We start from the raw sequence: 55792 nt of genomic DNA on the forward strand, positions 1-55792 counted from the left end.
CCTACCTTGGTCAAGCTGGTTTAGTCGTTAGTATATTGGTTGGTCTTACGTCAATAGCTGTTGCCTTTAACCGCATTTATACAAATTATAGCTCCCAAAAATATAAGAAAGTTGAGCTATATCGGCAGTTACAAAAGCTTTGTGGCACCGATGCTAGCGCCAACTTACCTGAAATATTAGTCATTTTGCATTTGTTCACACGCGCTCACCTTACAAACAAAGAAATTGAATGGTTCATCTGGACGCCTGGAGCATTCCGCTACCTGTCTGAATATGGGCGAAAAATTGAGCTAGTAGATATCGACTATGGGAATGATACTTTTAAGTGGAGAGGTAAGCTCAGTGACGGACTGAGACGATTGGGATGTATCGCTGTTTTATCAATTCTCTATTTCGTTACAGGAGTTGTTGGCATAGTACTCTACCAGCTGGCATATAAGTACTTCAGTCTAGATAGCTTTCTGTCGGTCATAATTACCATTATTTCGGTTATTGCTGGCTCAATTTTTTTGATAATGGCCTATCGGTTCCTCAATAAAGTGCTCATATTATTCCCACCGGAATACTTGGTTGGGGTTAAATTGCTAGGAGACAGAAGGATTGAAGAGCAAGTCGAAGTTGCAATTGCACCAAAAGATAAAAAACGCGACGTTATTTTTATGTGTAAGTACTAATCGGTCAGATTTTTGATTCAGAAAATACACGGAAGGGTCAAGTCTTGTATTTTTCACATGAACAACAACCAATCTAAGCTTCGCAGTTAACTAAGAAGTATCAACACGATTTCCCCCTTTAATTTCGTCACGAATAGGAATACGGCTTCGTGGATGAATTGTTTTAGCGTTGCTGAGAGGGGAATCGAGTTAACAGCTAAGCACAGTGTTTAACAAAAACCTGAGTTCGTAAGCAGTAGCTAATTATAGGTGTCTTAGGAGATAAAAGAGGGCCACGACCGACCGAAGGATCGCTTCGTAGCGTGAAGAGGTAGGCAGTTCGAGATAAGGATTGACGATAATAGAGCATGATTATAACCGGGCAGAGGGCGCTATGGAATGTGGAGTGTATTAGGGAAGGAGTGTTGGGGCAGGCCTTGCTTTTTTACCTCACAGCGGCTCTTAATTAACAAGGCACTCTTTTAGTTAGATAAGGTGTAGTGCAGATATTTTCACTCGGTTTTAGGGAAGTGGGCAGCTAAAGCTCGGCCTGCAAGGGTTTCATTATGATTGTTAGGCTAAAGCCTGACCTACAACGATTCACTAGCCCGACCTACAAGGGTTGTACTGTGCTTGTTAGGCTGAAGCCCGACCTACAAGGGTTGCACTGTGCTTATTAGGCTAAAGCCTGGCCTACAAAGGTTTCGCTGTGCTTGTTAGGCTAAAGCCTAACCTACAACGATTCATTAGCCTGACCTACAATTGCTAGTTAAAGCCCGACACCAGCGTGGGGTGGAGAGTTCGGGGATATTGACTGTGTTCTCTGTCTATTTGTTGACAAAGTTCAACGCTGGCGATTAAATGCGTCCCTAATATTTATAATAAGAAATTCAACTAACAATGAAAATATGCAAGGACGTATCGTTAATCATTTTCACCATGCTAGCTCTACAAGCGTGTGTCTCCGCAGATATTGTATACACCGAAACCCATGCCATAGGAGATAAATCTAAAATCACCGAAGATGCGGAGCAAGTGTTTCATCACGACGGCAACTACAAATGGGCAGGTATTGTTGTTGGCCCCGTTGTTCCCCTTCCGATCCCTTTAACCATTCCCTATGGTCAAACAGGCACAACGTCATGGGTTGTTGATGGAAAAACAGTTTATTCAGAGTATGTAACAACGAAAGTAGACGGGGCGACCTGTACCATATTAATTGGGCCGTACTGTGGCACTGAAGTTACATGGGGTAACCTTCTTTTTGGCAGCATTCGCTGGCACTAGCTCTATCAGCTAAATTGAGGTATTCACAGAATGGGGTTGGGCTTTGCTCAATGCAGAGCTTACAGTAATGTATGGGCAATTAGAGCTATATAAACGGTTTTACTCAGTTGTGACGCGTTACCGTGTGATTTCGCCTCTGCCTCTAGGTATTGTTGGGGCCAGCGGGGTAAGTTTAGTTAGATTGGATACCATGCTTTCACACATGGATTAGCTAATTCTACATCTGACTGAATAAACGTGTGTTGTTAGTGCTATCGTCAATTGCTCCTGTATTCCCTATTACCGATAAAAATTGACCTGCAAGGATTGCAATATGTTCGTCAGGCTGAAGCCTGACCTACCAGGGTTTCATTATAATTGTTAGGCTAAAGCCTAACCTACAACGATGCACTGTGCTTGTTAGGCTAAAGCCTAACCTACAGGGGTTGTACTGTGTTTGTCAGGCTAAAGGCTGAACTACACACCTAAAAGCCTGACCCTCAGCGGCTTTGTGGGTGCCATATTATTATGGGATTTGCTTTGCTAATGATTGAAAAAGTGAGAATATCATCAATCTGCTGTATATGGAGGTGTCAGCGTGGGTGTTATCTTTCCTATGATCATGTCGTTACCGGCTTATTTCTTTCTTTGTATTTTTGCCTTTGGTTTGGTTGACGATATCAAGCTATTCACAGGTTTATGCCTTATCGGCGTGCTCTTAAGCCTGTCTAATATTTACTTTTTGAGTAAGGCTAACTTTAAGGAAAGCTGGCAGGAACTAATACGGGCTTTTACTGATTCAACTCGCCTCGATGCGCTACAACAGCAAGTGGCTAAAAAAGAGAACCAACATCTACGTGGTTACGAGTGGCACAAAGTAGAGCCGGTGAGCTCTTTTACCTCGTTAGCGCTCTGTGCGGAAGGCTACAGGTCAGCGTTGTCGTTTAAAGATAAAGTCGTGTCGTTAAATATCCTTGGCTTGGTTATGTTTTTCGTTGCAATCGTCGCAGCTATTATCGTGCCAGCGGAGGGAGTTATTCCAGGGTATGAACTGACTCGCTCACCCACCTTGGAAGGGGGCATCTTTTTATTGTTGTTACTTTTTGCCGCCTATAAAACCTTTTCCCCTAAAAACACGTTCTATTTTGACGAGCAGGGAGTGTATTTGTCGAACGTGGCGTGTTTGTCAAAGGACACCTGTATTATGGATACCAGCGACATCGATAGCTTGCAGATTATCCGCTATGCTAGGCGCAACCAGCCACTACGCATTGACTATCAGCTCAACGTTGTAGCGCGCAGCGGCGAGCGCATCAATATTCTGGAAACCAATAGCTCAAGTGCAGCCTCTGACTACGCTAATAAGCTTGCTAATCTATTCAAGAGCAAAGTGATAACGCTAAGCTAGAGGCATTTTGGATACATGGGGATGGGAATCGCTGAGATAAGAGGCACTCAAAGGCTTAAGTGCCATCGTACTTTATCCACCTCACACGGCCGTTGGAGCCTAAGGCAACTACAACGATTACTATGTTATTTCACACTTTATTGCTGTTAATTTTTGTCTCTGCATGCACTCATATTATTGCTGATAGTCGCCATAGCAGCGCGCTGTGCTATGTGTTTAAGCCCTTAACGACCGTGCTAATTGCCGTGTTGGCATATACCCAAACAAGCGCGCTTACACTGATAGAGTATTGGGTATTTGCAGGGTTATTCTTCTCCCTTTTAGGCGACATCTTTTTAATGTTGAAAAAAGACTACTTTTTACAAGGGTTGGTCGCGTTTTTTATCGCTCATTTAGCTTATATCATCGCTTTCATTTACAACACCGAGTTCGTTCTGAGCCCCTTATTGCTGGTGGCACTAGTCATATACGCAGGTGTTCTTATCCGGCTACTAGATAAGCACCTAGGTGCGTTGCGTGGACCTGTTTATGCCTATGCTACTGTGCTTAGTCTCATGGTTTTGGCAAGTTATATCTTTTGGCAGAGCTCAGGTTACCCGCTCAGCGTTTATGCCTTTATTGGTGCACTGCTGTTTATGGTGTCGGATTCCATCCTAGCCTACGGTCGCTTTGCTAAAAGTTATCCATGGACTCAGCCGATGTTACTTGCAACCTACTACCTAGCCCAGGGCTGCATTGCGTTGAGTGTGACTCATCAAGGTTAGCTGCGAGGGCTCAGCTAGGGCACATGAATCTTCTCGGTAACGCACTTTAATAAGCTGAGAGTGTCAATTGCCACTTGTTTAGCAAGGCTTGATATTGCCCTGATGCTTTGATGGCTTTAAGTGACTGGCGAAGTCGGATGGCAAGGTCTGCTGGAAGCTTCTTATTGGCAGTAATATGCAGCTCGCTGGGGAACTTGGGGAGGTGCAGTTTCTTTTCAAGCCGATTGGGGTCAAGGCCGATGCTGCGAAGTTCTTTATCTAACGACAAGGTGTTGGTAAGTACTAAGTCGGTGCGCTGTTTGTAGAGCATTTTCATTAAGCTGGCAGGCTCGGGGGCCAGCACTAAGTCATGTTGCAACGAAAAGCCAGCTTTTTGTAAGTATTGGTGGCTATAATAACCGCGCACCGTGCTTACTCGTAGCCCGCGAGCACTTTGCAAATCAGTTAACTTAAACTGCCGCTCTTTAAGGCCAACCAGATAGGCGTGAGCATTAAAAACAGAGCCTAAAAAGATGAATTCAGTCTCTCGCTGTGGAGTTTTTAGTAACGAAATCATCAGTGTGTTTGGTGTTGTTCGCAGCTCTTTAAATGCTCTTGCTTGAGGCATAATTTCCACCTGCCCTTGGCAACGGCACTGTGCTAAAACAATATTGACCACATCGACTAAGAAGCCTTGTGGTTGTTTTTCAGAATCTTCAAAGTGTAACGGGTATAAATCTTCCGCTACAAACCTTAGCGGTGCTGAGGACCACGCTAAGGTGGGCAAAGCCAGCATCAATAACCACGCCAAAAGAGCAATACATGCGCGCATAAGTTACACTTTATTTACACCTTAAAGGACTAGCTTGCCGCAGTTATGCGCATTTTTCCAGTGTTTTGGCATGCCCAGGTGAGTTTTAATGCAAAAAAAGCTTTATAAATGGTTAAGTGGTGAACATACAAGCTCGTCCGGTTCTCATCCTCAGCGCTCATTGGGTTTTATCACTCTTTAATTATCAGCTTAAACGGATAGTAGCGGTCGATGCTGTCTTTATAGCCACCAACAATCACCTTGCCGTTGGATGAGATATTACTGATAGTGACTCTTTTTATCGCTTTATTTGGGTTGAGCTGTTTTACAATGTCATCAAGAAAGTAAATTTGCTTTTGATGCCATAAGATAGGGCGATAAGTATCAATGTAATTTTCACCTTTATACTTTGCTGAGCCGAGGAATTTTGTGCCATCCCCTGACATAGCTGTGATCATGGCTGTGGCCGCCTCAGCTGGTATTGGCAAGGTGCTAAAACCATTAAACTCGTTCCATACCATGGGCGTATCGATGCTACAACGTCCACCAATAGTGTGTCCGTCATGAGAGACGTCCTCGGCAATAAAGTGGCAGTCCTCTGGCGCGATGATAGGGGTTATAGAGTTATCACTTTTCCACACATAAACTTGCCCAGGTATGCTGCCAACAATCACGCTGGCGTCTTCTGAGCTGTATGTTGCGTTACGCCACTTTACTTTGTCTTTGCCTGTACCAATCTCTTGCAATGATTTACCTATTTCCCACCGGAAGGCTCGTATATCCGATTGCCAGCCGGTATAGCCGACCACGGTTTTACCGTCTGCCGAAATGGATATCGCGGTGTTGATGTAATGGCTTTTTAGTTTGGGCACAGTGCGCATTTTTTGCTGCTTGGTCCACACAAAACTGGCCCCTCCATTATGGCCGACGATGACCTTGCCATCATCAGAGATATCCATGGGGAGCAGTACGTTGCGGTTATTTAACAGGCCAAGGTGGGTATGGCCGTCGCGCTCACTCCAATGAAATGCCATAGGGATTTTATCATCATGCTCATCCACTTTTTTGCCGTACACAACCACGTGCGAGCCGTCACCATTGACTAATATCGCTCTTGTCCCTTTAGGTGCTTGATAAGGGTTAGGTATCATTTCTAATTGGAAGCTTAACTGGGCGCGGGTGGGTAGTGATTGCAAAAGAAGAAAAAAGCAGGCGATCAGCCAATGGAGTTTGTTCATCGTTTTTCATTTCCCTAAATGATTGAAGTGATAGTGCTGGCGGCACTACAAAAGTCCTTAACTGATTAATAATAAACTGTAATTTTGTCTTATGAAATAGCTAATAGAGAATGGTTATCACGCTTTCGTGGCAACCTATATGAGCTTGGATTTTTATCAGGGCGGATAAAGTTCATAATTAAAGGGCTCAGCTCTAGGTTGTCGCCTTGTAGATATGGCGTGTTATATTTATTCTTACTGTGTTGGCTTTGCTTTACTCAAGTGCGAGAAGAGTGATTAAGCCAGCTTATAAATAATCTGTAATTAAATAACGAAGAGGCTGTATGCAAGAGTCTGAATTAATGTCACAAGTGGGCCAGCGTAAGCAGCAGCAAAGCGAACTGGTTAACATTGTGCACCAGCACTATGGCGATTATGTGTTTGATTCTCCCGACGCCATCACCACCAGTGAAAGTGTTTATTTCCCCATAAAGGAAGGAGTGTTAGCTGGCTACTGGCTCGATACCGATGCCTCGGATTACCCCATGTTGCAGGGCAAAGCAGTGGCGACAATTGAAAATCTCTATTTCTTTGTATTCACGCCACAACAAATGCAGGAACTGGTCCTCGACGCCAGCGCGGACGAAGAACAATAACGCCGGTATAAAAACGCCCAGAAACCAAGAGCAAGGTAGGTGTTTAGCCCAGACTTTATGGCCGATTTGCTCGCTACTTTAAGAGCATATTAACCGCCATAATAACCAACAACAGTGCAAATATTTTCTTAATGGTGGTCACAGGTAGGGATTGCGTGGCCTTGGCCCCTAGAGGCGCGCTAAACCATGAAGTACAAACTATTCCCGCTAACGCTGGCAGGTAAACAAAGCCAGCAAAACCATCTGTAAGGGCGAGATGTTGCGCGCCTGCACTGATGTAACCCATTGAGCCGAATAAGGCAATAACAATGCCGCATGCAGATGCACAGCCAATGGCTTTTTTCATATCCACAGAGAAAAAGTTCAACAGCGGCACTAAAACTGCGCCGCCGCCGATACCGATCATGGCCGATAAGCCACCGGTAAGAGTTGTTAGCGTTGTTAGTACTGCTTTATTAGGCAAGGAGCGTGCATTGGTGCTGGTACTTTTATTGCCCATCAGCATTTTTATAGCGATGGCAAACACACTAACAGCAAATACCCAGCGCACCACGTGCTCAGGTAATAGTGCTGCCATAAAGCCGCTGATCAGGGCGCCTAAACCAACACCTAGCATCACCCAAGGCGCTAACTGCCAGGGAACGTTGCCATGTTTATGATGAGCGATGGCCGACGACGTAGATGTAAACAAAATCGATGCCAATGAGGTGGCAATGGCGGTAACTACAACCTGCTCAGGGGGCAACACGTCAAAGTGCAGCAAAATTATGCTCAGAATAGGCACAATGACGAGTCCGCCACCAATGCCAAGTAAACCCGCTAAAAAGCCCACAGCACTGCCCAGTATTGCGCAGAAAACAAATAGTACGGCTAACTCACTCATTTCATTATTCTCTTTGTTATTTGCTTGAAACGGCTAATGACCCCTGCAAGGGGGGTATCGCGTTATCTAGCAATCCGCCTATTGTGACTTGATTGCCACCTGAGGCCTGAGTATATCAACATCATTGCGGCAATTAGTGCTGCTAAGTCATGAATATTCCTCAGCTTTTACTTGAGGAAAATACATCTTTATGTATGGGTGGCTAGAAGTCTAGGTGTTTTTGGGGCGGTGTGCTCATGATTTGCCAGGGCTTTTTGAGGGAATAGCAACAGCTTTGCCAGCAAATGAATCATGCTCATGTTTTACCTGAAATTAAACCGTTTTTCTTCATCCAAGTATGTACGTATAACTTAAGCCATGTTGCTGAGTAAGTTGACTCACACAGCCACAGCGGTCATCACCCTGGCTGCATCAGCATACTCAGCACGAAGACGTTTGCTTTCACCTTAGGAATTTGGATACCAACGAGTCATGAAAAAAGATTTCACATTTACCATTAAGAGCATTTGTCTTGATGAGCACTATACGCCGTCAGACACTACGCGTATTACCACTAACTTTGCTAACCTGGCTCGCGGCGAGAGCCGCCAACAAAATTTACGCAACGCCTTAAGAATGATTGATAATCGTTTTAATGCGTTGGCCAATTGGGATAACCCCGAAGGGGACCGTTACGGCGTAGAGCTAGAAATTGTGTCGGTAGATATGCACATTGACGGCGATGAACAAGCCTTTCCATCGATTGAAGTGCTGAAAACCAACATTATCGATCATCGCACCAATGAGCGTATCGAGGGCATTGTTGGCAATAACTTCTCCTCATATGTGCGCGACTATGACTTTAGTGTGTTACTGCTAGAGCACAACAAAGATAAAGAGGGCTTTAGTGTCCCCGGTGATTTTGGTGAACTGCATGGTAAGCTGTTTAAGCATTTTGTTGAGTCCAACACTTACAAACAGCATTTTGCCAAGCCACCTGTTATATGCCTTAGCGTGTCAGACAATAAAGTTTATCGCCGCAGCGAGAATCAACATCCAGTCTTAGGTGTTGAGTATCATCCCAACGAGTCATCATTAACCGAGCAGTATTTTAAAAAGATGGGGCTTCAGGTGCGTTACTTTATGCCGCCAAACAGTGTAGCGCCGCTAGTCTTTTACTTCTTTGGTGACTTGTTAAACGATTACACCAATTTGGAGTTGATCAGCACCATTAGCACCATGGAAACCTTCCAGAAAATTTATCGCCCAGAGATCTACAACGCCAACGCTGTAGCGGGCAGCTGTTATCAGCCTAACCTGAGAAATGCGGACCATTCGCTCACGCAAATTGTCTATGACCGCGAAGAGCGCAGCCGATTGGCGATTGCCCAAGGTAAATTCGCCGAGCAGCACTTTATTAAACCCTATCAGTCGGTACTTGAGCAGTGGTCTGCCAACACCGCTTTATAAATAACAACAACCTAGAAGAGTGCTGATAATGAACAAGTTATTACCCACCTCAAGCGCCGGCAGCCTACCAAAACCGGTATGGTTGGCTGAGCCGGAAACACTGTGGTCACCATGGAAATTGCACGGTGACGCGTTGATTGATGGTAAGCAAGATGCCCTGCGGGTAGCACTGCATGAGCAGCAAGTCGCTGGGACCGATATTGTCAGCGATGGCGAGCAAACACGACAACACTTTGTGACCACCTTTATTGAGCACCTTAATGGTGTTGACTTCAATAACCGCAAAACTGTGAAAATTCGCGACCGTTACGATGCCAGTGTGCCTTGCGTGGTTGGCCCCGTCTCTCGTAGCAAGCCGGTTTTTGTCGCTGATGCCGAGTTTCTTCGCCAGCAAACCACACAACCGATTAAATGGGCGTTGCCAGGGCCGATGACCATGGTCGATACCTTGTATGACGAGCATTATCAAAGCCGCGAAAAGCTAGCCTGGGAGTTTGCCAAAATACTTAACCAAGAGGCTAAAGAGCTTGAGGCCGCTGGCGTTGATATTATTCAGTTTGATGAGCCAGCATTTAATGTATTCTTTGACGAGGTTAACGACTGGGGCATCGCATGCTTGGAAAAAGCGATTGAAGGGCTGAAATGCGAAACCGCTGTGCATATCTGCTATGGCTATGGCATTAAAGCTAATACCGATTGGAAGAAGACTCTGGGCACGCAGTGGCGGCAATATGAAGAGGTGTTTCCGAAGTTACAAACATCAAATATCGACATCATTTCCTTGGAATGCCACAAATCCCATGTGCCTATCGAGCTACTGGCGCTGATCCGAGGCAAAAAAGTGATGGTGGGGGCCATTGATGTGGCCACCCACAGCATTGAAACCCCTGAAGAGGTGGCCAGCACGTTGCGTGAGGCACTGAAATATGTGGATGCTGACAAGCTCTATCCTTGCACTAACTGTGGCATGGCGCCTTTGCCTCGCTCGGTAGCAAGAGCCAAACTCAGTGCGCTCAGTGCCGGAGCTGAGATTGTACGTAAAGAATTAAGTGCCTCGTAACGGGCTTAAGCTAACCTTCAAAGTATAAGGTAGCTAATGGCACTCATTCGCCAAAGGCTACTTTTTTACAACTAGGTATGGCATTGTCGGCTTGTACAGTTCATCAGTAAACAAGCTCACTAATCAGAGCTTTGCCCTTGATACACTCGCCTAAACTTTTGCGCTTGCCACGTTGGTGCGTCTGGCTGTGCATCCATAACGATAAGGGTTGCATAAGCTTTGTAGGTGCCTTGCTTGGACTCATCCACCATCCAAATAACCCAATCGGGTACAGTGTTACTGTTTAAGTCTAAAACGGCTTTCAGTCTGAATTCAAAGTATTGCTGTGGTGTATTTATGAACAGCTGATTGTTTTTATATTGCACTGCCTGTTGAGCAAGAGTCGATAGCGTATAGTTACTCTCATTGAGCTGAGGTCCAAACGAGGAGGGTATGGAGCGTAAGTCTAGTTTAGTTACTAAGGGAGTTAAATCTGGCAAGGCAAGTTTATTACTAACCAGTTTATTGCTTTTTTGGATTAACCCTTGTACTTCACAAGGTAAATACTCAGTTTTAGCAAGGTAATTGTCGCTGGTTTCTTTTAAGTGATGTGCTTTTATAAGTGATAAGTAGTCTTCACAGTTACGTGCAACGTCGCCTGAATCGAAGTAAACAGGATGACGAGTTGCGCCTAAAAACGCACCGTCATCGAGGTTGTCCAAAGTGCTTTGGTCTAGGTAGTTATACTGTGCACTCGCACATGAAGAGATAAACGCATACAAAAGTGTTATCTTTTTCATTTTATTTTTTCCAGCAAATCAGCTTCACTATTTCTTCGGGTTGGATACATATCGCCAAAATTTGTAACTTTAAAATCAATATTTTACAGTTGTATTTTTGAGTTATATAAAAATGATAGAGTGGTTAATAGGTTATGGTTTATAATATTATTATAATTAAATGTGTTTTTGTTAATTTTTTTGATGATTTTAAATTTTATCGCTGAGTTTTTATTTTTTCGCTAGTTATTACTTCCAATTAGCTGGAAAATAGAGCCCTTCAAAATTAAATACAAGAGAGGTTCATAAGGTACGTCATTAATTGCAGAGCCTAGAATGGCAGGTGGGAGGCATTGGCATGTTGATTGGTAAGGTATTGATTCTTTCTCTTATTGCAGGGGCTTTTGTTAGCTCCCCTTCAATAGCTGGTGAAACTTCAACTCTAGAACCTAATAAAGCATGGTGGACTGTGAAAAAGTTTTGTGCTGAAAAATCTAATATCACGAAGCTTCCGGTATCGAAACTAAATCCAGATTGGGAGTACATTACGGTCTTCGATAAGAGCTATTTAGAGGAGACGTTGCCTGAGTCTCAATATCTGGATATTCAGAGTTCCCCATTAAAATTCTCCATTCGAGCGAACTTAGATGACGAGCCTAGTGAAGAGCGTATTATCGTGGGTGTTTATAAAACGAAATCCGCTCAGCAAGGACGATTTCTGGCGATTTTACGTGACTCTAGCGTAGTGAAAGTCTTTACTCACCAAGGAGGTGCCGGATACAGCAGCCTTTCTTATGATGGTGAGGCTGTGAGGTGGTACAAGTGCATGCAGTGTAGTGATTACGACTCTATATTTTGGTCTGGTACAAGCTTTACGCTTAATTAAAGCCCATAAAGTGCGAGCGCTGCTTTATATATAATAACGGCTGGCTGTTTTATGGTTGCTAGCCGTTATTATAAAAATAATGCTAATATAGAATAACTTAGAACTTGAACTCAACTTCAATCACACTCATTTTGCCTTCAACAATGGTGTGCCACCCACCGGTAAAGGTGCCGCCGTAAGAGGCTGCTAAGGTTTCCCCCACTTTTTGCGCTTCATCGTTGCTCCATAGCGGCCCTGCAAGAACGTTTGTTTTGAAGCAGTCTGAGCCAGTATTTTTAACTTGCAATTCAACTTCCACAACACTCATCTCTCCTTGGACGACAGTGTTCCACTGTCCCGTCCATTTGCCCTGGTGTGCTGCCGCTACAAGGGGCGCTTTATCCTCAGCATCTTTTTGGTCCCAAATTGGACCTGCCGGAATGTTTACTTTAAATGTTGACATAATAATCTCCTTTTAATGACTTTAAATTCGATTCATTTGTGTGGTTTTGATATCCACGCTATAAAATTAGTCGCTGTGTGAATATTAACTATTACACTCGGTAACAGTTAATTATTATATTAAAAATCAGTTTGTTGCTTATATGGGGTCGGTTTGGGCTGCTATAGAATTTGGGAAACTACTAACTGATTTCAACTTTTGCTATTCAGCTAGGACCAGTGCTTACATAAATTTCACAAAACAAAAATGACAATTGTTATCATTTGCGCGTGGTGCTAGAATGCGCGCGTTTTTTGCTGTATCTCATATAGGGAAGAGATAATGAACGTATTTCAGTTTTCACTCGTAGGTGCTGCCGTAGGCGCAGCGCTGCTGTCGTCAGATGCATCTGCCAACACCTCGTCGTCGCAAGAGCTAGACAAGGTTGAGCGCATTAGCGTCTATGGTCGCCATAACGAACTCGTGCTCAACAGTGGCACGGCAACCAAGTCGAATATGGCCTTGATGCAAACCCCCGCACCCATTGTTGTGGTTGATAAAGCCTTGCTGGATCAGCAATCGGCTGACACTTTGCAAGAAGCGGTGCGTAATGTCTCCGGATTAGCACAAGCGGGCAATAACTATGGTGTCGGTGATAATCTTATTATTCGTGGCCTAGGCGTTAACTACACCTATGATGGCATGTATGGTGGCGCTGATTTAGGCAACGCCTTTAACCCAACGCGGTCGATGACCAATGTGGACAGTGTTGAAGTGCTTAAAGGCCCGGCTACGGGGTTATATGGTATTGGTGCCGCTGGTGGCGTTATTAACCTAATTGAAAAGAAGCCACAAGACCAAGCCCAGTATGAAGTGGCGGTTAATGTTGGGCAATGGCAAAGCTACGGGGTGATGTTTGATGCAACTGGCGCACTCAGTGAGAACTGGGCTTACCGCGCAGTCGTCAATCACCAATCGAGTGATGGTTACCGCGATTTAGGTAGTGAGCGCAGTGAGTTTTATGGGTCATTGCGCTATCAGGCAAGCGATAACCATCGTTTGTTATTATCAACGGCTTATATTGACGATGAAGTGCAGGTAGACTCCGTAGGCTTTCCAGTGCGTATTGTTAACTGGGATAGCATTGACGGTGACTACCCTTTGAGTGGTGCTGATCTCCCCAATGATGCTGCGAGCGAAGCGCTCCAGCTAAATGCCGAGCAACGTCAACAACTGGCGCTGAGCATTAACCAAAACGATGGGCTTGAGCCCTTTGATCTCGGTGATGGCAATGTAATTTCACCGCTAAGTCGCCCTAATGCTGGTACCGAGCAACGTGTGAAGCTGCGGTGGGATTGGTATCTTGGTGCCAATACAGAGCTTACGCAACAACTGCAATTTCGCGATTATGAGTCTGATTTTGTGCGCCAAACTGGAGCTTACAACTATGTGTATTGGCAGCGTCGAGGCACCATTAATCTAGCGCCGCGTGCACCGCTAATGGTCGATGGTGAACTCTACCCCTATGCAGCGCGACGCCAAGAATATCGCAAGCAGCATGCGCAAGAACAAATGTTTCAGTACTTTGCCGATCTGCAGCATACGTGGGATTGGGGCTCGGTAGTTGGTGAGCACTTACTGAGTGTGAATGCAGAAAAACGCGATATTAGCCTTAAAAGCTGGTCAATTTACGATGCCGATGGCGCCGCTGCGGATGCCAACGCTGTTGATTATATTCTTGATATCCGTAACCCCAACTGGCCAACAGGGCATTTTGAAGACTACAGTCCAGTGCTGCGCAGTCACTATGATAAAAGTGTCGAAGCAGTGGGGATAAGCGGCCAAGAAGTTCTTTATTTAAGTGATGCACTTACAGCGCGTGTGGGCGCAGCATATACGCGCATTAAGCAAAGTTATCAGCATCGAGGCACTGCGCGAGTACCCGAAATCAGCCTAGAAAACGACAGTGATGATGCCGGTATGACCTATAATCTAGGCCTCAACTATCAGCTGTCATCGCAATTATCGACCTTTGTGAATGTGTCGAAAGGGCGCACGGCCTATAGTATTTTAGGGTCAGTAAGTGAAAATCAAGCGGATAATCGCCCTGATTCTGAATCCGAGTCATTGGATATTGGCGTGCGCTTTACTGCCTTAGAGGAAGACTTACTCGGTTCTTTAGTGCTATTTGACACCCGACGCACTAATTTACGCTACGCCAATGAGGCGTTTAACGACAATCCCAATGACCCCGAGTTCAACATCAGTGTGCCACAATATTTTTATGACGATGAGGACTCCACCAAAGGGGTGGAGTTTGATCTGAATATGGCGCTCAGCGAGGTAATGTCGGTCAATGTTAATGGTACTTACCAGGACGCAGTGACTGTGCGTGCAGGCGAGCGCTCTGGGCAAATAAAAGGGGTGCCAAGGCGCTTTGCCAGTACTTGGTTACGCTATGATATGAGCGCCTTTGAGCTTGCACATCCTGTGGCAGTGAATCTCGGAGTGACTTATGTTGATGAGCGCACTATTAATTCCACCGCATTTGGCTTGCCTAAATCCGTGGTCCCGAGCTACGTGCGTTGGGATGCCGCCTTTGCCTACGAGGCGGATAACTACAAAGTCCAATTAAACCTAGATAACCTATTTAATAAGCGTTACTACGAAAAGGCACTTTTCCTAGGCGGCTTGCCCGGAGAGGAAAGGAACCTCGAACTCAGTGTTCATTATCAGTTCTAACTAGGCGCCTTCGGGCGCTTTTTTGTCACTCATGGGTGTTGATAGGGGATTTGTAAGACCTTTAGTTAGTTGTTTTTAAAGCACTGTTCTGTTTATGCTAACGGTTGTTTATTCACCCTTCGGAGTCATCCAAGAATTATTATGCGACAGTTAAAATACCCTCTGATGCTGGTGTTGAGTGCTTTGTGGGCCGCTGGTTTACACGCTGAGCCACAACATTCGGGTGCATCTCTTGTGGAGCCTATACAGGAAATATACCCCACATTGATAGGCGATAAGATATGGGTAGCGGGTGGGATTTCTAGCCAGCTGCCGATGTCTCAAGGGCAAATGACAGCGAAAGTGCATTACTGGTCTCCTGGAGATCCGCACTGGCAGAGCGCACCTGATTTACCCCAAGGGCGTCATCATACCTATCTACAAGCGGTTGGCGATAAGCTGTTTGCATTGGGTGGCTTTATCAACTCCGAAAGCGGTCAGTGGTTAAATACTGGTGACATTTTAATGTTGTCTCAATCAGCGGCGCAGTGGCAGCATGTAGCCACTTTACCTATCCCATTAAGTGAGACGGTTGCAGCGGTTATTGATGGCAAGATACACCTCGCCGGTGGGCGCACACCACATAGCGATAAAAATGGTCAGTGGCAGCATAGCCATGATACCGCACGCCATTTTGTGTTCGACCCTGACACATTTAGCGTCACTGAAGCAGCGCCGCTACCCAGTGCTCGTAACAGCGCCGCAACCGTGCAGATTGATGGACGATGGCTCATCCTTGGCGGGCGCCAAGTCGGTATGCCGCCGATGACGGATGTGTTGGAGTATCAGAGCGAACAAGATACATGGCGGCACTTGCCTTCTATGCCACAGCCAAGGGCAGGGCACGCTGCAACAGTCAATGATCACTATGTATCTGTTTTTGGCGGTGAACACGCCGAGGGGGTCTATACCGATGTGCTGCGCTACAACACTCGTACGCAGCAATGGCATGTGCAAGGACAGTGGCCTTTGGCTCGTCATGGTTTAGGGGCGATTTCCTTAGGCGCACAAACCTGGCTGATTGGAGGGGCTCAGGCGGTCGGTCTGGCAAAAACCAGTGCGCAGGTTAACACCGCCGCTGAGGCCGTGGTAGTAGTGAATGAAGCCACAAGTTCAACGAAATAGTCACGAGCCGGTATGATGTTACCGGCTATAAATGCGTATATTTAGTTATAAAGCGTGAGTATTAGGTGCCATATACGACAAGGTTGTTATTGAATTAGACTAACCTGCTTAGCAGCGGTATCGGTTTGTAGGCCAAAATGGCCAAGAGCGTAAGTAAAAGTAGCGGTTTCATGCCAAATTCGACTGCTGTGAATGCCGTACACGTAGCAACTCCCCGTTGCGCAGACGACCTGATCGGCATAGCTTTTAATGGAATACACTCGGTTTGCGAATTGCTGCCCATATAGACCGTCAAGAAACGGGCTACTCACTGATAGGCCGTGATACCCACAGGTACTGTTCCACACATTGTAAGGATAAACACCGCAACTTAATAAACCGCGCAACGCCCCGGCAATACCGACAAATGCATCGACATCAGCACTTAACCCCAGTTTGTAAACTTGCTGCGCAGCTAGGGTGACACCCATCGAATGGCCAATAATGTCTATTTTTCCACTGCACGATTGGTTGATGGCATCAAGAATGGCTTCGCGCACGGGAAGCTCTTCACTGCCGTTGTGATCGTTGCAGCTCGCGCATGTTTTAGAGCCCCAATTTGGGGCAAAAATTTGTGTATCGGTATAACCTTGAGCATATAGTTGCTCACGGGTGTTGTTCCAACTAGAGGGGGATGATGTGTTGCCATGGACCAAGACGACATTATCGCGACACTGTGCCCAAGCGGATGGACTTACACCGACCAATAAGGCGATAGCGACAAAAATATGTTTCATGAGTATAAAATCTATTATTAACATTGATTTTACACGGTATGAAAATGATACGGCGCTGGGTATAGTTCTTTGGTACAGTCAGCCATTATTTATATTCTCAAGCCGGGCACATTATCATGAATCTAGAGCCGAGCATGGCAAAGCGAGTGCACACGCAACTCAATAACCAACATGCAGTAAAAGCCGCCTTGTACACAAGCATGTGGTGTGTACCTATTTTGCTGCTGTGGTATGGAACGTTTGCTGTGTTGCCTAAGGCATCTCCTTTGATGTTATTTGTCAGCGGTGCTCTGTTAGGCGTTTCTGTGCGTTATCATGGCAAGGGCTTTATGCGGCGTTTTGCCGTGCTCGCTTTGTTGGCGCACATAATAGTCGTGGGCGTTGCCATCAATATCGGTATTGTCCTTTCAGGCACAATTTGGGGAATTATTTTGCTGGCATTGTATGTCAGTGGTGCGTGGGCTGCTGCTTTTTTTGCTCGCAGAAGTGTGCCGTTGACAGACAATCGTGCTTTTTACTTGCTCAGTGAACAGCAGCCACACGCTAGTCGCCAACAGCTAAAGAATCGTAGTTATGTTGCGTTTCCAATGCTACTGCTTGGCGCTTCCTTTTGTTGTGCCGCAACTGCGCTAGCGATTCATGTTGTTCATGGGGCGAGGCTTCAGCAGCAGTGGGCGCAGGACTATCAGCAACAATTAACGCAGCATCGTGAAAAAAGCATAGACGTGACACCACAGGCATTGCAGGGTTTATCTACCGAGCAGGCTTTTTATTACGCTTACAGTTATTACACTGGTCGTGATATGCGCCCTCAAGGGCAAATGCGCGGCGCCTATCCCCACTCACCGTTTAAAGCGCAAACGATCCTGCGTTATTTGCTCCGCTATCGTCAGCAGCCTCGCGCTGCGTTTATCTTGGCTCGCACGAGTGAGGGAGCCAAACGAGGTGAGTATCTCCAACGGGCTGTAAGCTTGGGCGATAATTACGCAAAATTTTACTCAGTTGTTGACTACGGGTGTGGGGGTCATGAAACTCGAGCCAAAGAGTTACTCACAGCGATGGCTTCGCTGACGCAAGAAGGCGCTATTGGCGCTGATATTGATACCGTGTTGCATTATGGGTTCGATGTCATGTGCGCAGACTTTGATAACACCGAATTCCAGTTGCGTTTTATTCGTGATTATCGCCCAGGTTCGGATTGATAAAACTAACAGACTTAACTTGTTGAGTTCTGATTCAACATGGCACAGCCATGTTTATCTGTCAGGCAAGAGTTGCTACCCTTTGGGCTTTAAGCGGTAATTGAGAACCTAAAATGATAAACGATAATGACATTATTGATACGCTAGAGGAATTAGAGGCGTTTCTGCGCTCGGTGGAAAGCGGTAAATTAGGCTTAGACAATGCGGCAGGCATTGCCCTGGCGACTAACAATGCCGATGGCCGACCTTTTATTGCGGTACTCGATGACAATCACCAGCTACTACTTGGGCGCTGGGTGACCCAAGAAGTGTACGATAATGGTAAAGATTTAGTGCGTAATGCACCGCAGCAGCGTCATTAAAGACGCGCTGAGGTCAGAGGCTGCTTAGCTAGGCAGCCTCACTTCACAGTTATAGCGCTGTTAAGCTTTGCTTTAGCATGGCTTTAATTTGCGCTACGATTTTCGCTTCCGTTTGTGGCTCAAACTGCGCAATGCGAGGGGTGTGAATATGCCCTGTCGGTACATCTGAATTAAGCTCATTGCGCAAGCGAATACTGCGGTAAGAGATTTCATTCGATAAGTAGCCACCGCCACCACCATTGACCGCGATTGCACCTTCTAGCTCGGCCAACGAACTAGGCTTAAATGTCTTCTCTAGAGTGGTTACTTCATGGTTATCATTGATTTCATAGGGGCCTTGCGCTTTTTGCATGTGCGCGACTGGCAAACTGAATTCAACAAACTCTGCACCGGGAAGAGGGCGGCCATTAAGGCTGGATATTTTCGGTGCGGTTTGCGTGCCACCATAAACTATATTGGCGTTATCGGGAGCGGTAACGCTGCGGCGCTTACCTGGAAAGCGTTCTAAATCAAAGTGCTCTCGGCCCATACTGATAGTGACGACCATATCAACGTTATTGAGCGCATAATAGGGCGCTAGCAATGCTTCAATCAGGCCTTCATCAAAGTCTTTATAGCGCACCGGGATCATCACGGTGTTAATTTCTGCGCGTACGCCCTTGTGGCTGATCACCTGTCCATCTAATAACAATGCAGCGACCCCTGAAGGATTACTTTGATCAATGTGTTCATCAAGCAAAAAAGGGTCAAAGCCGGTGATCAGAATCTTTTTCTCAGTGTCCTGGCTGTACGCTAAGTCGTATTGCCCTCGACTGCCTCGCTCTAGGGTGTTGAGTAAGCTTTGACGCTGCGCATCGCTGAGCGCAAAGTGTGGGTTAGTGGCACGAATAACCTTACTCGACTGTAACCGTGCCCAATACAATGCGCGGTCATCGTAATCTTTTTTCGTAGTGATACGCTGTTTGGCGTTGCGCCACAACTGGTTGGCGTAATCATAAACCACATCCTGAGCACGTTCGAAGCTCTTTAGTTCTTGCCACTGTTGTGCAAACGCGCTTACATCACTGGCAAAGGCGCTGGTTACGTTGGGCATTGCTTCAGCGGCTGCGGGTAGACGCTGCTCTTCCACCGTAAGGGTGGCGGCCAAAGCGGTGGCACAAGAAAAGACTAAACTCGAAGCTAGCAATAGTTTGATCATGATTATCCTATGTAGTTACAGCATTAAAACCGCATATCACTATCCTACGTCTGAGAGCTGAGCGCAAATAATTCAGCTCTATTGGCGATGGGGCTAAGCACACTTGTTTGCAGTACATGGCCAACTAAAGCAATATAGGTGAGATTATTTTCCTATCAGCAACTTTAATAATTGAGCCTAAGGATGGGATTACCTACAATAGCGCCCACGTTTATTTGTAGAGATACGTCATCATGACCGACAACAGCAAACCTGATATTCCCAATATGCTTTCGATTAACCCACGCAGCCCGCATTACAATGAAGAAGTGCTAAAACACGATATTGGCGTGCGTTTCAATGATAAAGAGCGTAATGATGTAGAAGAGTACTGCATCAGTGAAGGCTGGATTAAAGTAGCCCATCCGAAAGCCCGCGACCGTCGCGGTCAGCCTCTGTTGATTAAAAGCAAAGGAACGGTTGAGGTCTTCTACCGTTAATCAGTTGGGCAGGCCGTTGTGAGCTTGCCTGAATTTTACTTTACACACCCCTCGCTCTGCGCAGTTTGCAGGCGGTTATTTTTAGCCACACGCCTGGCAGTTACCCTTTTCGCTTACCTCTGCATTATCAGTGACACTGACAATGTGGGCTACCGTTTCTAAATAACTTTCCTTTTTTGCATCCAAAATCAGTGCTTGTCCGTTATCACCTTTGATATTAACTGGTAACAAGGAACAAGCCATGAGGTTTAACACATTACTACTTTCTCTCGGGGCGATTACGGCTCATCCGTTGTCGGCTAATGTAGAAACGATCACCGTGTATGGGCACCGCAGTGGCCTTATTGGTGAGTCGATTAGCGCATCAAGTGGCGTGATAGGTCAGGGTGAAATTGATAGCCGAGCCATGTTGCGTAGCGCAGAAATGCTAGAGCTTATTCCGGGTATGGCCGTGACACAACACAGCGGCTCGGGTAAAGCGAATCAGTATTTTATTCGTGGTTTTAACTTAGATCACGGCACCGATTTTGCGACCTATATCGATGGCATGCCCATTAATATGCGCAGTCATGGGCACGGTCAAGGCTATACCGATCTCAATTTTATTATTCCTGAAACGATTGCCACCATCACCTATCAAAAGGGCAGTTATCACGCAGAGCAAGGCGATTTCTCCAGCGCCGGCAGTGCCTACTTTCACCTTGCTGATAACCCCACACATCAGCAGTTAACGTTGAGTATTGGTGAGGATAACTATACTCGAGCGGTTGCGATGGCGAGTGTTGCAGCGGGGCAAGGCAAGGTTATTGGCGCTGCCCAATGGCAAGGTTATGACGGCCCTTGGCAAGATATCAATGAAGATATCAGCAAGAAAAATGCGTTGCTACGTTATGTAGGCCGCGCTTGGGACGGCGATATGTCTATAACGGCAATGGCCTACGACAATCGCTGGAATGCCGCCGACCAAATACCACGTCGCGCGGTACGCCAAGGAATAATAACAGAGTTAGGTTCTTTAGATAAAACCTTAGGGGGACACTCCAGTCGCTACAGTGTATCGGCCAATTGGCAAGGGCAACGCGTTAGCGCGAGTGCCTATCTTATTGACTATAAATTGGATTTGTTTTCGAATTTTACTTACTTTCTCAACGACCCCATCAATGGCGATCAATTTCAGCAATATGATGAGCGGGTGATCAGCGGTGCAGCGCTAGGGTATACCTTTTCACAACAGACGTCCTGGCCCATCGAGCACCGCGTAGGGATCACTCTGCGTAATGATAATGTCGGTGAAGTGGGGCTGTATAATACACGTGCGCGTCAGCGTTTAAGTACTGTGCGTGAAGACAGTATTGATGAGCGTAGTTACAGTGCTTATTGGCATTCGCAGATAACCATTAGCTCAAAGCTCGAAGCTAATCTAGGTCTGCGTTATGACTATCTAGAAGCCAATGTGCAAAGTGATAACCCAAGTAACTCCGGCGATGCCAGCGATGACTTATTCAGCGTGAAGGCGAACATAAACTACCTCTTTACGCCGCAATGGGCCGGCTATTTTAATTTTGCTCAAGGGTTTCATTCCAATGATGCTCGCGGAGCAACGATAAATCTAGACCCTATCACCCTGGAGGCGACAGAGCGGGTCGACCTACTTGTACGCAGCGAAGGAGGTGAAGTAGGCGTGCGCTATTTCGATGAGCAGCAGTTTAATTTTTCAACCGCTCTATGGTGGTTAGAGTTAGACTCGGAGCTACTATTTGTTGGCGATGCCGGTAATACTGAGGCCAGTGATGCTTCGCGGCGCTATGGTTTGGAGCTGAGTGCTTATTATTGGCTCAATGAGCGCTTTAGTGTCGATATGGAAGCGTCGTTCACGCGTTCGCGCTTACGTAATGGCACTAAGGATGATCGCGTCGAGGGCGCAGTACCCGTAGTGGCAAGTGCTGGTGTCAATTGGCATATCAATGAGTTGTGGTTGAGCTCGTTACGTTTTCGTCATATTGGCAAGCGCATACTCAGTGCCGATGGCGAGCGACGTTCGCAGCCTCTGAGTGTGGTCAATGGGTTGCTCAGTTATCGTCAAACCCACTGGAAAGTGGATGTCGAGCTACTCAACATGTTTAACAGTCAGGATCATGATATTGACTACTACTACAGTTCTCGCTTGCCGGGTGAGGCAGATGAGGGTATTGCGGATATTCACTTTCATCCCATTGAACCACGGACGTTGAGACTCTCGGTAAGCTGGTTGTTTTAATTGGCGTAAAAATGAGCGCCCAGCTTGGGGCTAGGCGCATTGGCTTTAATCTATGAGTGAAGTGATTGGTTCGGGACCATCAAACAGCTCAAACACTTGGCTCGTTTTACTGTCTTTGCCAGCGATATACACCAGCGCCTCTGCCACGTTCTCGCGAGAGATCACCGCGTCTTGGCGCGACTCTGGGCGCTTGATACGGTATTTTTTGGTCGCTGGTTCATTGAGCAAAGTACCCGGGCGCACGATGGTGTAATCAAGGCCACTGTTTATCAGTTGCTCATCGGCCATGTGTTTGGCTACCAAATAGGGCTTTATGCTGCTTTCAATATTATCAGGTGCGTCGGCACCAATTGAGCTCACCATAATAAAGTGTGCAAGCTTATGATCTTTCGCAAAATCCACGGCCCGCTTTGCAGCCCATAAATCAATGAGTAAGGTTTTATCAGCCCCGGTGCTGGCCCCAGAGCCTGCAGCAAAGATCACTTGTGTGCAATTATCAAAGGCAGCGCTAAAATCATTTTCCAAATCTTGCTCAATAATAGTTAGCCCTTGTTGGGGCAAGTCACTTAGCTTGCTTTTATCGCGTACTAAGGCCACGACTTCGTGCCCTTGGGCTAACAGTTTCGCGGTCGTCATTTTTCCGATTTGACCACTGGCTCCGATGATCAGGGTTTTCATATCGCGCTCCTTAAAGTTCTGCTATTTTCCCGTGCCGGTGAGGTCATCACCCACGGCTTAAAAAGGTGTACAGTTAAAACCTTGGGGCGGAGCATATGATTTAAACCCCAAATTATAAAATGGTTGGCATTACTGCATTCGGCCTTTCTTGAATATACTCGGCTGCCAACCCCAATGAATTGCGCCAAGGCGCAGCAGCACAGTGACCAACACAGACCCGATAATGCACCACAGGTAAGCAATATCTAAATGAAATAGCACGGCATAAGTCAGCCCTCCCAACAGACAGGCTGTAGAGTAAAGCTCTTGGCGCATAACGAGAGGGACTTCGGCGCAAATCACATCCCGCAGTAAGCCGCCAAATATGCCTGTGGTCATCCCCATGGTGATGGCCACGATCATATCGGTGCCTTGCAGTAGCGACTTCTCAATGCCGACGATATTGAAAATAGCCATGCCAATGGCGTCAAGTAACAGCATGTAGTAACTCGATACATTAGGAAGGTGGCGGATAAACAATACCGTGATAAAAATAGCGCTGTAGGTGGCATAGAGGTAGTTGGGATTGTCTATCCAGAATACGGGTTGATTTAGCAACACATCGCGCAGGCTGCCGCCACCAAGCGCGGTGACTGAAGCAACAACGACGACACCAAAACCGCCGATGTTTTTATCATGGCCTAGCAAAGTACCAGAAATGGCAAAAAATGCGACGCCAATAATGCTTAAAAACTCAAAGTAGTCAGATGTCACCTAAGGCCTCCATTGCAGGTGAAAATGGGTTCCTGAACGGGTAACGCTAACTAAAGCAAGGTGTATTGATACTGAATGACAAAGCGGGTAGCAGGCCGCAGCAATGTGCGGCCAATAGAATGTTACTTAGTGAGTTTACGAGCGCGAAATTGTCGGCCTTTCATTTTGCCTTCGCTGATCACCTTCAAGGCGGTATTGGCTGCTTTTCGCTCCACAGCGACATAAGCGCTGATCGCCGTGACTTTGATTTTCCCTATTTGTGTGCCTTTCACCGCATCGTTTGCCGTCAAGGCACCGAGAATATCACCGGGACGCAGCTTAGACTTTTTACCACCATCGATTTGAATTGTGACCATAGGCGCACGTTTAACCGGATTACCAAACACGTTGTCGTTAGGTAAGTCTGTTGGCTCCACTGTGGTATTTAGATAATCTTCTAACGCGTTGACCTTGTGGGATTCTTTATAGCTCATCAATGAACATGCAACCCCTTTATTGCCAGCCCGACCGGTGCGGCCAATACGATGCACGTGCACCTCAGGGTCGTGCGCAATGTGATAGTTGATGACCATATCAACATGGTCAACATCAATGCCGCGAGCGGCGACATCGGTGGCAACTAGCACGCTCATGCTTTGGTTAGCAAAGCGCACTAACGTACGGTCACGGTCTTTTTGTTCCAAATCGCCATGCAGTGCACCACAATCAAAGCCACACTGGCGCAGGCTATCGCAGAGCTCTTGGCATTGTGCCTTAGTATTGCAGAAAATAACCGCTGCACTGGGAGCAAAGTGCAATAACAGCTTTTGCGTTGCTTGCATACGCATGGCATTGTCGTCCACCTCGTAGAAATACTGCTCGATAGTGGCATGATCATGGGTGGACTCAACGGTGATTTTTTCCGGATTGTGCATAACATGTTGAGCGAGCTGTTCTATTTTTGCCGGATAAGTGGCGCTAAATAGCAGGTTCTGTCGCACCGCAGGGCAGTGGTCAACAATGTATTGCAGTGGCTGTTCGAAGCCCATTTCCAGCATGCGATCGGCCTCATCAAGCACAAAGGTATTTACCTCATCTAAACTGAGGCGGCCCTTACGTAAGTGCTCTTCAATGCGCCCAGGGGTACCGACAACAATATGCGCCCCATGCTCCAGCGACCCAATTTGTGGGCCCATTGGCGCACCACCACACAAGGTTAACACCTTAATATTATGGATTACGCGTGCTAACTTACGGATTTCGACTGCCACTTGGTCGGCCAGCTCACGAGTGGGGCAGACAACCAGAGACTGTACTCGAAAGCGCTGTACATTGAGGTTATGCAGTAATCCCAAAGCGAATGCTGCGGTTTTACCTGAACCGGTTTTGCCCTGACCAATGACATCTTTGCCGGCCAAAATAAGCGGCAAGGTTTGCGCTTGAATATCGGTCATCGAGTGATACCCCAAGGATGCGAGGTTATCTAACAACGCAGGGGACAGTGGAGTGGAGGAAAAGGGCAATGCAGTCACGGCAAGGTTCATCTTATTGAGTACAAAACGCCATTATAACACGTTCGTGACGATAATAATGAGGGTCAAGTGCTGCCACTTGACCCACCGAACTTTAAAAAGTGGATTTTTGCATATCAATGACAAAGCGGTAATGCACATCGGCGCGCTCAAGTCGTTCAAACGCCTTATTTATCTGCTCCATGGTGATCATTTCCACTTCCGGCAAAATGTTCATTCGCGCGCAAAAATCGAGCATCTCTTGGGTTTCAGCAATCCCCCCAATGAGCGATGCGGCAATACGACGACGACCCATGACTAAAGGCACCGTGTTCATTTCGGCCATCGGACCTACTTGCCCGACTAAGGTCAAGGTGCCATCTATTTTTAGTAGCGGCACATAGGGCGTAACATCGTGTTTTACTGGCACCGTATCAACGATAAGATCAAAGGTGCTGGCGGCCCGCTCCATGCTGTGCTCATCATTGGAAAGTAAAAAAGCGTCGGCGCCCAAGGCTTCGGCATCCGCTTTTTTATGTGCAGAGCGACTGACAACCGTTACATGTGCTCCCATAGCAACAGCAAGCTTCACAGCCATATGACCGAGTCCACCCATGCCAATGACAGCGACATGACTGCCTGGGCCAACATTCCATGTTCTCAGGGGCGAATAGGTGGTAATGCCCGCGCAGAGCAAAGGTGCGGTCTTTGCTAAATCGAGCGCCGCTGGCACAGCGAGTACAAATTCCTCGCGCACCACGATGTTCTTTGCATAACCGCCTTTAGTGATCTCTTTAGTATGGGGGTCTGGGCTATTATAGGTTTGGGTAAAACCGTGCTCACAAAACTGCTCCTCGCCTGCGTGACATTGGCTGCATTGTTGGCAGCTATCGACCATACAGCCTACCGCCACATGATCGCCTTTGTTGTAACCTGTAACTTTGGCACCGACCGCAATGACTCGGCCGACGATCTCATGGCCAGGCACACTAGGGTAAAGCGTCCATCCCCAATCATTTTTTACGGTGTGCAAATCACTGTGACAAACGCCACTGTAGAGGATCTCGATGGCGACATCGTCCTCTCGTAACTGCCGACAATTATATTCATAAGGCACCAACGGTGTGTCATGTGAATGTGCAGCATAGCCTGTGGTTTTCATAAAGCCTCCAAAATAATGATAGGGCAGTGATAGACTGCCCTAGGGTCAGCAAATTATAGGTGGGTGTTGAAAAAGTCGCCGAGCTTAGCAAATGGGATCAACTCAACACGATCATATAAGTCAACATGGCCGGCGCCTTCAACTAGGTAGAGCTCCTTGGGCTCAGCTGCGCGGGCATAGGCATCTTGGCTAAATTCAATGGAATGCGCTTGGTCGCCGGAAATAAAAAGTAGCGGGCGCGGCGAGATCAGTTCCATGTCATTAAACGGATAAAAATTCATAAACTTAGTATTGCTGCTAAGCGTAGGGTGCGTGGTCAGCTCAGGTGAGGAGCCCGCAGGCGTATATTGGCCGCGTGGTGTACGGTAAAAATCGTAAAACTCTTTAGCTATGGGGTGTGAATCGTCATTGATCTCATGGGGAGTGCCGCCGGTGTATTGAGTTTCACCGCCTGCAAACTCAACGTCGCGCTGCGCAGCAGCTTGAGCGATCACTTGCTTACGTTGTGCCAGCGTTTGCGACTGGTTATAAAGGTTACGAGTGAATGCCCCCATGTTATACATACTCACCGTGGCTATGGCTTTCATTCGTGGGTCGATTTTCGCAGCACTGATTGCGAAGCCACCGCTGCCGCATATGCCCAGTACTCCGATACGTTTAGCATCGACATGCTCGTTGGAGCCTAAGTAATCGACTGCGGCACTAAAATCTTCGGCATACATGTCTGGTAGCACGGCATTGCGCGGGTTGCCTTCGCTTTCACCCCAAAATGACAGATCAATGGCCAGTGTGACAAAACCCATTTCCGCAAGCTTTTGTGCATAGAGTACGGCACTTTGTTCTTTCACCGCTCCCATTGGGTGACCCACGATAATTGCTGGTTTGCGCTCATCCGCTTGCATGTTTTCGGGTAGGTATAAATTACCAGTAACCTGCATGTGATATTGATTGTTGAATGTAACTTTTTGCATAGAGATACGCTCGCTTTGATAGAAGTTATTGGCTCCGTGACTCACCTGTGCAGTATGGGCATTATTTGCAGCTAGGGTTGCACTTGCCCATAGGGCCGAGCAGATAAGCACGCTAGTGAATGGATTTATAAATGTGGCTTTCATCAGAACCTCCGGTTGTGCAACACAGTGTTGGTGATCACTAGGATTACCAAGTGCACACAATGTGTTGCGTTGCTGAGCTCATTATCAGGTAAAGGCTGGTTATTAAATAGACACAAAGCTGTTCGGTTCTTGCCTAAAAGTATGAGTGATAGGAAAAGGGTTACCTCTGATTATCGAATATCGGGTTACTTTGCAGAGCTAATGTAAACGTTATTCTTCGGTTTCAAGCGCGAGCTACAATCAGGCAATGATGCTGCTGTTTTTGGCATTCTATTAGGCACAAATCATCGCTACTGTAATCACTACTAGGTGTTTTTAGAAACGGGAGAAAACCATGTCAAAAAGTGAAGATATGAGCGTTATCCGGGCGCACCAGAGTGAACCCATAACGGGCCCTGCGGAGTGTTTTACCGGCTCGGTAACTATTAGTAGTTTATTTACCGCCCCGGCACCATCACGATTAGGTGCTGCGGTTGTTAATTTTGCTGCTGGCGCACGTACACACTGGCACTCACACCCATTGGGACAAATTTTGGTGGTCACTCAGGGCATCGGTTGGACCCAATGTGAAGGGGGTGAGAAAACGCAGATCGGGCCGGGTGATTTGATTTGGTGTAACTGTGGTCGTCGTCACTGGCATGGTGCAACCAGTAGTGAACCGATGCAGCACATCGCGGTGCAAGAGGCGCTTAATGGTGAGGCTGTGCAATGGTTTGAAGCAGTGAGCGATGAGCATTATTTGGCGCCTGTAGTTAAGGCCAGTGAAGCACCTTAGTTAACCTTTAATTTGCTGGCGCTGCGCAGCGATATCGCGTTTGGGGGAAGTGCCGAACAAACGCGAATATTCGCGAGAGAATTGCGATGGGCTTTCGTAGCCCACCTTGTAAGCCGCACTTGAAGCATCGAATTGCTCGCCGAGCATAAGCCGACGGGCTTCAAGCAAGCGCAAGCGCTTTTGATATTGCAATGGGCTCATGGCGGTGAGTTGGCGAAAATGATGATGGAAGGTGGACTTGCTCATTTGCGCCATGTCGGCCAGCTCATCAACACTTTGGTGTTCTTGGTAGTGTGTTTTCAGCCACTCGATGGCGCGTGCTACTCGCAGCCCCTGGCTGCCAGCCGAGACCACTTGGCGTAACCGTGCCCCTTGCTCACTGATCAGCACCCGCCAGAAAATCTCACGCTTGATAAGCGGCGCCAATACTGCCTGTGAATCGGGTTCATCGAGCAGTGCAACTAAACGCTGGCAAGCACCGAGTAAGGTCGTGGTCATAGTCCCCAGTACCATGCCCTTGTCATGCTCGCAGGGGGGGCTTTTTGCAGTGGCGCTTGAACGATTAGCTCACTCATCACCGCCAAATCAAACTTAAGAACAAGGCCTAGATACGGTGCTTGGTCGTTCGCCTCCAACACTTGCATTCTTGCCGGTAAATCGAGTGATGTAATGAGAAAGTGGTAAGGGTCGTAACGAAACTCTTGGTCCCCTAGGGTCATGCTTTTTGCACCTTGCACCACCAGAGCAATGCTTGGTTCAACCACACACAATGAACACGAATCGGCGGGCTCTGTTTGGCGATAAAATGCCAACCCCTCAATCGCTGTTTCTTGCATCGCTTGGCCCTGATTGTGGCGTTCGATCATTGCAGCCAACTCATTGCTGATGGCACTGATACGGTTTTGCTCTGTGTTCATAGTCTTGTTTACGGCGATGGGTGGGTAGCTGTGAGTGTAATGCAAAGAATGAGGCTTGCCTAGAAATTGATCTGTACACTCAGAGTTATAGGCAAGTAAAGCGGAATAATATACTACCGAGATAGGCTGAACTCAGAAAAAATAGGTGCAATCGACAGCGCAAATCACAGCTGTTGATTGCACCTATTTAATCTGAGGAGATGACCTATGAAAGCGATTATTCCGACGTTGATGTTAATTATTGGCTTGACAATGGCGACTCAGGCCATGGCACAAAGCGCTCCTGAGGCGCAAATCAGTGTACAAGTTAACGGTAGCCAGTTACCTCTGCAGGGGCTAGGGGAGTACTTTAGCGGCGCGGTGCGCGTGGAACCCCTATTTCAGCCGCAACCACAGACCCGTGCCGGCGGTGCGAATGTGACGTTCGAGCCCGGCAGTCGCACACATTGGCATAGTCATCCACGAGGGCAAACGTTAATTGTTACCTCGGGTCAGGGTTGGGTACAGCAGTGGCAGGGTCGGCGTTTAGTGATAGAGCCTGGTGATGTCGTACACATCCCTGCGAATGTGAAACATTGGCATGGTGCGACTGCGCGCACGGCAATGACACATATGGCTATTCAAGAGTCGCACCAAGGCAGTGTCGTGACTTGGATGGAGGCCGTGACCGATAAGCAGTACCAGCCTTAGGTGCGCGGGCTTATGCATATTAGTTTAACTATAGGCGAGACAGCATTGACTGGCACTCTGCTGGATACCCCTGCCGCACGAGATTTCTATGCTCTATTGCCTTTGCAGGTGTTGCTCAGTGATTTTGCTCAAGCGGAGAAAATTGCCAATTTACCGAAGGAGTTGAGCTTATCCGAAGCCGCAGCGGGCTGTATAGGTGAGCCTGGAGATATCGCTTACTATGCTCCTTGGGGGAACTTGGCGATTTTTTATCGCCACACCGCCTACGCCAAAGGGTTGGTGAAGCTAGGCGCGTTAACAGGTGATCTCAGTGCACTATTAGCAATTGATGGTGATACTGTGTGTATTCGAGCGCAATAAGCGATGATAGCGAAGCACCAGGCGTTTTTTGTCGCCGCGAGTATACAAATTTTGGTGTTTGCTTGCGCCGGCGCGCCAATTTCACTCTTTAATGTATATCGTGCGCAAGATGGCCTTTCTCATAGCGACTTAGGTTGGGTTTCACTAGCCTACTTTATTGCTGCTGCACTGGCTTTATTGGTATTTGGAAGGTTATCAAACCATCTCGGTCGCAAGCCTATGGCCGTGGCGGCGTTACTGTGTGTCTTACTTTCTTGTGTCACTATGATTGCCATGCAAACCTCGCTTGCGCTGCTCATTGCACGAGCCTTACAGGGGTTTGCGTGCGGTGTGGCTGCAAGTTCCGTAGGTGCTTATGTCACCGATTTGGGAAGCTATAGACGTAAATCATGGGTGGCACTGATCACCAGTTGTGCACCCATGATAGGTATCCCTTTGGGAGCGGTAAGCTGTGCCTTACTCGTGAACTATGCTCCTGCGCCAAAATTACTCATTTACACCTTGATAGCCACTGTGGCGGTGATGCTACTTGGACTACTGCTTCAATGCGAGGAAACGGTGCAGCGTAAAGGCAATGTGCGCTCAGCACTAAAGCCTGATTTCTACATGCCCAAAGCAGCATTGAGGCCGTTTGCCACTTTGTCAGCTGTGGTGGTGGCTACTTGGTCTATTGGTGGGTTCTACCAAGCGTTTGGGCCGGAAATTGTCGCCACTGCGCTGGGCAGTGATAATGCCCTTGTCAGTGCGTTGGCCTTTTTCTCAGTGATGGTTCTTACCCCCTTGGGTGGGGCGCTTGCGGACAGGTTCGTTGCCCAGCGCGCGATTGGGGTGGCGATGTTGATTTTAGTAACGGCCCTTATGGTTATTGCCTGTGCGCTCCATTTCGCTTGGCTCGAAGTCTTTTTGGCTGCGAGCTTGAGTGTGGGGATTGCGCAGGGGGTTGCCAGTAGCGCGGGAATTTCTGTGTTGATGGCGGATATTAGCCGAGAACATCGCGCAGGTATGCTGGCAAGTGTTTACATGGTCTCGTATTTGGGCGCGGTATTGCCTGCTTTAGTTGCGAGTATCGCTGCTAACTATGCAGGTGTATTTACTTTGTTTTGTGGGTATGCGGTGCTTGCCAGTATTGCCGCGCTCATCGCTCTGCTTAGCTGCACTCTTCATTGCGCTAACAGGGCAGAGCCCAGCAAACCCACTTAATTATATATGAGTTATATAGACAGGGTTGTCCTATTAGTCGCTAAGATCTTTAGCCTCTCTGTGACTTTATAAGGAGGTAGTTAACTACCTCCTTATAACATTTTAAAAGCCTAACTGCTTCGTATATATTCCTGTTGCACAAAGGTTTGTGTTTTCCCATGTGCCATCATTATAAAGAACTCGAGTTACACACGCAGTGGCATCGTATAGGCCTCGGTTAGCATCTCGTCCGTTATCATCAAATCGACAATAATTATCAGAGCCGCAGTCCCAGCTGCCAGAAATAGCCGTACTTGTAGACCAAGTCACATGCGCGACCTCTCGATCGGAAATAAAGCGGAACACAACCCCAGGCTTGGGAACATTAGTCGTCGATTGGCAAAAATCAGGCTCAAAGCTTTGTTGTGTTGGCGTACCGCTAATCAAACATTCAACTTGAGCAGCAGAGGCACCTAGCGAAAACCCGAGAATGGCTATACCAAAAAATAGCTTTATTATTTTACTGTTCATTTTTAACTCCTTTTTTATGTTGTCATTACAATTCTTTGATCTATTTTGTTTTAATGTCAACAAGTTGAGTTTGATTCTATTTTTACTGTCGGGTTTTGTTTTTATTTTTAGTATAAATTTGAAGTTTTATGCTGGATTTAATGGGTTTTATTTTAATTTTTAGAACTGTTAAAGTTTGTAAATAGATTTTCTTTTTAATAGATACAAGATGGTACAAATGGCACATTGCGCAATATTTTTTTAATATCTACTAGAGACTCTGATTCTTGGCTTATTTTTTCACTAACTACGCTTCTCTCAGTCAGCTAAATCTAGCGCGTGTGTAGTGTTAGCGCTTACATTGCCGATGACAGTACATAACATTTGTACCTAAATTGTTTTAACTTGGCTGTAGTCTGTGTTTGTATAGGCTTATCAACTAAGCTAAAGCTGAGCGATTAAAATAACCGGAGGTCATATGAGTGTGTCTGCCAAACCCAAAGGGTTTCATTCGCTTACTGCCTATTTGATTATTGATGGTGCGGCCAAAGCGATGGTGTTTTATCAACACGTATTTGCCGCAGAAATCGTAATGCAAATGCCGTTGCCTGATGGCGGCATTGCTCACGGTGAGCTTAAAATAGGTGATTCACACCTGATGATGGCCGATGCCTGCCCCGATGAACATTTTGTTAGTCCTCACCAACTCGGTGGTACTCCCGTGAGTATGATGTTGTATGTGGAGGATGTTGATACCACGTTCGCTCGTGCTATTGACGCAGGTGCAAAAGAGCTGCGTCCTGTGCACGATCAATTTTATGGCGACAGAGCAGGGACCTTGGAAGATCCCTTTGGCCATATTTGGACCATTGCTACCCATAAAGAGGACCTCAGCCCCGAGCAGTTGCAACAGCGTATGGCTGACTTTATGAGCGAGCAACAGGATGCTTAGTAAGGGCCCACTACCGTGGGCACCGGGTCTTTAGGCACTGCGTAATTGTTGCGCTATTTGGGTGAAAATACTGGCGTCATCAATGGTAGAGGGAATTTGCAGCGCTTCGCCATCAACCAGTTGACGAAGGTTTTTACGCAGTATCTTGCCCGAGCGAGTTTTCGGTAAACGCTCAACACACAGCACTTCTTTTAAACAAGCAATGGCGCCGATTTGTGTGCGTACGCTGCTGATAAGCTCGGCGCGAATATCAGCCCAAGTCCCTGAATAACTGTCTTTTAGCACCACCATTGCCATCGGCAGTTGGCCTTTCAAGGTATCACTTATACCAAACACCGCACATTCGGCAACAGCGGGGTGGGCAGCAACGATTTCCTCCATTTCGCCGGTGGATAATCGATGCCCGGCGACATTAATCACATCGTCGATACGGCCCATGATAAACACGTAGCCTTGCTCATCGATGTAGCCGCCATCACCACAGAGATAATAGCCTGGGTAGGTACTTAAGTAACCGGCTTTGAAGCGCTCATTGTTTTGCCAAATGGTCGGTAAACACCCCGGAGGCAGTGGTAACTTAATGGCAACCGCACCACTTTCACCTGCAGCGCAGGGGGTGCCATCAACATCAAGTATATGCACATCGAAACCGGGGGTGGGCACACTGGCACTGCCTGCTTTGATTGGTAAAGGTTCAATGCCTATAGGGTTACAGGCAATGGCCCAGCCGGTTTCGGTTTGCCACCAGTGATCTAACACGGGTAACTGAGTGGTATCGGTTAGCCACTCATAAGTGGGCGGGTCGAGGCGCTCTCCAGCTAAAAAGAGCCGCTGTAAACTCTGCGTATTATGGCGCTTAAATCCTGCGCCATTAGGGTCTTCTTTTTTTATCGCGCGAAAAGCGGTTGGTGCGCTAAACAGCGCATTTACTTGATGCTCTTCAACCACACGCCAAAAGGCACTGGCATCAGGGGTTCGCACTGGCTTGCCCTCATATAAAACCGTAGTACAGCCGTAGATCAACGGCGCGTATACAATATAGGAATGGCCGACCACCCAGCCGATGTCCGATGCAGCCCAAAACACCTCCGCAGGTTTCATGGCGTAAACCACTTCCATGCTGTAATGCATTGCCAGGGCATGGCCGCCATGCTCGCGCACGACCCCTTTCGGAGTGCCGGTTGTCCCCGAGGTGTAGAGAATATACAAAGGGTGATCTCCGGCTACGGGAACAGCGTCAACGGCGGTGGCTGTTTGCATTGCCTGATACCAGTCAATATCACGCATGGGGCTTAATTCAGCAGGGCATTGTGGGCGCTGGTAAATAATACAGTGCTGCACCTTATGATGTGCCTTGGCTAGGGCTTCGTCAATGAGTGGTTTGTAAGCGATGACACGCTCTACTTCAATGCCGCAAGAGGCGCCGAGCACCAGCTTGGGTGTGGCATCATCAATACGTACTGCTAATTCATGCGCCGCAAAGCCGCCAAATACTACCGAGTGAATGGCGCCCAAGCGTGCACAGGCGAGCATCGCTATAACTGCTTGCGGGATCATCGGCATGTAAATCACCACACGGTCACCTTTGCCGACGCCTAATTCACGCATGACTCCGGCAAAGTGAGCCACTTCATCGCGCAGTTCGCGGTAGCTGTATGTTTGTTGCGTGGCGGTGACGGGTGAGTCATAAATCAGCGCTGGGCGCTCACCATAACCTTGGTTAACGTGACTATCTAATGCCAAGTAACTGGTATTGAGTTTGGCATCGGCAAACCAATGATAAAGCCCTTGTGAGTCTTGATGGTAAGCCTCAGTGGGTGGCGTATGCCAATCGATGCGCTGGCTCTGGTGCATCCAAAATTGCACTGGGTCGCTTTGAAACTGCTGGTAAATGCGCTGATATTCGCCCGCCATAAATATTTTCCTCGTATTACATGTGAGAGACCCTACAAAATGTAGGTTCTTTTTCGAGCAAGCTGTATGCGACCTTGGTCTGTGCTGCATGGCTTTGTTTATCGCGTTAGATTTGTTATTTTTGCCAATCTATTAGGACAATGGATTGACACCATGACTTGGCTGCAGCGCTGGCAACAGCTTAGCCACCCAACGCTGAAACTGGGCGTCTTATGGGTAGCCTCGCTTTTTATATTTAATTTCTATTGCTTGTTTTGGCGCCACTATGTTGGTGGTGCACGCTGGGACTTTATCGACTCACAGTTATTTTGGGTAAAAGAGTGGGGCGCTTTATGGGGGCTATCTATGGCAGCAATATATGCGCTAACACGTTCTCAGCGAGTGTATAAACCGCTGTTGTTGAGCTGTGCTGTGGTGAGTGTGCTGTTGCTAAGTTATATCCGAGTGTCGCTCGATTTCGATTTTTATGGTCCTAATTGGGCTGGCGCGGTCATTAATTTACTACCTAAGTACACCTTTGCAGTGCTTTTGGTGATGGGAGCCATTTACCTGAGCTTGGTAACCAAGGTGAAAGCACGCGACTCAGTTAACGGGGCCGATATCGCTCCTGCATGTCTCACAGTGCAGCATCGGGGCATGGAAAAAGCGCTCGCTATCAGTGATATTCAGTATGTGCGCGCTGCAGGCAATTATGTTGAGGTTGTCGATGCTGATAGCCGTTACTTAGTGCGCACCACCATTAAACAACTGAGTGAGCAGCTAGGCGCGGCACCTATGATACGCGTCCATCGCAGTTACCTGATTAATCTACACCATGTACGTGAGCTTAAGCCATTGGAAAATGGCAAAGCGCAGGTGTTAGTGGGTGAGGATCATTGGGTACCAGTGAGCAAAACTTTTAAACCAGCGCTGAAGCAAGTATTAACTCAAAGCAGACAGCCAGGCATTTCGTCACAAACTCAGTTGTTTCATCACAAAGTTATTTAAATCAATGCGTTAATAAGTACCTTTGAAGAAAAAAGAGGAGGTACTTAATGACTTATGCAGGTGTAAACCGACTACTACATTGGCTGATGGCGGCGCTTATTTTGGGGTTGCTGACCCTGGGATATTACATGACCTATGTCGCCGACTATGGCCTATATCACTTACACAAATCCGTTGCCGTGGTGGTGGCATTATTGCTGCTACCCCGACTGGTGCTGCGCTGGTTCAAACCCTGGCAGAGCACGGCTAAAGGTAAGGGCGCGAAAGCGGTGCATGGCTTTCATTGGTTGTTGTTGGTGCTGCTGGTAATAATGGTGGTGTCGGGCGCTGCTTACAGCGGCTTTGGAGGCTATGGCATTGCTTTATTCGATTGGCCATTGTTGGCGCAAAACATAGATGCTCAGCAGCAAGTCGTTGCTCACTCAGCAGCGCTTAGCGACTGGGGGTTAGCGGTGCACATATACTGTGCTTGGAAGCTGTGCTTTACACTGGCTATCCATGCAATTGCAGCGTTGAAACACCACTTTATTGACCGAGATGGGACATTAATACGGATGTTAGTCGGCGAAAAAGGAGCGCGTCTATGAAGTGGCTAGTAACGTTATTGTTGAGCCTTTATGCAGCAGCATTAAGCGCCACAACAATAGAGAAAATAAACCTCGATAACCACTGTGAACAGGCTAATTTTGCGCGCTTTGGCGAGGCGATTGGCGATGCACGTATTGTTATGCTGGATGAACTGACCCATGGCGAGCAACAGAATTTTGCACTCAAGAGCTGTTTGGTGCGTTATTTACACCAGCATCAAGGCTTTGATGCGTTGATACTGGAAAGCGGTCTATTTGATGTTGCGCAAATCTGGCAACAGCCCGGTCAAGCTATCACTGCTCAAGCACCGGTCAAGCTATCATTGCTCAAGCACCGGGCAATATCTTTTATATGTACGCCGCAAGTGCGCCAGTGCAAGCGCTCATGCGGTACATTGACGCACAGCGAGACAGTGAGCGGCCTTTGCAACTGGCTGGCTTTGATGGTCGTCTCAGTGGTGAATATTCTAAGGCGCAGGTAAGCGAATTTATCATCCAGCAAAGTCAGCGTTTCATCCCAAGTGTTGCTAAAGAGGTCGACTGGGCTGCATTTAAACGCACCAACTCAGCGGTGCTGAAGCGCCAACCACAGCATATTAATGCAAAGCAGCAACAAGCCTATGTTGCTACCTCCTATCGCCTCCAGCACGCTTTAAACACGGCTGTCAGCGACCAGCAAGGATACCAAGGACCAAAGTATGTCGCCCGGTTACTCCATGGTTTAGTGCTCGTGGCGCAGTCGATGGCAGGGCAGCGACGTCATGACGAGCACGACTTGGCTATGGCCGACAACGTGAAGTGGTTACTGAGCAGTGAATTGGCGGATAAAAAAGTGATTATCTGGGGTCACTATATCCACTTAAACTACGGCGGTTTTATTGAGCATCACTATGCAAACTTAGGCACTGTGCTGAAGCAACACTTTGGCGATAGCGTGCACTCAGTGCATATTAGCGCCGCCAGTGGCGAATATCGCGACTATGTGACGATGGCAAGTAAAAAGATTATGGCCCAGCCACAGCAATTTGAACGTCTAGTTGCGCAACAGCATGAACTGCAAACACATCAAGCACTCTTTATTGACAGCGCAGCAATGCAGCGCTTTGTGCAAAATGCGCCGTCTACTAGCGTATTATTTGGGCATCAATATCGTTACGGGATTGCTTTAGCGCAGTGGCAGCAATACTGGGATAGTCTCTTTGTCTTGGCGCACACCAACGCATCTAAAGAGCAACCATAAACTTATGCGGGGCAGTGAATGCCCCGCTGATGTAGAGGTTATTTCCTATAGCGCTCGAACCAGGCTAATGTATGCTCTATTTTGGTAATCATCCGCGAGGGGCGCCCAGCAATACCGTGGGCAGAGCCGGGTACACGGATCAGTACGGTATCTACTTTTTGCAGTTTTAACGCTTGATAGAACTGCTCGGACTCCGATATGGGCGTGCGGCGGTCCTGCTCTCCTGTCATGATCATCGCCGGTGTGGTGACGTTGCCGACTAACGACAGCGGTGAACGTTGCCAGTAGTGGCTGAGGTTGTCCCACGGCATGCCCGGAAACTGGTTGCGAATTTGCCCTAAATAACTGTCGGCGGTAAGCACTTTACTGACCCAGTTGATCACCGGCTTGGTGATTGCCGCAGCATTAAAACGGTCGCTTAAACCAATGGCGTAGGCAGCAGCAATGCCGCCGGCAGAGCCACCAGCGATAAAGAGATTGTTTTTATCAATAAAGCCTTTAGCGATTAATGCGTCAACGGCGGAATTATGATCGGCAAAGTCCTCTTTTGAGGAATACTTACCATCAAGTAACAAGGCAAAGTCTTTGCCGTAGCTGGTGGAGCCGCGATAATTCATATAGACCACCACATAGCCAGCGGCCGCATAGCGCTGTAATTCGGCGCTAAAGCTGGGGCCATAAGCTAGGTGTGGGCCGCCATGAATTTCCACCAACAGTGGGTATTGCTTGGTCGCATCAAAATCAGGAGGGGTGATATACCAGCCATGAATAGGTTCACCATCAAACTGCGACTCAACCGTTAACTCATGCACTTGCCCTAAGGTTTTATGGCCGAGCAGGTCCTCATTGAGCGCCGTTAGCGTGCGTTGCTTGTTGCGGTGAAAATACCCTAAATCAGCGGGGCGCTCAGCACTGCCCTGAGTAAAAGCGAGGGCACCATTGTTTGCCATGGAAAATTCACCACTGACATAAGGGCGACCTATGGATGTGCCTGCGACTGAGCTGACGCGTTCAGTGATGTTTCCTGCGCGGGTTAGGGTGGCAAGCTTACGTTGGCCGCGATCGTCGTACTGAATGACAAAATCCCCTTTGCCCGCCCATTGATAATGGCCGACAGCGCGATCCAGTGCTGAAGTCAGTGACTTGACGGCCCCGGATTTGAGGTTTAACAAGTTGAGCTCGGTATTAACGTAAGGAACAGCGGCGTTACCTCGGGATAGAAAGGCTAGCTGCTGAGCATCATGACTGAATTGGGGGTGGGTCTCACGGCCGGGCAAATCGGTGAGCTGTGTCGTACTATAGGTACCAATATCCACGCCATACAGGTCAAGCTCAGTGGTGCGATACTCCCAATCAGGGTGCTTATCTGATGCATACACAACTTGTGTCGCATCTGGGCTCCAAGCCAATGGCCCATAATGTTGATAATCGCCTTGTGTTAATTGCCGTGGTGCGCCGCCCTCGGCTGGAAGCACAAACACATGACGAAAGCTGGGCGTTAAAAAGCCTTGGCCATCGGCTTGGTAGCGCGCTTTGTCAATAACCGTAACTGGTTCAGACCAGTCGGCGCCTTTGGGTTTTTTCGGTAACTTCACTGACTTTACAAAATCGGAAGGGCCTTGTGGCACCGTCATGGTAAAGGCCAGCTGTGTGCCGTCAGGAGACCACGTGAGGTCGCGCACTGGTTTTGGCAATTGTGATAATAACGCCGTTTTATCTTGCGCTAGCCAGTGCATATGCACTTGCAAAGAGCCACTGCGGTTACTGGTAAAGGCGATGCGTGTGCCATCGGGAGACCAGCGTGGCTGAGCGTAGCTATATTGATCTGCAAACAGCGGAGTATGCTCATCAGTGCTTAGGCTATAGAGCCACAGGCTCTGCTTATTATTATCCTTCATAATGTCGTAGCCACGACGGACATACACAATGTGCTCGCCATCGGGGCTGATTTGCGGGTCGCTGGCATACTCGAGGGCAAAAATATCCTCAGAGCTGAAGGTCTTGTTGTCGGCCTGGGCGGGCAACGATGCGCCGCCAAGCAGCGCAGCTGTAAGTATCAAAGGGGTTAGCGCTCTCATAAGTAAGTACTTTTTTCAACCAGAAAATATCATCCTAGGTGGGCGGGTTAATGCTGGCAACTGCAATGCGATTAACGGCGAGTATGAGTAAGTTGCGGATATGAGGTACTTTTTCAATATGCTTGTGGGGTATTAGATTAAATGGTTAGATTAGGCCCTACTTGGGCGAGTGCTCGCCCTAGTTTGCTTAGTCTTAAAAGGAGTTTATATGGATAGTCAAGGCGTACATGATTATTTGCTCACTAAGCCATTGAGCTCAGTGGGGCAGCCCTTTGGCCCTGGGGTCGACGTCTATAAGGTAAAAGATAAAATGTTTGCCACCCTAGCGCTTGGAAAAATGGGGAAAGAGGACAAAGACAATCGCCATTGGCGCGTAAATTTAAAGTGTGGCCCTGATGAAGCCCAGGCTCTGCGCGATATTTTCACTGCGGTCATCCCTGGTTATCATATGAATAAAAAGCTATGGAATACAGTGATACTGGATGGCTCCATTCCAGCGGGTGAAATCCAAAGAATGATAGATAATTCCTACACGTTGGTGGTGAGTAACATGCCCAAGAAAGAGCGTGAACAGATTTTGTCGTTACTTTAGTGCCCGCTTATTTACCGGCCTTGCTCTGATAACGCTCGAGTAATAGGCGCATAATATCGCGCCAAGTCACAATCCCCACCGGCTGGCGCTGTTCATTAACGATAGGCACACAGGTAATAATATGCTCGTTAAATAACTTCACCACATCAATAAGTTGCGCATGTACTGGTAAGCAAACAGGGGAATGAGTCATAATTTGGCTAACGCGTTTATTGAGAGTGGCTAAGTCGGCTTTGGATGCCGAGGCCTTACCAACATTCGGGCTTAATGCCTTAAAAATATCGCGATCAGAGACGACCCCAACTAATAACGATTGCTCTACCACCAACACATGGTGAAATTGCGTGCGTTTGAAAATATCGTTGACAACGCGCAGGGTGTCATCGGGTGAACAAGTAACCACTGGCGTGCTCATTAAGTTACTTAACTTCATAGGCGCTGGTTCCCATACAGAAACGGTTAAAGTGACTGCTGATACACTGTTTTTATTATGAGATTTAACAGTCTTATACGTGGCCAAAAGCCTGTAAGACTGCATTAAGTGTAGTAAATATAAGTTTATAAAGCTTCTTTGCTGACTAAACAATAACAGAGTCATTAGTACACACTAAACTTTTGAATTTTATACAAGGCACTTTGGATGGCAATTTCAAAAACGTTAAAGCATAAGACCCAAAAACTCGTAGACTCGAAGCATATGCTTAAAGGCATCACTTTCGCTTCTTTTTTAGAGTCGACCATTGTGCCTATTCCTTTAGAAGCGGTGATGGTGCCATTGATGCAAGCACGACGAGATAAACTATGGTTAATCGCGCTGATGGCTACTTTGGGCTGTATAGTCGGTGCCTTATTTGGTTATGCCATCGGTTATTTTTTGTTTGACCTGGTCGGTCAGTGGGTCATTGATACGTTCTCTAGCCCTGAGCAATTTGAGCAAGTCAAACAACAGATGCAAGCACAAGGATTCTGGTTTGTGCTCACGTTAGGTATTGCGCCTATTCCTTTCCAAATAGCGATGCTGGCTGCGGGAGCGACCAAGTACTCCCTATTAATGTTCGTTTTAGCCAGTGCAATAGCGCGCTCAATTCGCTATTTTGGCTTGGCGGCGGTGGTATATTTTGCTGGTAATCATGCCGAGCGGGTGATCAGAAAACACAAAACAAAGGCCATTGCTGGCCTCTCTATTGCGGTGCTTTTATTGTGGTGGGCAGCAAACGCGCTTAAAGGCTAGTGTGCTCAAGCAGTGAATCAATGGTTTTGGCCGCTGCAATGGCTTGTTCATCGCCGCCGACATTAGCCATAACAGAAAACCCTACAGGCAGACCCTGAACATCAGCTAAAGGCAGAGTAATGTGGAGCGTACCTGCCACGGCAGCGAGCGTGCTGGCGCCACCGAGATAATGATCGCCATTAATTTTATCAATCTTCCATGCCGGAGAGTTGGTGGGGCTGATAATGGCATCGAGCTGATTTGCTGTGAACCAATGTTGCAGTGCTTTACGCGCAGTGAGGCGATACTGCTGTGATGCCTCCAAGTAATCATCGCGTTGGGCTTGTAAATCGATGGCATTTGCTTGACGTAACAGCTCTTGACCGAAGTAGGGCATGGTGCGATCTTGGTGCTGTTCATTAAAGGCGATCAGCTGGCTTAGCGTTTTCACCTTTACCTGCGCTGGCGTGGCGGCCAGATAGGCGTTCACATCGCGTTTGAATTCATACAATAACACTTGGAACTCTTGGCGGTACATACTATCCAGATCAGCTTGAGGCAGTTCGATAAGTTTAATGCCATGGCGCTCTAATTGCTTGAGCTGCTTTTTAAACACAGCCTGGGTCTCGGCGGTAAAGTGGCTGTAATCAACATAGCCAAGTGTTAATTCCTTTGCCTTACTGGGCTTTACCTCTGTGTAATTGATGGTGCGAAAGGCGTGGTGATTTGGGTCTTGGGCGTCGGGTGCAGCGATGACCTGAGTCGCTAATAACACATCCGCTAGCGAATTAGCCATTACTCCAACGGTATCCTGACTTTCAGCTAACGGCACCACACCCACGCGGGAGACTTGACCATAGCTAGGTTTGAGCGCATAAACACCATTTGTCGCAGCAGGACAGACAATCGAGCCGTCGGTTTCAGTGGCTAACGCGAGGAGCGCGAAGCCCAGTTTTACCGCCACGGCTGAGCCAGAACTGGAGCCGCATGGGCTACGGGTTGCATCAACGGCATTAGCCGTTTGTCCACCTAGGGTACTCCAACCAGATGAAGAGCTGTTGGAGCGAAAGTTCGCCCACTCGCTAAGATTGGCTTTACCGAGGATAATCGCTCCGGCGCTGCGTAGCTGAGAAATGACTTGGGCATCGGCGCTGCTGACATTCTGCGCTAAGGCCAAGGCCCCAGCTGTAGTGGTCATGTTAGCAACGGCTATATTGTCTTTCACCAGTACCGCCATACCATGAAGTGGTCCTTGCCATTGACCTTCACGAGCCAAGTTATCAAGGCGCTGCGCATCGTGTAGGGCGTTATTGTTAATGGCCATCACCGCACGATAGTTATCATTTAGCGCGTTAATACGTGTTAAATAGTGTTGGGTAAGCTTAGTGGCAGAGCTCTGTTCACTATGGAGTTGTTGCTGAAGGTGCGACACTGTTTCGGTCTTTTGCGCATTGGCGCTGAAGGCCATACACAAGAGCAATGCTGATATCGTAAGCCGGGTGTGGTTCACGAGCGTATCCTTGTTGTTATTATGTGCCTTTAGATTAGCGGCCTTCGTTGTCTGCGGTCAACTGCAATAGGTTGAGTGAAGCGCTTGCCAACATCGGTGTCATTTGCGTTACTATGGCTTCTTTCATAACCCACGGACGATAGCTATGAGCCAATATTTACACCAAGCCTTTCAAGACCTTCGTATCCGTAAAAATGACGTCACGAACGACCAAAACAAACACCGTTCGCAAGGTAATAGTGCGCATTTGCAGGCACTGGAAGAAAAAATCGATTCCCTATATTTAATGAATTTAGCCGCGTTGGAGTTGTTGCAAGATATGGGAGTCAGCCGCAGCGATATTTTACGAAAGATAGAGGAAATCGACCTACGTGATGGCAAACTCGATGGTAAAGTTGCATCGTCGAGTCACTGCAAAGACTGTGGCCACAAGGTGAGCCCTCGTCGCCGTCATTGCTTTTATTGCGGCGCTAATATCGCTCAGCTGCAATTTTAGCTCCCTCCTTAGTTGCAGCACTAAAGTTAAGCCTAGGGTCAGTGATCAGTCGCTAGGTTATAAGCTCGAATAGAGCAAAGGGGCAAACAGTGCGATTACTAACAGGGTTGTTACTGACGTTATCACTTGCGGCGTGTAGCGAACCACAAACACGCTATTACGCAAGTTATGCAGATGCACACAGAGCACAACTATTTGAGCAGGGGGAGCTACCTGAGGTATTGCCGTTATCGGCCAAGGCATTTCAAGTTAACACCCATGCCGATAGAAAACGGGCGACGGGACGCTTTAAAATTGCGCCAGCGGATATCAATACCTTTGCCAGCCGGTTACAGCAAAGCCCATACCCAGGCTACGAATTTGTGTATTATCATGGCGAACAGGTGTGGTTGTTTAATTTACATAAAGACGGCAAGGTGGAGTACCGCTCACATTCAAAGTGAGGCAATACCCCGTTGCTTTAGACTACTAATTCAGCCTGAATGTGGCGTATTAAATTATTGACCCAATTGACATACTGGCGATGGATTTTCTTGCCATCGTATCTCAAATTGACAGAGTCAACATACTCTACCGAAAACTGGCTCGGGGTATAATTAATATCAACCGTCAACTGATGAGTGCGAATATTGAGCACCGCAGCAACGACCCCTTCGCTTTTAGCTGCACACTGCCAGCCGAGCTGTAGGCATGCTTTGATAATGGCTTTTTCAATATCCTTATCACTGTGGTTTTGGCTCTGAGCCATAGGGATGGCATTATAAGGAAAGTCTCGCACTGGCACTGTGGTTTTGCAGGCACTCAGGGTGAATAAGGCCACCAAGGCAATGACAAGGGTGTGACGCATTTACTGATCTCCGTGTAAAAGCGTTATTGTCTCTTAAAAGTTATTATTACTCAAACCCTTGTATGTCGGTTTGTGTTAGCCAGTAGAAGCCGTGGTGGTGTCGCTATGATGGGTTTCAACCAAGCAGTTACGGCCACGGCTTTTTGCCTCGTAAAGGCCTTTATCCGCTTCAATCAGCATCTTTTTAATATCAAAATGGCCACTTTCTCGGCAAGTGACGCCGATGCTAATGCTCAGCGGCAGGCGCTGATGGTGCCAATAAAATGAGCCCTCGGCAATGGCCTTACGTAAGCGATCGCCCACTTTGAGCGCCGTGCGTTGATGGGTATTGGCTAAAATCACAGCGAATTCCTCTCCGCCAATACGCGCAGCTAAATCATCTTCTCTGAGTTGCTCGCGAATGCGCTGACTCACCCATTGCAACGCAGCGTCTCCGCCATCGTGACCAAACTGATCATTGACCTTCTTAAAGTAATCCAAATCTATCATCATGACTGCAAGTGGCTGCTGCTTAGCAATACACAGCGCGAGTCGTTTTTCGCCTTCATAGAAAAACGCACGACGATTGTACAAGTTTGTGAGTGGGTCGAAATTAGCTAAGTTAGTGAGTTTAGCTTCTGAGCGTATGAAAAAAAGCATCGGAAACACCAGTGCCGTGCACGTGGTCAGTAGTAAGTGAACAGCAAGAACTAACTGTTTGGTCCAAGGTGGTAATGATTGCTCCCAGTGCAACAAATTGGTAAGCAACAGGCCCGTTTGAACCAACATTACCAGCGCATGCAAGGTGACGAGAACAAGCAAAGTGGCGGCATATATATTGCCTTTGGTTGTTGTTCTAATAGCCGCTGCAGCGGCAAAGAATAGTGTGGCAATAGCCATAGAGGTGTACATCTGCCCCCACAGTGGTTGGTGGTGCAACAACGCCAGTAACAACGCACTGAAACCCAGAATAAAATAGATAAACAACGGGTTATGGTGTTTTGAAGAGCTGTACCAGAGTATACCTCTTAGCACCAGCAATGGCGCTGTTATCATCAATAGTTGGGCGCTGTAATGGGTCAGTACCGGTAAGTCGATAAACACACGCAGAGTCGCGCTTATTTCAGCTAAACTAAATACCAGACAAGATAATCCCCAATACAAAAAGCTTCGTTGCGCACGTTGGTAAAACACCAACAACAAAAAGACGCCAATAAAGGCGTTGAGTAAAGTCGATACCACTATCAATGTTGGTAGATGTAACATGGCACTCGGGATGTTGGGGAGACACTTGAAGTTTAGTTCACCTACTTGGCGTCGCAACCCGCGCCATGGGGAGTTTCTCAGTAAAGATAATTAAAATATCGTTAATTAAGCGTAAATATGGTGGTTTTGACGAATGCGGTGAACTGGCTTAATCTCCACCTGACTGAAACTAAAGGAATTAATATTTGGCACTGATTTTGCTTAGGTAAGCAAAACGACAACAGGAGTGTGAACATGAGTGTTCCTTTAAAGGACAGGCCGTTAGCGCAAGTAAAAGAAGAGATCATCGATCAGCTAATTTTAAATTACAGTCATGGTGAAATTTCAGCGCAGGCGTTTGAACGTCGCCTTGATCAAGCCTATGACTGCAGCTGCCAAGAGCAACTAGCAACATTAGTAGCTGATCTGCCGCTGCACAGCGACCCACGCTACAACAGCGAGAAGGCGGCACGTATGCGCACTCCTTTCACGCAAAGTAGCGAACAGGTTAATGGTGAGAAAATTACCGCCATATTAAGCTCGGACCAACGCAGCGGTGAATGGGTTGTCCCTAAAGAAATTCATCTAAACAACTATTTGGGAAGCATTGAATTAGACTTTACCAACGCTATCTTTTCTCACCCTGAAGTACACATTTACGTTAATTGTATTTTGGGCAGTGATGAAATTGTGGTGCCAGAGAGTGTAGATGTGCAAACTCAGACCACCAATATCATGGGGTCACTGGTTAATAAGCGGGTCTCACTTGGGCCGCGATACGAAGATAAACAGCGACCGCGCATTATTATCCATGGGCGTATTATTCTCGGGAGTGTGGAAGTCAGTATTAAGCGAACGATGAAAGAGAAATTAAAGGCCTTTGCCTTTGATTTACGTGATTTATTTGATGGCCGAGAGCAGGGTAAAAGCCGTAACCGATATGATGGCTAGAATGTCGGGGCTTGTTCATAGCAAGCCCCGTAAACTGATTAGTCCTGAGAGTACTTTTCTAGTTTGTTGTAAAGTGTTTTCACACTAACACCTAGTTGTTCAGCGGTGTCCGTTTTGTTGCCGGCGTTCTCTTCCAAGTTTTTCAAAATTGCCGCTTTTTCCAACTCTTCCAAGGAAACTCCAGTAGGAATATCGACGCTGTTGCTGTCGCTTTTACTTACTGATTCACCCAATGAAAGGTGCTCAGCTTTGATTACGTCATCGGCCAAGATCATCGCTCGTTCAATGGTGTGTTTTAGCTCCCGTACGTTGCCTGGCCAGTTATAAGCAGCAATGCGGCTAAGTGCATCGGTAGCGATACGTTTGTGGCTCAATTCTTGGGCATTACGGTAGGCAAGGAAGTGCTCAGCGAGGCCGGTGATGTCATTGCCTCGATCGCGCAGTGGTGGCACCCGAATAGGGAAGTGCGCTAAGCGGAAGTATAAATCCTCACGGAAAATGCCATCATCAATGGCTTGTTGCGGGTTACGGTTGGTTGCACAAACAATACGCACATCAGCATGTTTCACTTGTTGACTGCCTACGGCGCGATACTCTCCGCTTTCGAGCACGCGCAGTAACTTAACTTGTTGCTCTAATGGCATCTCTGTTACTTCGTCTAAAAACAGCGTACCGCCTTTGGCTTGATCGAAGACCCCTTGGTGGTCGCGGTGTGCACCTGTAAATGCGCCTTTCACATGACCAAATAACTCGCTATCAATGAGCTCTGGGGAAAGCGCACCACAGTTTATCGCAACAAAAGGTGCTTGTGGCTTATCGCCAGCAATATGAACGGTGTTGGCAACGAGTTCTTTACCTACGCCACTTTCGCCAATAATCATCACGTTAGCATCAGTGCGTGCGACCTTACGAATAGTGCGATACAACTTGTGCATAGATTTTGAAGAGCCGACTAATAAACCAAATTGGTCAAGGTCGCTGGACTCAACGGCTTTACTTGATTGACCAGCTTCACCAAACAGTTCGTAGCTGTCTTGCAGGGTTTCGCTAATTAGCTCTAAATCATATGGAGCGCGATAATGGAACCCAGCACCATCGCGCATCAACTTATCAAGATACGGGTTTGGCTTGCCTTTGCTTAAAAACAAAAACTCAACATGCGACAGAGCGTCAGTTTCGCACAATGTAGTATAATTCTGTTCAGTGAACTCTTCGATTTCGACTAGTGCAATGTCACAACCTGAATGGGCAACTTGCGCTTCCCACGGCTCAAACTCGTTTGCGTAGACCAGCTGAAATTTCTTTAATACGTCTAGCTTTGCCAGCTTCGAGACCAGCTCGGGATCGCTGAGTTGTACAAACATTTTAACCTGGCGCATGTGCGACTCTCCTTCAAAGAGTTGTAAAAATAACAAGTCAGCGGGTAGATGTTACTCGGGTTCAGCGAGAAGATCCTTCTAACCTTCTGAATTATAATAAAATAAATAATGGTATATGAATTGCAAGTGAACTAAGTACATCAGCGACCATAGGAGTATAAATATGGTTCATCTTGACCAATCACAAGCAAAACGTGATAAAAAAATTGCCAAAGACATCACAAAGCTGAACCGAGATGCGGCGACGTTTTATAAGCAAGCAGCTGAGCAGGTCAGTGACTACAACGTCAGGCATGTCTTCATTAATATGGCAAAAATACGGGAACAAGCCCAGTTATCTGTCTACGATGTGGATGAAAATCCCGATCACAGCAGTATAGAAAATACTTGGCTGGGTACAGCGATCGCTTGGTACGCGCAAGCTAAGAGCCACTTTTCTAACAGGCCTGAGCAGTCAATGATAATCGATCTCATTGAGTTCGAGAAGAAGTTATTGGCGAAAATAAAAAAAGCAGTCAGTGAAGCTCGCGACCCGGCACTCAAAGGCGCTTTAGCGAGTATTACTGCCGATATTCAGATGTGTATCGACCAACTCAGTGCATGTAAACCAGCGAATACTCGCAGCCACGCAACGCAGTGAGTACAATAACGGTCATAGCAATGTATAACAACCCATACTATGGCCATGTCGAAAACATTTGTGATAGGTTTACCGCGCAGCGGCACAACCAGCGTGTGTGCTGCTGCACTCGATTTAGGTCTTCGCACCGCCCACACAGCTTATACTAAAGCGTGTTTTGAGCGTGCGGAGCTCGTTGCCGACACACCCTGCTTTAGCCACTACCCGGAGCTGGCTGAGCGCTTCCCTGAGGCAAAATTTGTGCTCTTGCAGCGTCAACCAGAGCGTTGGCTGGAGTCTATCCAACGCTTATTGCCGCGAATGAGTACCAATTTATTGAGCGATACAGGGGGGTTTAGTCCGCTTCTTAAAGCAAGTTACCATCGTGTATTTTCGCCTTTGAATGAACAAAGCCTAGTTGATGGTAAGCACCTTGAATATTGCTATAAGCGGCATCAGCAAAAGGTATCGACGTATTTTGCTCAGCAAGCGCACCGTTTACTGACAATTGATATCAGTGAGCCCCATAGTTTTCAGCAATTTTGCCAGTTTGTTGGAGCCAATAGCACGAGCAAGCAATTTGCGCACCTTAACCAGCATAATAAGGTGATGGCTTGGCGCGACTTAAAGCACCCCCTGAAAGTACCCTCCACGCGCGACGGCAAGGTCGATAACCTTGAGGCGTGGCTTAGGGGTGAAGCGGTATGAGTGCGTGCAAATTTGGTATAGAATGCCGGCCATTGTTTGTATATTCATCATATTGACCATGTTCGAACTCAAATACCACACGCCAGCACAATGGACTGACGCTGTACTGGCCGATTTTGACACATTTTTACAAGACCATGCTGGCGCTGAGAAAAAAGCCTCGGGCATGGCGTTGTCGATGCTGTCTCACTACCCAGATAAACGCAAGCTCGTTAAAGCGATGACTGATTTAGCGCTCGAAGAGATGATTCATTTTAAACAAGTGGTTAAGTTGCTAAGCGAGCGCGATGTGAACCTAGGGGATGATAAAAAAGACCCTTATGTGAATCAGCTGCGAGGCATGTTTCGCCATGGAAAAGACGTGTTTATGATGGACCGGCTGCTGGTCGCGGCTGTGATTGAAGCTCGAGGCCATGAGCGCTTCGCGCTAATAGCTGAAGCGTTGCCACCTGGTAAAGACAAAGAATTTTATGTCGCGATTGCAAAATCAGAAGAAAAACATAAAAACTTATTTGTTGAGCTTGCTTATGAGTATTTCGACAAGGCTGAAGTCGATGCGCGGTTAGCCCAAGTGATTGAGCGCGAGGCACAAATTTGCGCCTCTTTACCATTTCGTGCAGCCTTGCACTAATAACTTAAATTCGACTAGCGTGAGCTAGTCGAATTGCTTCTCGAGGGTACGTAACTTAACCCCTAGCCAACATAAAATAAGGCCAAACACAAAGGCATACAGAGCGACTAGCCAAAGCATGGCAATAATACCTTGTCCGGGGTTGAAAATAAGGTAGCCACCAAATAACACCGACAATACACCACTGATTAATATAAGCGTGGTGCCCTGTAAATGTTTAGCTAATTTCACTGCCGCAACGATTTCTGTAACACCGATAGCGACTGCCCAAAAGGCGATGAGGTAGAGCATCACGTAGGCCGTTAATTGTGGCATGATCAAGGTGATAATAGCCGCAACAATCCCCAAAAGGCCGGCTATTAAGGTGACAAACCAATAGCCGTTCTGGCCTTTTTGTTTTAACGCCAGCCAGACTCTTAAACCGCCATCGAGTAAAAAGAAAGCCGCAAAAATAAAAATTAACACGTTGATAGTTAATTGCGGTGATAACCAAGCGATGGCCGCAAATATGATTGCGACTAAGCCTTGCAGTATGAAAATGGGCCATTGTCCGGGTAGTGACTTTGCGATACTCATCATCCCTCCTCGCGATAACAACACAGTCCAAGAGATTGCGTCTGTGCTACTTATCGATGCAGCCTGCAAACAGGCTAAGTGGTTAAATTGATAGTGCCAATTGCTTAGTCAATCTAGCAAGTGCCTGCTTTGAAGGCAATTTATATCGACCCACGTGCGCAAGTTTGGCGCTTATGGCTATGCTTTATAGAGTGCGAGAACAGATGGATAATGTGATGAACGCTTGGCGTAGTTTCAAATGTGGGCTTTTGGCCCTTGCCCTTGTTTTACCTTACTCGCTTGAAGCCAAAGTTACGGTGAAAGAAATTTTAAACAATGAGCAACAACAGGCAAAGGATAACAGTGAGCACGCTGAGCAGTCTACGTTACCAGACGATGAGGTTGCTACTAACGAGCACCTAATAATCGATGAGTTTAATCGACAAACGCCGCGTAGTGCTATGCAGGGATATTTGCATGCGGCCCACCAACGTGACTTTGAGCGTGCGGCGCATTATTTGGACTTTCGCAATTTATCGCCGCAAGCTCAGGCGATGAATCATGCTGAGCTCGCGCACACCCTCTATTTGGTGCTTAATCGCACTTTATGGGTAGATACGCAGGCGCTGAGTAATCACCCTACAGGCAGTCGTAATGAGCCTGTGCCTAGTTATCGTGACCTAGTGGGAGAGATAGACACCTCACGAGGAGCGGTGCAAATTTTATTGCAGCGTGTGCCCGGTGACACCCCGGGTAACTACCTATGGAAAGTGTCCAATGCGACCGTAAACCAAGTGCCATTTTTACGCCAAGAGTTTGGTTACTCTCAAGCGGGTGAGTGGCTGTACCGCCACCTACCTCATGGGGCATTTTTAGGGGTTGAGTTGTGGCAATGGGTTTACTACAGCCTGAACCTGCTCGCATTTTTACTGATTGCTTATCTAAGTACGCGCATTTTTCTGTATTTGCTGTTGCGTGCTAAAGCAGACGTGAGCCAGCCAGCAAAAGCGTTAGTAACCGGGCCATTATGTTTTTTACTGGGGATTGTGTTGGCCCGCACTTTCTCCTCGGAGGCTAATTCCACCCTGGCCACCCGGGCTATATTCGAAGGCGCAACTTTGTTAATTCTGGCGTGGACGTGGTTTTTGCTTAAAGTCGTTGATGTTATTCGTTTGCGTCTAACGTTACGCTTGCAACGCAACAACAATACTCAGGCCGAATTTTTACTGCGCCCTGCAGGGAATGTCGTGAAGATTCTGCTGGCTCTTATTGCCTTACTAGTCTGGTTTGAGAATTTAGGTTTTAGTGCCACAACACTGATTGCCGGGCTTGGAATTGGGGGCTTGGCGCTGGCCTTAGCAGCACAAAAGTCGGTAGAAAACATTATCGGTGCGATTACCTTGTATGCTTCTGCGCCGGTCAAAGTTGGTCAGGTATGTCGTGTTGGTCGCTATTTTGGTGTTGTTGAGGAGATAGGCTTGCGTGCGACGAGAGTTCGCACTTTGGAACGCAGCGTTATACATATAGCAAATGCCAAGTTTGTCGATATGGAAATTGAGAATATATCTGAGCGTGAGTGCATAGCCTATAGACCCGATATTGTGCTTGAGCGCTCAACTCAACACCAGGTGTTAGCGCAGTTATTAGAGCAGATCCGCGAGATACTTGAGCAGCACCAAGATATTGCCGACCAACCGTGTCGAGTACGACTCAGCGGCTTTGTGCCCAGAGGCATAAAAATAGATGTGTTAAGTTATGCACAAACCACAGACTTTGACTATTATCTGCACATAGTTGAATCGTTAAACCTACAAATTATCGAGTGCTTGAACCAGCTAGGAATCGCATTAGCTGCGCCTGAACCATTGAGTTTTGCAAAACTATAATGCACGCAGAGCGAGATATAGCAAATGTGTCTAGGTACGCAAGAGTGATTTTTCGCTTAAAAGGACAAATGTCCTTAATTGCATCTAAAATCGGTTAAAAAAATCAAACCTGTATCTAAAAGTAGATAAATGTTGCAAATTAATGAATTTTTACTGAACTAATTTCAGATTTCAGTGCTATAATTCTCGCCCGTAATGTTCAGCCTTATTTTTGCTCTTACACTCTCAAATTTAAGGTCCGCGCTCGAGGATGCGCGCAAAATTGAACATTGTGCCAGGTGAAACGGCGCTACATATCTACCGTTGAACAAAAGAGTGTACAAAAGGCTAAAACCAACATGAAAGCAATGAAACGTACCACGCTTGCAACATTAATTAACGCAGCGTTGTTCTCAGCCGCTGCCGGCTCTTCATTCTCTTCAATCGCTGCTGAACAACAAGGTCCTGCAGCAAAAGACAATTCTCTCGAAGTTATTCAAATTACCGCACGTAAGCGTGTAGAAAACGCTCAGGAAGTGCCTGTTGCGGTATCTGCACTGCAAGGTGATGGCTTAGAAGCCTATAGCTCTGCGGGCATGGACATTCGTTTTATGAATGCGAAAATCCCAAGCCTATCTATTGAATCTTCGTTTGGTCGTTCATTTCCACGCTTTTATGTTCGTGGTCTAGGTAATACAGACTTCGATTTGAATGCTTCACAACCCGTTTCGCTTGTTGTTGATGAAGTTGTACAAGAAAACGCTATTTTAAAAGGCTTCCCGGTATTTGACGTTGCCCGCGTTGAAGTGCTTCGTGGTCCACAAGGTACATTGTTTGGCCGTAACACCCCAGCTGGCTTGGTGAAGTTCGATACGGTTAAACCGAGTCAAGAATTTGAAGGCTATGGCTCAGTCTCATACGGTAGCCGTGGTGCCGTAGACTTTGAAGGGGCTGTCGGTGGTGGGTTAACCGACCGCCTATCAACGCGTGTCTCTTTGCTATGGCAAGAAAAAGACGACTACATTGATAACCGCGCGCCAGGTTTTGAGCAAGAAGATGTGCTTGGTGGCTACAGTGAAAAAGCAGCTCGTGTACAATTCTTGTACGAAGGCGACGACTTCACCGGCTTATTCAACTACCACGTACGCGACATTGATGGTACGCCTATCGCCTTTCGCGCCAATGCTATTAAACGCGGTAGCAACGATTTAGTCGACAACTTTGAGCATGACGTGGTTTACCACGATGCTGCATCGCGTGCGACGCAACAGGTTGAGTCGCAAGGTGCAAGCCTAAAGCTTGAGTGGGACGTTAATGATTTTTACACCCTGACTTCTATTTCTGCATGGGAAAGCGCAGAAATTTATTCGCGTGCCGACATTGACGGTGGTTACGGTGCTGCGTTCTTACCGGACATGGGTCCGGGTGTTATTCCATTCCCATCAGAAAGTGCCGATGGCATCCCAGATCAAGACCAATACACGCAAGAGCTTCGTCTATCGAGTAACTTTGCCGGTGACTTCAATTACCAAGTGGGTGTTTTCTACTTTGATGAAGCATTAACCATTGAAAACTTCAGCTATGACACCTATGGTGCGCAGCCTGGTATATTAAATGGTTATGTGATTCAACAGCAGGATACCGAAGCATGGGCGGTATTCGGTTCAGCGGATTACACCCTGACTGATGATTTGAAAGTCACGGTCGGCCTGCGTTACTCAGACGATGAAAAAGAATTCTCAGCGAATCGTACTCAAAGCCCTGTGGGCGGCGGTGCATTGCTCCTTACTGAGAACCCAAGTGATGACCACGTGAGCTGGGATATTTCAACCAATTACAAAGTGAGCGATGACATCAACTGGTACGCTCGGGTAGCAAATAGTTTCCGCGCTCCAAGTATCCAAGGTCGTATCTTATTTGGTAACGAAGTGACGATTGCAGAGTCTGAAACCGTGACCTCTTTCGAAACCGGTATTAAGTCGGATATTCTTGATGGCCGTGGTCGTGTCAATGCAGCCGTGTTCTATTACACCATGGACGACCAGCAGCTCACAGCGGTTGGCGGCGGTGCTAACTTTAACCGTTTAGTGAATGCCGATGAAACCACCGGTTATGGCTTTGAAGTTGATACCCAGTGGGTATTAACCGACAACCTTAATGCGACGTTTAACCTCAGTTACAACAACACTGAGCTGAAAGACGACACCCTAGCGGTTGATGTCTGTGCACAGTGCATCGTTACCAACCCTGTCAACAACAGTGGCCAGGCAATTCTTGACGGTAACAGCCTACCGCATGCGCCTGAGTGGATCTCAAACCTAACGCTCAGCTACATCAGACCTATGGGCGAGGGTGATTTCTTCACTTACGCCGATGTTTCTTACCGTAGTGAAATCAATTACTTCCTATACGAGTCTGTTGAGTTTGAAGGCAAACCGCTAACGGAAGTAGGCCTACGTGCTGGTTATACTTGGTACCAGGGTGATAACGAGTATGAAGTATCAGCTTTCGTACGCAACATGTTTGATGAGCAGCAAGCTATCGGTGCTATCGACTTCAACAACAACACCGCAATGGTGAATGAAGAGCGCTACATCGGTGCTGAATTTAAAGTGAGCTTCTTCTAAGCGAGAATCATTTTAAGCTTTATTGAAACCCGCCAATTGGCGGGTTTTTTCGTTTATATTGGTGTCTTGAGCTGGTAAAGTTTGCGCTAAGCCCTAAGGGGAGTGTTTATAGAGAGAGTAACTATGTCTGGATTTTGGAACTACCGCGTTATTTTGGCTGAGGAAGCCGGAAAAGAGCCGCTTTATCAGATTCATGAAGTGGAATATACCAGTAATGGTAAAGTGACCAATTGGTCAGAGACCGGCGCTGCGCCCTTCGGACACGACATAGAAGAGCTAAAAGCGGATGCGGAGCGCTTAAAAAGTGCCTTTGCGAAACCGGCTTTGAAAGTCGTTCGTCAAGCCAGAGGTTATGAACTGGTAGAAATAGAAAGTGGCGAACCGGCTTCAGCAGAGCCACCTGCAGGAGTACAGAAATAAGCATCTAGCGGCCCATTTTACTCGCCCTTGCTGATACATTTCATAGCGGTCGGGGCGGGAACATGATAGCTGATGAAGTAACACAAGAGAGTACCCACATGATCACCACCGTATTATTTGATTTCGACGGCACTTTGGTTGATTCCGAATCACTGCACTTTCAGTGTTGGAATGACATCTTAGCACCTTATGGTATTGCCTATGATGAGGTGGAGTTCTGCCAGCGTTACAGCGGTCGTCCAACCTTGGCATCCGCGAAAGAGGTGGTCACACAGCATAATTTGGCTATCAGTGCAGAGGCATTGGCGCAGCAAAAAAATGACCAGTTTGCCAAAGTGGCTGCCACCTCTTTACCACGGCTAATGCCCTACGCGCTGGAA

59 protein-coding genes (1 of these 59 cut by a window edge) are annotated in these 55792 nt (G+C 47.3%); 35 read left to right on the forward strand and 24 right to left on the reverse strand.

From position 1 onward, the window contains the following. The 4 genes from W04_RS18955 to W04_RS06335 form a co-directional block, all read left to right on the forward strand. Positions 1-674, forward strand: a 674-nt coding sequence (locus W04_RS18955; RefSeq protein WP_053910223.1) for a hypothetical protein, incomplete at its 5' end; no start/stop codon positions are given. Positions 675-1553: 879 nt separating this feature from the next. Continuing rightward, positions 1554-1940 carry a hypothetical protein gene (locus W04_RS06325; protein ID WP_022946228.1) on the forward strand — a complete coding sequence of 129 codons (387 nt, stop codon included), beginning with the start codon at positions 1554-1556 and terminating at the stop codon, positions 1938-1940. Positions 1941-2517: 577 nt separating this feature from the next. Then, the gene (locus W04_RS06330; protein WP_157576314.1) at positions 2518-3327 is read left to right on the forward strand and encodes a hypothetical protein; all 810 of its coding nucleotides are present in this window, start codon (positions 2518-2520) and stop codon (positions 3325-3327) included. 122 nt (positions 3328-3449) lie between these two features. Continuing rightward, positions 3450-4091, forward strand: coding sequence for a lysoplasmalogenase (locus W04_RS06335; protein WP_053910225.1), 642 nt, complete (start codon positions 3450-3452; stop codon positions 4089-4091). 46 nt (positions 4092-4137) lie between these two features. On the opposite strand, the gene W04_RS06340 is transcribed toward W04_RS06335, so the two are convergent. Together W04_RS06340 and W04_RS06345 are read right to left on the reverse strand one after the other, a co-directional pair. Further along, complete coding sequence (locus W04_RS06340; protein ID WP_053910226.1) at positions 4138-4902, reverse strand: ABC transporter substrate-binding protein; 765 nt, start codon at positions 4900-4902, stop codon at positions 4138-4140. Between the two features lie 170 nt (positions 4903-5072). Then, positions 5073-6119 carry a hypothetical protein gene (locus tag W04_RS06345; protein WP_053910227.1) on the reverse strand — a complete coding sequence of 349 codons (1047 nt, stop codon included), beginning with the start codon at positions 6117-6119 and terminating at the stop codon, positions 5073-5075. Positions 6120-6442: 323 nt separating this feature from the next. Between W04_RS06345 and W04_RS06350 the strand changes: the two genes are divergently transcribed. Next, positions 6443-6754, forward strand: a complete 312-nt coding sequence (locus tag W04_RS06350) for a hypothetical protein (RefSeq protein ID WP_045978266.1) — start codon at positions 6443-6445, stop codon at positions 6752-6754. Between the two features lie 73 nt (positions 6755-6827). Here W04_RS06350 and W04_RS06355 read toward each other — a convergent pair whose 3' ends face one another. Further along, complete coding sequence (locus W04_RS06355; protein ID WP_053910228.1) at positions 6828-7637, reverse strand: sulfite exporter TauE/SafE family protein; 810 nt, start codon at positions 7635-7637, stop codon at positions 6828-6830. Between the two features lie 471 nt (positions 7638-8108). On the opposite strand from W04_RS06355, the gene W04_RS06360 reads away from it, so the two are divergent. Both W04_RS06360 and W04_RS06365 read left to right on the forward strand, forming a co-directional pair. Continuing rightward, positions 8109-9086: a DUF1852 domain-containing protein gene (locus tag W04_RS06360; protein ID WP_053910229.1), complete on the forward strand. Its 978-nt coding sequence runs from the start codon at positions 8109-8111 to the stop codon at positions 9084-9086. A gap of 28 nt (positions 9087-9114) precedes the next feature. Further along, positions 9115-10146, forward strand: coding sequence for a methionine synthase (locus tag W04_RS06365; protein ID WP_053910230.1), 1032 nt, complete (start codon positions 9115-9117; stop codon positions 10144-10146). Positions 10147-10265: 119 nt separating this feature from the next. On the opposite strand, the gene W04_RS06370 is transcribed toward W04_RS06365, so the two are convergent. Beyond that, the gene (locus W04_RS06370) at positions 10266-10925 is read right to left on the reverse strand and encodes a hypothetical protein (RefSeq protein ID WP_053910231.1); all 660 of its coding nucleotides are present in this window, start codon (positions 10923-10925) and stop codon (positions 10266-10268) included. A 337-nt stretch (positions 10926-11262) separates the two neighbouring features. On the opposite strand from W04_RS06370, the gene W04_RS06375 reads away from it, so the two are divergent. Beyond that, positions 11263-11790: a hypothetical protein gene (locus tag W04_RS06375; protein WP_157576317.1), complete on the forward strand. Its 528-nt coding sequence runs from the start codon at positions 11263-11265 to the stop codon at positions 11788-11790. 97 nt (positions 11791-11887) lie between these two features. Here W04_RS06375 and W04_RS06380 read toward each other — a convergent pair whose 3' ends face one another. Continuing rightward, positions 11888-12232, reverse strand: a complete 345-nt coding sequence (locus W04_RS06380) for a mannan-binding lectin (protein WP_053910233.1) — start codon at positions 12230-12232, stop codon at positions 11888-11890. A gap of 321 nt (positions 12233-12553) precedes the next feature. Between W04_RS06380 and W04_RS06385 the strand changes: the two genes are divergently transcribed. Then, positions 12554-14953 carry a TonB-dependent siderophore receptor gene (locus W04_RS06385; RefSeq protein WP_053910234.1) on the forward strand — a complete coding sequence of 800 codons (2400 nt, stop codon included), beginning with the start codon at positions 12554-12556 and terminating at the stop codon, positions 14951-14953. 141 nt (positions 14954-15094) lie between these two features. Then, positions 15095-16117 (forward strand): kelch-like protein, encoded by a 1023-nt coding sequence (locus tag W04_RS06390; protein ID WP_053910235.1) that lies wholly within the window; start codon positions 15095-15097, stop codon positions 16115-16117. Between the two features lie 86 nt (positions 16118-16203). Here W04_RS06390 and W04_RS06395 read toward each other — a convergent pair whose 3' ends face one another. Then, a complete protein-coding gene (locus W04_RS06395) occupies positions 16204-16893 on the reverse strand; it encodes an alpha/beta fold hydrolase (protein WP_082342159.1) in 690 nt (229 codons plus the stop codon). A 116-nt stretch (positions 16894-17009) separates the two neighbouring features. Here W04_RS06395 and W04_RS06400 point away from each other — a divergent pair, with 116 nt between their 5' ends. After that, positions 17010-18095: a hypothetical protein gene (locus tag W04_RS06400; RefSeq protein WP_053910237.1), complete on the forward strand. Its 1086-nt coding sequence runs from the start codon at positions 17010-17012 to the stop codon at positions 18093-18095. A gap of 113 nt (positions 18096-18208) precedes the next feature. Next, positions 18209-18457 carry a hypothetical protein gene (locus tag W04_RS06405; RefSeq protein ID WP_022945335.1) on the forward strand — a complete coding sequence of 83 codons (249 nt, stop codon included), beginning with the start codon at positions 18209-18211 and terminating at the stop codon, positions 18455-18457. Between the two features lie 49 nt (positions 18458-18506). Here the strand turns inward: W04_RS06405 and W04_RS06410 are convergent, their stop codons facing one another. Further along, on the reverse strand, positions 18507-19655 hold the full coding sequence (locus W04_RS06410) for a hypothetical protein (protein ID WP_053910238.1): 1149 nt from the start codon (positions 19653-19655) through the stop codon (positions 18507-18509). A gap of 233 nt (positions 19656-19888) precedes the next feature. Here W04_RS06410 and W04_RS06415 point away from each other — a divergent pair, with 233 nt between their 5' ends. Next, complete coding sequence (locus tag W04_RS06415; RefSeq protein ID WP_022945333.1) at positions 19889-20134, forward strand: DUF3297 family protein; 246 nt, start codon at positions 19889-19891, stop codon at positions 20132-20134. Positions 20135-20215: 81 nt separating this feature from the next. Here the strand turns inward: W04_RS06415 and W04_RS18860 are convergent, their stop codons facing one another. Continuing rightward, positions 20216-20377, reverse strand: coding sequence for a hypothetical protein (locus tag W04_RS18860; RefSeq protein ID WP_157576320.1), 162 nt, complete (start codon positions 20375-20377; stop codon positions 20216-20218). Between W04_RS18860 and W04_RS06420 the strand changes: the two genes are divergently transcribed. Then, positions 20376-22391, forward strand: coding sequence for a TonB-dependent receptor (locus W04_RS06420; RefSeq protein ID WP_053910239.1), 2016 nt, complete (start codon positions 20376-20378; stop codon positions 22389-22391). The genes W04_RS18860 and W04_RS06420 overlap by 2 nt on opposite strands. Before the next feature lie 45 nt (positions 22392-22436). Here W04_RS06420 and W04_RS06425 read toward each other — a convergent pair whose 3' ends face one another. The 5 genes from W04_RS06425 to W04_RS06445 form a co-directional block, all read right to left on the reverse strand. Continuing rightward, positions 22437-23069 carry an SDR family oxidoreductase gene (locus W04_RS06425; protein WP_053910240.1) on the reverse strand — a complete coding sequence of 211 codons (633 nt, stop codon included), beginning with the start codon at positions 23067-23069 and terminating at the stop codon, positions 22437-22439. A gap of 129 nt (positions 23070-23198) precedes the next feature. Beyond that, the gene (locus W04_RS06430) at positions 23199-23822 is read right to left on the reverse strand and encodes a trimeric intracellular cation channel family protein (RefSeq protein WP_045978255.1); all 624 of its coding nucleotides are present in this window, start codon (positions 23820-23822) and stop codon (positions 23199-23201) included. A 122-nt stretch (positions 23823-23944) separates the two neighbouring features. After that, positions 23945-25345: an ATP-dependent RNA helicase DbpA gene (dbpA, locus tag W04_RS06435; protein ID WP_197275946.1), complete on the reverse strand. Its 1401-nt coding sequence runs from the start codon at positions 25343-25345 to the stop codon at positions 23945-23947. Between the two features lie 82 nt (positions 25346-25427). Next, complete coding sequence (locus tag W04_RS06440; protein WP_053910241.1) at positions 25428-26474, reverse strand: NAD(P)-dependent alcohol dehydrogenase; 1047 nt, start codon at positions 26472-26474, stop codon at positions 25428-25430. Positions 26475-26527: 53 nt separating this feature from the next. Then, on the reverse strand, positions 26528-27589 hold the full coding sequence (locus tag W04_RS06445) for an alpha/beta hydrolase (RefSeq protein WP_022945327.1): 1062 nt from the start codon (positions 27587-27589) through the stop codon (positions 26528-26530). Positions 27590-27923: 334 nt separating this feature from the next. Between W04_RS06445 and W04_RS06450 the strand changes: the two genes are divergently transcribed. Further along, positions 27924-28364, forward strand: a complete 441-nt coding sequence (locus tag W04_RS06450; protein WP_053910242.1) for a cupin domain-containing protein — start codon at positions 27924-27926, stop codon at positions 28362-28364. Here the strand turns inward: W04_RS06450 and W04_RS19075 are convergent, their stop codons facing one another. Further along, complete coding sequence (locus W04_RS19075) at positions 28365-28862, reverse strand: AraC family transcriptional regulator (protein ID WP_231658056.1); 498 nt, start codon at positions 28860-28862, stop codon at positions 28365-28367. Continuing rightward, positions 28859-29281 carry an AraC family transcriptional regulator gene (locus tag W04_RS19080; RefSeq protein WP_231658057.1) on the reverse strand — a complete coding sequence of 141 codons (423 nt, stop codon included), beginning with the start codon at positions 29279-29281 and terminating at the stop codon, positions 28859-28861. The genes W04_RS19075 and W04_RS19080 overlap by 4 nt, the downstream gene beginning before the upstream one ends. A gap of 207 nt (positions 29282-29488) precedes the next feature. Between W04_RS19080 and W04_RS06460 the strand changes: the two genes are divergently transcribed. Genes W04_RS06460 through W04_RS06470 form a run of 3 tightly spaced genes read left to right on the forward strand, consistent with a single transcriptional unit; the run spans position 29489 to position 31531 of the window. Further along, positions 29489-29971 (forward strand): cupin domain-containing protein, encoded by a 483-nt coding sequence (locus tag W04_RS06460; protein WP_157576323.1) that lies wholly within the window; start codon positions 29489-29491, stop codon positions 29969-29971. Positions 29972-29983: 12 nt separating this feature from the next. Continuing rightward, complete coding sequence (locus W04_RS06465; RefSeq protein ID WP_053910373.1) at positions 29984-30331, forward strand: cyclophilin-like fold protein; 348 nt, start codon at positions 29984-29986, stop codon at positions 30329-30331. Between the two features lie 3 nt (positions 30332-30334). Next, entirely contained in the window at positions 30335-31531 is a 1197-nt protein-coding gene (locus W04_RS06470) for an MFS transporter (protein ID WP_053910243.1), read from the forward strand. Positions 31532-31633: 102 nt separating this feature from the next. Here the strand turns inward: W04_RS06470 and W04_RS06475 are convergent, their stop codons facing one another. Further along, positions 31634-32041 carry a hypothetical protein gene (locus W04_RS06475; RefSeq protein WP_053910244.1) on the reverse strand — a complete coding sequence of 136 codons (408 nt, stop codon included), beginning with the start codon at positions 32039-32041 and terminating at the stop codon, positions 31634-31636. A 457-nt stretch (positions 32042-32498) separates the two neighbouring features. Here W04_RS06475 and W04_RS06480 point away from each other — a divergent pair, with 457 nt between their 5' ends. Beyond that, positions 32499-32972, forward strand: a complete 474-nt coding sequence (locus W04_RS06480; protein ID WP_053910245.1) for a VOC family protein — start codon at positions 32499-32501, stop codon at positions 32970-32972. A 30-nt stretch (positions 32973-33002) separates the two neighbouring features. Here W04_RS06480 and W04_RS06485 read toward each other — a convergent pair whose 3' ends face one another. Beyond that, on the reverse strand, positions 33003-34886 hold the full coding sequence (locus W04_RS06485) for a propionyl-CoA synthetase (RefSeq protein WP_053910246.1): 1884 nt from the start codon (positions 34884-34886) through the stop codon (positions 33003-33005). A gap of 66 nt (positions 34887-34952) precedes the next feature. Between W04_RS06485 and W04_RS06490 the strand changes: the two genes are divergently transcribed. The 4 genes from W04_RS06490 to W04_RS06505 are packed head-to-tail and all read left to right on the forward strand — an operon-like array spanning position 34953 to position 37700. Next, entirely contained in the window at positions 34953-35873 is a 921-nt protein-coding gene (locus W04_RS06490) for a LytTR family DNA-binding domain-containing protein (RefSeq protein ID WP_053910247.1), read from the forward strand. 47 nt (positions 35874-35920) lie between these two features. Continuing rightward, positions 35921-36460 (forward strand): cytochrome b, encoded by a 540-nt coding sequence (locus tag W04_RS06495; RefSeq protein ID WP_053910248.1) that lies wholly within the window; start codon positions 35921-35923, stop codon positions 36458-36460. Further along, a complete protein-coding gene (locus W04_RS18960) occupies positions 36457-36942 on the forward strand; it encodes a hypothetical protein (protein ID WP_053910249.1) in 486 nt (161 codons plus the stop codon). Before W04_RS06495 ends, W04_RS18960 begins: the two co-directional genes overlap by 4 nt. Continuing rightward, the gene (locus tag W04_RS06505) at positions 36846-37700 is read left to right on the forward strand and encodes an erythromycin esterase family protein (protein WP_197275947.1); all 855 of its coding nucleotides are present in this window, start codon (positions 36846-36848) and stop codon (positions 37698-37700) included. Before W04_RS18960 ends, W04_RS06505 begins: the two co-directional genes overlap by 97 nt. Before the next feature lie 38 nt (positions 37701-37738). On the opposite strand, the gene W04_RS06510 is transcribed toward W04_RS06505, so the two are convergent. Next, positions 37739-39778, reverse strand: a complete 2040-nt coding sequence (locus tag W04_RS06510; RefSeq protein ID WP_053910251.1) for a S9 family peptidase — start codon at positions 39776-39778, stop codon at positions 37739-37741. Positions 39779-39986: 208 nt separating this feature from the next. Between W04_RS06510 and W04_RS06515 the strand changes: the two genes are divergently transcribed. Further along, positions 39987-40370, forward strand: a complete 384-nt coding sequence (locus tag W04_RS06515; RefSeq protein ID WP_053910252.1) for an MmcQ/YjbR family DNA-binding protein — start codon at positions 39987-39989, stop codon at positions 40368-40370. Positions 40371-40377: 7 nt separating this feature from the next. Here W04_RS06515 and W04_RS06520 read toward each other — a convergent pair whose 3' ends face one another. Further along, complete coding sequence (locus W04_RS06520) at positions 40378-40803, reverse strand: CBS domain-containing protein (RefSeq protein ID WP_045978239.1); 426 nt, start codon at positions 40801-40803, stop codon at positions 40378-40380. A gap of 207 nt (positions 40804-41010) precedes the next feature. Between W04_RS06520 and W04_RS06525 the strand changes: the two genes are divergently transcribed. Beyond that, positions 41011-41601: a YqaA family protein gene (locus tag W04_RS06525; protein ID WP_022945313.1), complete on the forward strand. Its 591-nt coding sequence runs from the start codon at positions 41011-41013 to the stop codon at positions 41599-41601. On the opposite strand, the gene W04_RS06530 is transcribed toward W04_RS06525, so the two are convergent. Further along, on the reverse strand, positions 41591-43090 hold the full coding sequence (locus tag W04_RS06530) for an amidase family protein (protein ID WP_157576325.1): 1500 nt from the start codon (positions 43088-43090) through the stop codon (positions 41591-41593). The two genes, W04_RS06525 and W04_RS06530, sit on opposite strands and share 11 nt — an antisense overlap. 145 nt (positions 43091-43235) lie before the next feature. On the opposite strand from W04_RS06530, the gene W04_RS06535 reads away from it, so the two are divergent. Beyond that, positions 43236-43586 carry a hypothetical protein gene (locus W04_RS06535; RefSeq protein WP_053910254.1) on the forward strand — a complete coding sequence of 117 codons (351 nt, stop codon included), beginning with the start codon at positions 43236-43238 and terminating at the stop codon, positions 43584-43586. A gap of 89 nt (positions 43587-43675) precedes the next feature. Then, positions 43676-44029, forward strand: a complete 354-nt coding sequence (locus tag W04_RS06540) for a hypothetical protein (protein WP_022945309.1) — start codon at positions 43676-43678, stop codon at positions 44027-44029. 17 nt (positions 44030-44046) lie between these two features. On the opposite strand, the gene W04_RS06545 is transcribed toward W04_RS06540, so the two are convergent. Both W04_RS06545 and W04_RS06550 read right to left on the reverse strand, forming a co-directional pair. After that, positions 44047-44433 (reverse strand): hypothetical protein, encoded by a 387-nt coding sequence (locus tag W04_RS06545; RefSeq protein WP_045978237.1) that lies wholly within the window; start codon positions 44431-44433, stop codon positions 44047-44049. Positions 44434-44508: 75 nt separating this feature from the next. Next, positions 44509-45678 (reverse strand): GGDEF domain-containing protein, encoded by a 1170-nt coding sequence (locus W04_RS06550; RefSeq protein ID WP_053910255.1) that lies wholly within the window; start codon positions 45676-45678, stop codon positions 44509-44511. A 234-nt stretch (positions 45679-45912) separates the two neighbouring features. Here W04_RS06550 and W04_RS06555 point away from each other — a divergent pair, with 234 nt between their 5' ends. After that, positions 45913-46608: a LiaF domain-containing protein gene (locus tag W04_RS06555; protein ID WP_053910256.1), complete on the forward strand. Its 696-nt coding sequence runs from the start codon at positions 45913-45915 to the stop codon at positions 46606-46608. A 38-nt stretch (positions 46609-46646) separates the two neighbouring features. On the opposite strand, the gene W04_RS06560 is transcribed toward W04_RS06555, so the two are convergent. Beyond that, positions 46647-47987, reverse strand: coding sequence for a sigma-54-dependent Fis family transcriptional regulator (locus W04_RS06560; protein WP_053910257.1), 1341 nt, complete (start codon positions 47985-47987; stop codon positions 46647-46649). Between the two features lie 163 nt (positions 47988-48150). On the opposite strand from W04_RS06560, the gene W04_RS06565 reads away from it, so the two are divergent. From W04_RS06565 to W04_RS06575, 3 genes are read left to right on the forward strand one after another with little or no spacing between them, the layout of a single operon-like run. Continuing rightward, positions 48151-48627, forward strand: coding sequence for a DUF2383 domain-containing protein (locus tag W04_RS06565; RefSeq protein WP_053910258.1), 477 nt, complete (start codon positions 48151-48153; stop codon positions 48625-48627). Between the two features lie 45 nt (positions 48628-48672). Further along, on the forward strand, positions 48673-49314 hold the full coding sequence (locus tag W04_RS06570) for a sulfotransferase family protein (RefSeq protein WP_157576329.1): 642 nt from the start codon (positions 48673-48675) through the stop codon (positions 49312-49314). 58 nt (positions 49315-49372) lie between these two features. Next, positions 49373-49945 (forward strand): tRNA-(ms[2]io[6]A)-hydroxylase, encoded by a 573-nt coding sequence (locus tag W04_RS06575; protein WP_053910374.1) that lies wholly within the window; start codon positions 49373-49375, stop codon positions 49943-49945. Positions 49946-49969: 24 nt separating this feature from the next. Here the strand turns inward: W04_RS06575 and W04_RS06580 are convergent, their stop codons facing one another. Further along, complete coding sequence (locus W04_RS06580; protein ID WP_053910260.1) at positions 49970-50521, reverse strand: HdeD family acid-resistance protein; 552 nt, start codon at positions 50519-50521, stop codon at positions 49970-49972. Positions 50522-50736: 215 nt separating this feature from the next. Here W04_RS06580 and W04_RS06585 point away from each other — a divergent pair, with 215 nt between their 5' ends. From W04_RS06585 to W04_RS06600, 4 genes are all read left to right on the forward strand, one after another. Next, positions 50737-52386, forward strand: coding sequence for a mechanosensitive ion channel family protein (locus W04_RS06585; protein WP_053910375.1), 1650 nt, complete (start codon positions 50737-50739; stop codon positions 52384-52386). 338 nt (positions 52387-52724) lie between these two features. Next, on the forward strand, positions 52725-54992 hold the full coding sequence (locus W04_RS06590; protein WP_053910261.1) for a TonB-dependent receptor: 2268 nt from the start codon (positions 52725-52727) through the stop codon (positions 54990-54992). Between the two features lie 123 nt (positions 54993-55115). After that, on the forward strand, positions 55116-55412 hold the full coding sequence (locus tag W04_RS06595) for a hypothetical protein (RefSeq protein ID WP_053910262.1): 297 nt from the start codon (positions 55116-55118) through the stop codon (positions 55410-55412). Between the two features lie 62 nt (positions 55413-55474). Continuing rightward, positions 55475-55792, forward strand: partial view of an HAD family phosphatase gene (locus W04_RS06600; protein WP_231658059.1) — the 5' end (the start) only. It continues 375 nt past the right edge of the window; 318 of the gene's 693 nt are visible here — the first part of the coding sequence; its start codon is at positions 55475-55477; its stop codon lies off the right edge, out of view.

The organism is Pseudoalteromonas sp. SW0106-04 (genome assembly GCF_001293805.1).
GTDB lineage: Bacteria > Pseudomonadota > Gammaproteobacteria > Enterobacterales > Alteromonadaceae > Pseudoalteromonas > Pseudoalteromonas ruthenica.

What these genes read in the sequence shown, in the direction of transcription:
- W04_RS06325 (WP_022946228.1), top strand. Translation starts at nt 1,554, where the DNA reads ATGAAAATATGCAAGGACGTATCGTTAATCATTTTCACCATGCTAGCT.
- W04_RS06335 (WP_053910225.1), top strand. Translation starts at nt 3,450, where the DNA reads ATGTTATTTCACACTTTATTGCTGTTAATTTTTGTCTCTGCATGCACT.
- W04_RS06340 (WP_053910226.1), bottom strand. Translation starts at nt 4,902, where the DNA reads ATGCGCGCATGTATTGCTCTTTTGGCGTGGTTATTGATGCTGGCTTTG.
- W04_RS06345 (WP_053910227.1), bottom strand. Translation starts at nt 6,119, where the DNA reads ATGAACAAACTCCATTGGCTGATCGCCTGCTTTTTTCTTCTTTTGCAA.
- W04_RS06350 (WP_045978266.1), top strand. Translation starts at nt 6,443, where the DNA reads ATGCAAGAGTCTGAATTAATGTCACAAGTGGGCCAGCGTAAGCAGCAG.
- W04_RS06355 (WP_053910228.1), bottom strand. Translation starts at nt 7,637, where the DNA reads ATGAGTGAGTTAGCCGTACTATTTGTTTTCTGCGCAATACTGGGCAGT.
- W04_RS06360 (WP_053910229.1), top strand. Translation starts at nt 8,109, where the DNA reads ATGAAAAAAGATTTCACATTTACCATTAAGAGCATTTGTCTTGATGAG.
- W04_RS06365 (WP_053910230.1), top strand. Translation starts at nt 9,115, where the DNA reads ATGAACAAGTTATTACCCACCTCAAGCGCCGGCAGCCTACCAAAACCG.
- W04_RS06370 (WP_053910231.1), bottom strand. Translation starts at nt 10,925, where the DNA reads ATGAAAAAGATAACACTTTTGTATGCGTTTATCTCTTCATGTGCGAGT.
- W04_RS06375 (WP_157576317.1), top strand. Translation starts at nt 11,263, where the DNA reads ATGTTGATTGGTAAGGTATTGATTCTTTCTCTTATTGCAGGGGCTTTT.
- W04_RS06380 (WP_053910233.1), bottom strand. Translation starts at nt 12,232, where the DNA reads ATGTCAACATTTAAAGTAAACATTCCGGCAGGTCCAATTTGGGACCAA.
- W04_RS06385 (WP_053910234.1), top strand. Translation starts at nt 12,554, where the DNA reads ATGAACGTATTTCAGTTTTCACTCGTAGGTGCTGCCGTAGGCGCAGCG.
- W04_RS06390 (WP_053910235.1), top strand. Translation starts at nt 15,095, where the DNA reads ATGCGACAGTTAAAATACCCTCTGATGCTGGTGTTGAGTGCTTTGTGG.
- W04_RS06395 (WP_082342159.1), bottom strand. Translation starts at nt 16,893, where the DNA reads ATGAAACATATTTTTGTCGCTATCGCCTTATTGGTCGGTGTAAGTCCA.
- W04_RS06400 (WP_053910237.1), top strand. Translation starts at nt 17,010, where the DNA reads ATGAATCTAGAGCCGAGCATGGCAAAGCGAGTGCACACGCAACTCAAT.
- W04_RS06405 (WP_022945335.1), top strand. Translation starts at nt 18,209, where the DNA reads ATGATAAACGATAATGACATTATTGATACGCTAGAGGAATTAGAGGCG.
- W04_RS06410 (WP_053910238.1), bottom strand. Translation starts at nt 19,655, where the DNA reads ATGATCAAACTATTGCTAGCTTCGAGTTTAGTCTTTTCTTGTGCCACC.
- W04_RS06415 (WP_022945333.1), top strand. Translation starts at nt 19,889, where the DNA reads ATGACCGACAACAGCAAACCTGATATTCCCAATATGCTTTCGATTAAC.
- W04_RS06420 (WP_053910239.1), top strand. Translation starts at nt 20,376, where the DNA reads ATGAGGTTTAACACATTACTACTTTCTCTCGGGGCGATTACGGCTCAT.
- W04_RS18860 (WP_157576320.1), bottom strand. Translation starts at nt 20,377, where the DNA reads ATGGCTTGTTCCTTGTTACCAGTTAATATCAAAGGTGATAACGGACAA.
- W04_RS06425 (WP_053910240.1), bottom strand. Translation starts at nt 23,069, where the DNA reads ATGAAAACCCTGATCATCGGAGCCAGTGGTCAAATCGGAAAAATGACG.
- dbpA (WP_197275946.1), bottom strand. Translation starts at nt 25,345, where the DNA reads ATGAACCTTGCCGTGACTGCATTGCCCTTTTCCTCCACTCCACTGTCC.
- W04_RS06440 (WP_053910241.1), bottom strand. Translation starts at nt 26,474, where the DNA reads ATGAAAACCACAGGCTATGCTGCACATTCACATGACACACCGTTGGTG.
- W04_RS06445 (WP_022945327.1), bottom strand. Translation starts at nt 27,589, where the DNA reads ATGAAAGCCACATTTATAAATCCATTCACTAGCGTGCTTATCTGCTCG.
- W04_RS06450 (WP_053910242.1), top strand. Translation starts at nt 27,924, where the DNA reads ATGTCAAAAAGTGAAGATATGAGCGTTATCCGGGCGCACCAGAGTGAA.
- W04_RS19075 (WP_231658056.1), bottom strand. Translation starts at nt 28,862, where the DNA reads ATGACCACGACCTTACTCGGTGCTTGCCAGCGTTTAGTTGCACTGCTC.
- W04_RS19080 (WP_231658057.1), bottom strand. Translation starts at nt 29,281, where the DNA reads ATGAACACAGAGCAAAACCGTATCAGTGCCATCAGCAATGAGTTGGCT.
- W04_RS06460 (WP_157576323.1), top strand. Translation starts at nt 29,489, where the DNA reads ATGAAAGCGATTATTCCGACGTTGATGTTAATTATTGGCTTGACAATG.
- W04_RS06465 (WP_053910373.1), top strand. Translation starts at nt 29,984, where the DNA reads ATGCATATTAGTTTAACTATAGGCGAGACAGCATTGACTGGCACTCTG.
- W04_RS06470 (WP_053910243.1), top strand. Translation starts at nt 30,335, where the DNA reads ATGATAGCGAAGCACCAGGCGTTTTTTGTCGCCGCGAGTATACAAATT.
- W04_RS06475 (WP_053910244.1), bottom strand. Translation starts at nt 32,041, where the DNA reads ATGAACAGTAAAATAATAAAGCTATTTTTTGGTATAGCCATTCTCGGG.
- W04_RS06480 (WP_053910245.1), top strand. Translation starts at nt 32,499, where the DNA reads ATGAGTGTGTCTGCCAAACCCAAAGGGTTTCATTCGCTTACTGCCTAT.
- W04_RS06485 (WP_053910246.1), bottom strand. Translation starts at nt 34,886, where the DNA reads ATGGCGGGCGAATATCAGCGCATTTACCAGCAGTTTCAAAGCGACCCA.
- W04_RS06490 (WP_053910247.1), top strand. Translation starts at nt 34,953, where the DNA reads ATGCGACCTTGGTCTGTGCTGCATGGCTTTGTTTATCGCGTTAGATTT.
- W04_RS06495 (WP_053910248.1), top strand. Translation starts at nt 35,921, where the DNA reads ATGACTTATGCAGGTGTAAACCGACTACTACATTGGCTGATGGCGGCG.
- W04_RS18960 (WP_053910249.1), top strand. Translation starts at nt 36,457, where the DNA reads ATGAAGTGGCTAGTAACGTTATTGTTGAGCCTTTATGCAGCAGCATTA.
- W04_RS06505 (WP_197275947.1), top strand. Translation starts at nt 36,846, where the DNA reads ATGCGGTACATTGACGCACAGCGAGACAGTGAGCGGCCTTTGCAACTG.
- W04_RS06510 (WP_053910251.1), bottom strand. Translation starts at nt 39,778, where the DNA reads ATGAGAGCGCTAACCCCTTTGATACTTACAGCTGCGCTGCTTGGCGGC.
- W04_RS06515 (WP_053910252.1), top strand. Translation starts at nt 39,987, where the DNA reads ATGGATAGTCAAGGCGTACATGATTATTTGCTCACTAAGCCATTGAGC.
- W04_RS06520 (WP_045978239.1), bottom strand. Translation starts at nt 40,803, where the DNA reads ATGAAGTTAAGTAACTTAATGAGCACGCCAGTGGTTACTTGTTCACCC.
- W04_RS06525 (WP_022945313.1), top strand. Translation starts at nt 41,011, where the DNA reads ATGGCAATTTCAAAAACGTTAAAGCATAAGACCCAAAAACTCGTAGAC.
- W04_RS06535 (WP_053910254.1), top strand. Translation starts at nt 43,236, where the DNA reads ATGAGCCAATATTTACACCAAGCCTTTCAAGACCTTCGTATCCGTAAA.
- W04_RS06545 (WP_045978237.1), bottom strand. Translation starts at nt 44,433, where the DNA reads ATGCGTCACACCCTTGTCATTGCCTTGGTGGCCTTATTCACCCTGAGT.
- W04_RS06550 (WP_053910255.1), bottom strand. Translation starts at nt 45,678, where the DNA reads ATGTTACATCTACCAACATTGATAGTGGTATCGACTTTACTCAACGCC.
- W04_RS06555 (WP_053910256.1), top strand. Translation starts at nt 45,913, where the DNA reads ATGAGTGTTCCTTTAAAGGACAGGCCGTTAGCGCAAGTAAAAGAAGAG.
- W04_RS06560 (WP_053910257.1), bottom strand. Translation starts at nt 47,987, where the DNA reads ATGCGCCAGGTTAAAATGTTTGTACAACTCAGCGATCCCGAGCTGGTC.
- W04_RS06565 (WP_053910258.1), top strand. Translation starts at nt 48,151, where the DNA reads ATGGTTCATCTTGACCAATCACAAGCAAAACGTGATAAAAAAATTGCC.
- W04_RS06570 (WP_157576329.1), top strand. Translation starts at nt 48,673, where the DNA reads ATGTCGAAAACATTTGTGATAGGTTTACCGCGCAGCGGCACAACCAGC.
- W04_RS06575 (WP_053910374.1), top strand. Translation starts at nt 49,373, where the DNA reads ATGTTCGAACTCAAATACCACACGCCAGCACAATGGACTGACGCTGTA.
- W04_RS06580 (WP_053910260.1), bottom strand. Translation starts at nt 50,521, where the DNA reads ATGAGTATCGCAAAGTCACTACCCGGACAATGGCCCATTTTCATACTG.
- W04_RS06585 (WP_053910375.1), top strand. Translation starts at nt 50,737, where the DNA reads ATGAACGCTTGGCGTAGTTTCAAATGTGGGCTTTTGGCCCTTGCCCTT.
- W04_RS06590 (WP_053910261.1), top strand. Translation starts at nt 52,725, where the DNA reads ATGAAAGCAATGAAACGTACCACGCTTGCAACATTAATTAACGCAGCG.
- W04_RS06595 (WP_053910262.1), top strand. Translation starts at nt 55,116, where the DNA reads ATGTCTGGATTTTGGAACTACCGCGTTATTTTGGCTGAGGAAGCCGGA.